This is a genomic window from Roseococcus sp. SYP-B2431 (assembly GCF_004336745.1).
Taxonomy (GTDB): Bacteria; Pseudomonadota; Alphaproteobacteria; order Acetobacterales; family Acetobacteraceae; genus Roseococcus.
The window spans coordinates 555,697-609,223 of the sequence record NZ_SJXD01000022.1; the positions used below are offsets into that span (position 1 = coordinate 555,697).

The window sequence follows — 53,527 nt, forward strand, 5'->3', positions numbered from 1 at the left end:
CCCGGCCCAGCATGTCGCGCGCCGATCCGGTCCCGCCATGCCCAAGCTGGGTCTTCAACAGCTCCGTCAGCGCATCCGCCCCCGACAGCTGCGCCGCCATGTCCCGCGCCATGCCGGCGATGAAGGCGGGCATGGGCCGCTCCTCCTGATCGCGGGCGCGGGCTGATAGCACCGCCGCCATGGCCGGGCGCAAGGACTCCCAGTCGACGTGGCCGGCCAGCGCCCCGGAGTCGCCGCGCTGGATCGCCGAGGCCACCTGCACCGCGGAGGCCACGGGCGAAATTATATAGACCGTGGCGAGCCCGACACCGATCAGGGCCAGAAGGCGGCGAAGGCCGGCGGCCGGGCGCCGCCTTCTCCTGGCCTCACCCTCGGGGGCGCGCGCCGGCGCGGCGCGATGCACCGGCTGCCGCGCGTCGAACTCCGCCCAGATCTCGTCCCAGGAGTTGGATGCCGTCGTCCCGCTCATCTGCCCCCCTCTGTCCCGGAGGACAGGGAAAAATCCGCCAGCCGAGACCGCGTCTCGGTTTTTGGATTATCAGGGCTGCTCTATGAGCGAGGGGTTAACGCCGTCGTATTTGTGGGACGCTTGAGACGAGCCAGGATTCCAGCTCAACGAAGAGCTTCCCCAGGGCCGCCTGCATGCCGGCCGCCTGCGCGGCCGGGGTGGCCTCGGGCGGCAGCGGCACGACGGCCTCGAGCCGCCGCTGGGCCAGGACGCGCGGATCGGCCAGGAGGTCGCCCGCCGAGGAGAGCAGCAGGGCGGTCATGACCGCCCGGGCCTGGCCCGGCTCGGCCTGCAGCGCGACCATCTCGGCCTCCAGGACGAAGGGCGTCGACAGTCGCGAGCCCGGCGCCGCCACGGCGGTAAAGACGCCCGAGGCGATCAGCCATTCGCGCAGCGCCGACTCCACGAGATCGGCCGGCGGCGCCAGCCACTCGTCGTAGAAGGCGACATCCAGCGTGCCGTCAGGCCGGACCAGGCGCAGCCCGCGCACCTCCATGCCCGGCCCCGCGCGCAGGGTCCGGAGCAGGATGGCGCCGCGCGGCGCCCGGGCGCGCGGCGCCGAGGCCGGCCGCCGGGGCTCCAGCGCATAGCGCCGGGTCTCGAGATAGGGCCGGCTCGGCAGGAGCGAGCAGCCCCCGGCCAGCAGCGGCAGCGTCAGAAGAAGGCGCCTGTTCATCGACGGGCTCCGCTCGGGACCGGAGGTGGGGCGCCCAGGATGGCTTGCGAGGGCGAACGCCGCAGCGCCTCCGTCGTTTCGCGCAGATTGGCGGTGGTGGCGCGCAGGTCGCGCAGCACCGGCGCGAGGTCGGCCTGCAGGTCGCCCGTGGTGCTGCGCACGCCGCGAACCCCGGCATCCAGCTGGGTGATCGTCCCCGGCAGGCGGGCGGCGGTCCGGCGCAGGTCCTGCGTGGCGGCGGCCAGCGAGGCCAGCGCATTGCGCACGTCCGGCGAATTCACCGTCTCCCGCAGCGTCACCGTGGTGTTGCGGACCTCGCCCAGCACGCCGGGAATATCGGCAGCGCCGAGCGTGCGCCGGAAGTCGGCCAGCAGCGCCGTCGCCTCCTGGACCGCGCCGCTCAGCTCCGCCGCCTTCACCTGGTCCCGCAGCTCCGTGGCGAGGCTGTTGATGGTCCCGAACAGCGTGGCGAAGTCGATGTCCTGCAGCTGCCGCATGACCATCTCGGCCGCCGACTGCACCTGCGCCACCGTGGAGGGCACGGCCGGAATCCAGGGGAAGCGCGGCTCCCAGGGCAGGGTGCGGAGCGCGTCGTCGCGCGCCGAATCGATGAAATCCAGCTCGATGTAGGACACGCCCGTGATGCCCTGACTCGAGAGCCGCGCCCGCAGGCCGAGCTTCACGGCATCGTCCAGGGACGGGATGTCGCCCACCAGGCCGAGATTGACCGCGAAGCGGACCACCACGAGCTGGAAGGAGGCGGCGAAGGGCTCGCCCTCGGGCCTCCGGTACTCGGCCGAGGCCAGGCCGATGGCCGTGACGCGCCCGACCGAGACGCCGCGATAGCGCACGGCCGAGCCCACCTCGAGCCCCTGCACGCTCTCGCGGATATAGGTCTCCATCACCACGTCCGACCCGCTCAGCCGGTTCTGGGTCAGGAAGAACACGAAGCCCAGCAGCAGGCCGACGCCCACCAGCACCATGATGCCGACCGAGACCTGGATTCTGCGTATGCTCGCCACCTACATCGCCTCCCGCCGGAAGAAGGCGCGCACCGTGGGATGCTCGCTCTCGTCGCGGAGTTTCTTCGGATCGCCCTCGGCGATCATGCCCTGGGCGTCCTTGTCCAGCATGATGCAGCGATCGCCAATGGCGAGGATCGACTGCAGCTCATGCGTCACGACCACGAAGGTCGTTCCCGTCTCCCGCGCCAGCGAGAGGATCAGCTGGTCGAGCCCGGCCGAGGTGATCGGGTCGAGGCCGGCCGAGGGCTCGTCCAGGAAGAGGATCTCGGGGTCCAGCGCCATGGCGCGGGCGATGCCGGCGCGCTTCAGCATGCCGCCGGAGATTTCGGCCGGCAGGCGGTCCAACGCGTCGCCCAGGCCGACCAGGCCGAGCTTGGCGCTGGCGACCAGGGCGCGCGCGGCCGCGGGTAAATGGCTGTGGGCCTCGATCGGCAGCTCCACATTCTCCGAAAGCGTAAGGGAGCCGAGCAGCGCGCCCGACTGCCACATGACGCCGATGCGCTGCAGCAGGTGACGCCGGGCCTCGCCCTCCAGCTTCGCCCATTCGTCGCCCAGGACGGAGATGTCGCCCTCGCTGGGGGGCATCAGGCCGATGAGCAGCTTCAGCAGGGTGGACTTGCCGCAGCCCGAGCCGCCGAGGATGACGAAGATCTCCCCTCGGCGGACCTCGAAGGTGACGTCCTTGAAGACCGTGCGGCGGCCGTAGCGCATGGCCACGTCGCGGGCCGTGATGACGGGCTCGGGACCGGCGGCCGCCTTCTCGGGCGCCGCCATCACCAGCCCAGCCGGAAGAAGAGGATCGCGAAGAGCCCGTCGAGCAGCACCAGCGCCACGATGCCGCCCACCACGGCGCCCGTGGCCGCATCGCCCACCGCGCGCGGCCCGCGCCCGGCGGACAGGCCGGCGCGGCAGCCGACATAGCCGATGGCCAGTCCGAAGGCCGCGCTCTTGGCCAGACCGCCGGCGAGGTCGCCGACCGACATCCACTGCTCCAGCTGGTTCAGCACGGCGACCGGCGGGAAGCCCAGGGTCGCCATGACGATCGACATGCCGATGAGGCCGGTGATGTTCATGACCATGCTCAACGCCGGCATGACCAGGGTGGAGGCGAGGATGCGCGGGACGACCAGCCAGGCCGTGGGATCGAGCCCCATGGTCTTGAGCGCGTCCACCTCCTCGTTCACCCGCATGGTGCCGAGTTCGGCGGCATAGGCCGAGCCGGTGCGCCCGGCGAGGATCACGCCGGCGAGCAGCGGGCCGAGCTCGCGGGTCAGCGAGATGCCGACGAGCTGCGGGATGAAGATGGTCGCGCCGAACTGGCGCATGGGTACCGAGGACTGAAAGGCCAGGATCACGCCGATCAGCGTCCCGAGCAGGATGCAGAGGGGAAAGGCCTGGGTGCCCGCCTCGTCGAGGTGGCGCAACACCTCGGCCCAGCGCAGTCGCCAGGGGCGCGGGAGGAGGCCGATCGTGGTGAGGATGGTGTCGCCCATGAAGGCGGCGCGCTCCAGGAACTTGTGGTAGCGGCCGAGCGTATAGGCGCCGAGGGCCGTCACGGGCCGGAACCTGAGGTGGCGCGGTCCCGATGGCCTTGCCGTTCCGAGGCCTTTGCGGAAGCGGTCCAGCGTGCCCTGGGCCGCCGGATCCCGGGGCTCCACCCATTCGGCCTCGTCGCCCGCGAGCGAGACCAGCAGCGCGGCGCCGCCCGAATCCAGAGCCGTGACCTCCCCGGCATCGAGCGTGACGGCACGGGCATCCCTGGCGGCGCGGTGAGCCTCGTCCCATCGGGCGGCGGCGGCGGCGCGATCCAGCGGGCCCGAGAAACGCAGGTGAAGCCGCCCGTCCCTGGTTTCGGCGCTGAACATATCGCTGGGCATGCGGGCCGGACCATGCACGCCGGGGGTGCCGGGCTTCAAGGGGCTTGGCGGCGTGGCGCGAGGAGCGCGTGCATCAGGACCGCGGCGGCGGCGGCGACGTTGAGGCTCTCCACGAGGCCTGAGCCCGGCAGCGTCACGCGCGCCTCGCAAGCGGCCAGGACATCAGGCGAAAGGCCGGCCTCCTCATGCCCCAGGACCAAGGCGATGGGCTTGCCGCGCGGCAGCGCCTCGGGCGGGACGCCTCCGCTGGCGGCGGCGCCCACGATCAGGAGCTGGCCCGAGAGGCGACGGAGGTTCTGCGCGAGATCATCGGCGCGGAAGACGGCGAGATGCTCCAGCGCCCCCTCCGAGGTCCGGAAGGCGGCATCGGAGAGGTCGGCCTGGCGGGCATCGCCGGAGAGGAGCAGCGCCTTCGCGCCGAAGAAGGCCGCGCCGCGCGCGATGGCGCCGAGATTATGCGGATTGCCGATGCCGTCCAGCACGGGAAGCACCGGGGCGGCGAAGAGGATGGGCGAGGGCGGATTGCCGATGGGCTGCGCGCGGCGCGGATCGGCGATGGCGACGATGCCGCCATGATGCTCCGTGCCGGCGATGCGGGCGAGTTCGTCGGTCAGGACCTCGCGATAGGCCTTGTGGTGGCGCGCCAGGTAGCGGCAGAGCGGGCCGGCAACAGGGCGGCGCTCGGCGAGGTAGTGAAGACGCTGCACGGCCTCCGGACGGCGGAGGAAGAGCGCGCGGACGGCGCTGACCCCGCAGATGCGCTGCGGGTCCGGCTGACGCGGGGCGAAGTCAGACATTGGCCATGGCCCGCAGCTGGTCCTGAAGTTGTTGCGAAACCGAAACACCAGACGTCGTTGCTGTTCCGATCAGATCGTCGCGCCGGCTTCCAGGCAGGCGGACACCCTCGTCGCCCAGCATGGCGGCGACCAGCGCCTCCATGCGGTCCAGGAAGGCCTCCTGGCCGGCCAGCGCGCCCGGGTCGATGGCGAGGATCGCATGGCCGAGCCGCGGTGCCCGGGGCGAGGGCGCGAAGAAGCTGTCGGCCTCGAAGCCGAAGGCGGCGCCGCCCAACGCCACGCAGAGGATCTCGACCACCAGCGCCAGCGCCGCGCCCTTGGCGCCGCCCATCGCCAGCATGGCGCCGTCCAGCGCGGCCCGCGGCTCGGTGGTCGGCCGCCCCTCGGAATCCAGCGCCCAGCCCTCCGGAATGGGACGGCCCTCCTTGGCGGCGATCATGATCTTGCCGCGAGCGACTTCCGAAAGCGCGAGGTCGACGACGATCGGAGCAGCGTTCCGGCGCGGGAAGGCGGCGGCGACCGGATTCGTGCCCAGCAAGGGCCGTCGGCCGCCGGGCACGGGCATGGCATAAGGCGAGTTGGTGAAGGCCAGCGCGACGAGGCCCTGCTGCGCGAGGCGGCGGACCGGTAAGGCCATGGCGCCCGCATGATGACTGTTGGTGACGGCGGCGAAGGCCACGCCCTGCACGCGCGCGCGGCGGGACGCCTCCGTCTCGGCGAGGTGCAGGGCAGGATAGGCGAGGCCGTTGCCGGCATCGATCAGAACGGCGCCGCCACGCTCGGCGGCGATGCGCGGGACCGCCGTGCCATCGGCCCGCCCTTCCTTCAGGAACCCGGCATACATGGCAACGCGCGACAGGCCGTGGCCGCCCTGTCCCTCGGCTTCCGCAGCCACCAGCGCCTCGGCGGTGAGGGTCGCCATCCGCGGTTCGGCGCCAGCGGCGCGAAGGGCCGCCACGGCGAGGGCTTTCGCCTCGGCGAGGCTCAGTCGGGGCAGGTCGCTCATGCGCCGGTTCAAGCCCGGATCACGAGCCGGGGCAACCGCCTCTATCGGCGTGGATGCCGGCTTCTCCGCGCCGGGGCGGCCCTGGCGTGACGGGCGGAACGGCCCATGCGTCTTTTCACCCACAGATGACGCCCATGCGATCCGCACCTCACGGAGGCCGGCCGGACGAAGACAAGGGCGCCCTGGATGAAGGTCCTCGGCCGCACATGCGCGGCGAGACACCCCGGCGCATCTTGGCGGCTGTGCTTCGCCATCCTGCCAATGCGCGTGGAGGCGACCTCCGCACGAGCACGCTGCCATTATTTTGTGAGCAGGCGGACGACCCCGTCGAGCTGGTCAAGATCCTTATAGGCCAGCACCACCTGTCCACCGCGGGTGCCGTGACGAATGGTCACCTTGAGGCCGAGATGCCCGCTGATCTGGCGCTCCAGGGCGCGCGTCTCGGCGTCCGTCTTCGGCTGGCGCGGGGCGGTACCAAGATTCTTCGACGCCGCCAGCGCCTCAGCCTGGCGCACGTTCAGCCCGCGATCCACCACCATCAGGGCGAGCGCGATCGGATCCTTGGCCGTGAGCAGGGCACGGGCATGGCCGGCGGTCAGCGCGCCCTCCCGCAAGAGGTCGCGCACGCGCTCGGGGAGGTTCAGGAGGCGCAGCGTGTTGGCGACGTGCGGCCGGCTCTTGCCCACGGCCCGGGCCAGCGCCTCCTGGGTCAGGCCGAACTGCTCGGTGAGACGGCCGTAGCCCTCCGCCTCCTCCAGCGCGTTGAGATCCTGCCGCTGGAGATTCTCCACAAGCCCAGCCGCCATCGCCTCGCGGTCGGAGAACTCACGGACGAGGGCGGGAACATCGTGCAGGCCGGCCGCCTGCGCGGCACGCCAGCGGCGCTCGCCGCCGATGATCTGGAAGCGGTCCGGCCGGCCCTTCATCGGGCGAACCAGGATGGGCTGGAGCACACCGTGCTCGCGGATCGAGGCGGCGAGTTCAGCCAGCGCCGCCTCGTCCATGGCTTCTCGCGGCTGGAACGGCCCCGGTTCCATCGCGCCGACGGGCAGGGTGCGCAGGCCAGGGGCCGATGGGCTGACCGCGGCAGCGTCGCCGAGCAGGGCGGAAAGGCCACGGCCCAGGGCAGGGGGCTTGCTCATGCGTCGCGGCCTTCGGACTTGGCAAGCTCGCGCCGGCGAGCGCGGTGGCGTCGGAGGAACTCGGCGGCCAGGCGGGCATAGGCCTCGGCACCGGGGGAGCGGGGATCGTAATACGTCACCGGCAGGCCGTGCGACGGCGCCTCCGAGACGCGGACGTTGCGGGGGATCACCGTGTCGTAGACCTGCGCCTTGAAGTAGGCTCGCACGTCGTTCTCCACCGCTTCGGAGAGATTGTTGCGGCGATCGAACATGGTCAGCACGATGCCGTCGAGACGCAGCGCGGCATTGTGGCCGGCACGGACGCGGTCGAGCGTCTGGATGATTTGGGAGACACCCTCGAGCGCGTAGAATTCGGCCTGGAGCGGGATCATCACGGCATCGGCGGCGATGAGTCCGTTCAGCGTCAGTAGGCTCAGCGACGGCGGGCAGTCGAGCAGGATCCAGTCGACCCCCTTCAACGCCGCCGCCCCACTGGCCAGGGCATCGCGCAGGCGGGATTCGCGGCGGGTGAGGTCGACCATCTCGAGTTCGCCACCCGCAAGATTCGGGTCCGCGGGGACGATGGAGAGATTAGGAACCGCGGTCGGACGCAGCACCTCGGCCAGGGATCGCCCCTCCACCAGCATGGCGTAGCTGCCGGCACCACGGGCCGCGCGCGCGATTCCGAGGCCGGTGGAGGCATTGCCCTGCGGGTCCAGGTCGATCAGCACGACGCGGTGCTTGGCGGCCAGCGCGGCGGCCAGGTTCACGGCCGTCGTGGTCTTCCCGACGCCGCCCTTCTGATTGGCCAGGGCGAGGACTTGGTAGGTGGCAGGGTCAGGCACCGGCAGGGCGGATCTCGCTGAGGCGGAGGATGGTCGATTGAGCGTCGGTTCGGCTCTGGAACCGCTCGACCCGCATAAACCAATGCGGAGCGGCCTCCGTCAACTCCGCATCGACCGAGCGGCCCTTGGGAAAGAGCGCCACGCCGTCCGGCCCGAGGATTCGGGCGGCTTGCGGAAGGAGACTCTTCAGTGGCGCGAGGGCGCGAGCGGTGACGACACGGACGGGTGGGAGCTTGGCATCGTCGATTCGCATTGGATGGACGCACACATGCGAGAGGTCGAGCGCACGGCTCGCCTCAATGAGAAAGGCGCACTTCCGGCGATCTGATTCGACCAGATGCGTTTCCTGCTGGCGCCCGATGGCGATGACGAGGCCGGGCAATCCGCCGCCGGAACCGAGGTCCGCCAGCGGACCGTCAGGCAGCAGGGGGAGGAGCTGCCAGGAATCCAGAACGTGCCTCTGCCAGAGCTGCTCCTCCGGCGCGTTGGCCACCAGATTGATCCTGGCGTTCCAGGTCCGGAGAAGGGACAAATAGTCCCGGAGCTTGACCTCGGCTTCACGTGAAACATCGAGCGTCGCTGGTTCAGCCTGTTTCACGTGAAACACCGCGACGGAGATGGACGGCCAAGGCAGCGAGGGCGGCTGGCGTGAGGCCGGGAAGGCGGCCGGCGCCGCCCAGGGTTGCCGGCCGGGCCCGACGCAGTCGGTCACGCATCTCGTTCGAAAGCCCGGCGATCCCGGCGAAGTCGATCTCGGCCGGGATGGCCAAGGCCTCTTCACGCCTGAGAAGGGCGCGCTCGGCGTCCTGCCGTACCAGATAGGGGCCGTAGAGCGCTTCGGCCTCCACATGCGCACGAACGCGGGGGGCGAGGTCGCGCAGCCAGGGGAACAGCGAGTCGGCCGCCTCGGCGGACATGGCTGGCAGGGCCAGCGCGTCCAGCACGTTGCGCCAGCGACCGTCCTGATTGACCGGCACGCCAGCTGCCGCATAGGCGGCCGGGGTTGCGCCGTCGGAACGGGCGCGTTCCATGGCCTCGCCGATCGACATACTGAAAGCACGATGAGCCCGGGCGCGCATGGCACCGACACATCCCCAGGCGATGCCCTTCTCGGTCAGCCTCATCCCCGCATTGTCGGCCCGCAGGCTGAGGCGGAATTCCGAGCGCGCGGTCAGCATGCGGTAGGGCTCCGTCACGCCCTGCAAGGTCAAGTCATCGACGAGGACACCAAGATAGGCTTCGGACCGGTCCAGCACGGCCGGAGCGGCGCCGCGCGAGGCCGTATGGGCGGCGTTCACGCCGGCGAGCAACCCTTGTGCGGCCGCCTCCTCATAGCCGGTCGTTCCGTTGATCTGGCCAGCCAGGAACAGCCCGGCGAGGGCGTGGCATTCCAGCGACGGCTTCAGCGCCCGTGGGTCCACATGGTCATACTCGATGGCATAGCCCGGCCGCAGGATCGTCGCGCGCTCGAGACCGGGAATGCTCTCCACCATCGCGCGCTGCACCTCTTCGGGCAGGCTCGTGGAAATCCCGTTGGGATAGATCGTGGGGTCGTCCAAACCCTCGGGCTCCAGGAAGATTTGGTGGCGCTGCCGGTCGGCGAAGCGGACCACCTTGTCCTCCACGGAGGGACAGTAGCGTGGCCCTACGCCCTCGATCCGCCCGCCATAGACGGCCGACAGGTGAAGGCTGGCCCGGATGAGGTCGTGGGTGCGGGATGTGGTGTGGGTCACGCCGCAGGACACCTGACGATTGGTGATCCGCTCGGTCATCCAGGACAGCGGCTCCGGCTCGGCATCGCCAGGCTGCATTTCCAGCCCGGCCCAATCGATCGTGCGCCCATCCAGCCGCGGCGGCGTGCCGGTCTTGAGTCTTGCCATCGGCAGCCCGAGCCGATCCAGCGTCAGGGCCAGGCCGATGGAGGGCGCCTCGCCCGCGCGCCCCGCCGGGATCCGCGCCTCGCCCATATGGATGACGCCACGCAGGAAGGTTCCGGTCGTGACGATCACCGCGCCGGAGGCGATGCGCCGCCCCGATGCCGTCACGACGCCCTGCAGACGGCCTGCCTCGACGACCAAATCCTCGGCCGCTTCGCCAAGGATGGCGAGTCCCGGCGTTTCCGCCAGTAGCCGCTGTACCGCCGCCCGATACAGACGTCGGTCGGCCTGGGCGCGGGGCCCACGCACCGCCGGCCCCTTGCTGCGATTCAGCAGCTTGAAGTGGATCCCGGCGGCATCCGCCGCCCGGCCCATGATCCCGTCCAGGGCATCCACCTCACGGACGAGATGCCCCTTGCCGATTCCACCAATCGCCGGATTGCAGGACATCTCGCCGAGCTTGGCCGGATCATGGGTCAGCAGCAGCGTCCGCGCGCCACAGCGCGCCGCGGCCGCCGCGGCCTCGCAACCGGCATGGCCGCCGCCCACCACCACAACGTCATAGGTCGCGTCCCACATGGGCGGGCATATAGCAGCTATTTGCCGATGCAGAACTCGCCGAAGACGAGGTCCAGCACTTGCTCGACATCCACGCGGCCCGTCAAACGCGACAAGGCCCGCAACGCATTCCGGAGCGCCTCGGCGCGGAGCTCCGGGAGGCCCGCCTCGGACAGCCGGTCCAGCCATTCCACGCATTCGCGCAAGGCCGCCCTGTGGCGCGGGCGCGTGAGCACGGCGGCATCGCTCAGCCCTGCCCTTGCCGTCGCCGCCGCCTCGAGCTTGAGGCGCAGTTCCGCCAGCCCCTGCCCGGTCCGCGCAGACACCGGGATGCCGTCCACCGGACTGCCGCATGCGATGTCGGCCTTGTTCACGATCACCAGCGCATCCTCGCCCCGAAGCGCCAGGGTGGCCGCATCCGGCTCGGCATCGGCGGCGAAGACGAGCAGCCGCAGGTCGGCGACCTCCGCCCGGGTCAGTGCCCGCCGGACGCCTTCGGCCTCGATCTCGTCGGCGCCCTCGCGCAGCCCGGCCGTATCGGCCAGCGTCACGGGTACGCCGGCCAGGGCCATCCGGACCTCCACCACATCCCGCGTCGTCCCGGCCCGGGTGGAGACGATCGCCGCATCTCGCCCGGACAAGGCATTGAGCAGCGAGGATTTCCCGGCGTTGGGCGCGCCCAGGATGGCGATCGCAAGGCCCTCCCGCAGCTTTTCGCCACGCGCGCCATCCGCCAGCAGGCTGGCCATGTCGTCGCGCAACTCGACTGCGGCCATGGCGACCTCTGTGTCCAGGTCTGGCGGCAGGTCCTCCTCCTCGAACTCGATGAAGGCCTCCTGCCGCGCCAGCAGCCGCGTCAGCCGCGCCGCCCATTCGGCATGTCGCCGCGCCAGCCCACCCTCGGCCTGGCGAAGCGCCTGCCGGCGCTGGGCCTCGGTCTCGGCCGCGATCAGGTCGGCGATCCCTTCGGCCTCGGTCAGATCCAGCTTGCCGTGGAGGAAGGCCCGCCGGGTGAACTCCCCCGGCTCCGCGGGCCGGGCGCCCAGGGTCACCAGCGCCTCCGCGACCGCGGCCACCACCGCCGGCCCGCCATGCAGTTGCAGCTCCGCGCTGTCCTCGCCCGTGTAGCTGCCCGGCGCCGGCAGCCAGAGCACCAGCGCCCGGTCCAGCACCACCTCGCCGTGCCGCAGCCGGCGCAGGCTGGCCCGGCGCGGCTCCGGCAGCGGGCCGCACAGCGCTTCGACGAGCGCGCCTGTCCCGGCACCGGAGAGGCGCATCACCGCCACCGCGGCGCGGCCGGCTCCGCTGGCCAGCGCGAAAATCGGGTTCCCCATGGGGTCTCCTGTTACGCCAACACCCCTTAGTCGCGCAGCTCGCCGCCCAAAAGGGGGGACGCTTGACGCCGGCCCCCCACGGGTGCTGCATCCCACCGCGTGTGCAACATAGGGAAACATGCCGCAGCTCTCGCTTCACTCGCCCCTGGGCGAGATCACGGTCTCCGAGGAGGACGGCGTCATCGTGGCGCTCGACTGGGGACGCGGCTCCGATCAGGAGGCCACGCCCCTGCTGCGCGAAGCGCGGGACCAGCTGCACGACTATTTCGACGCCAAGCGGCTGACCTTCCAGCTCCCGCTCGCGCCCCACGGCACCTCCTACCAGCGCCGCGTCTGGGCGGCGCTGACCCGGATTCCCGCGGGCGAGACCCGAAGCTACCTGGATATCGCCCGCGAGATCGCCTCCGTTCCCCGCGCCGTCGGTCAGGCCAACGGCGCCAATCCCATCCCCATCCTGATCCCGTGCCACCGGGTGATCGCCGCGAACGGCGCGCTTGGCGGCTTCTCGGGCGGTGATGGCCCCTCCACCAAGCGCTACCTGCTCGAGCACGAAGCACGCGCTCTCAACCGGCCCTTGGCCCAAGGATTCCTCCTATGAACCATGCCATCCGCATCCATGAATATGGCGGCCCCGAGAAGATGGTGTGGGAGGAGGTGCCCCTGCCGCACCCCAAGCCCGGCGAGGCGCTGGTCCGCCACAAGGCCGTCGGCCTGAACTACATCGACGTCTATTTCCGCAACGGCCTCTACAAGGCGCCGGCGCTGCCCACCTCCATCGGCATGGAGGGCGCCGGCATCGTCGAGGCGATCGGCGAGGATGTGACCGAAGTTGCGGTCGGTGATCGCGTCGCCTATGCGTCCGGCCCCATCGGCGCCTATGCCGAGGCCCGTGCCATGAAGGCCGATCGCCTGGTGAAGATCCCGGAGGGGGTGGACTTCGAGCAGGCCGCCTCGATGATGCTCCAGGGCATGACGGCCCAGTACCTGCTGCGCAGCACCTACCGGGTGAAGGCAGGCGAGACGATCCTGGTCCATGCGGCCGCGGGCGGTGTCGGCCTCATCATGGTGCAATGGGCCAAGGCGCTTGGCTGCACTGTCATCGGCACGGTCAGCACCGAGGCCAAGGCCCGGCTCGCCCGCGACCATGGCGCCGACCATGTCGTGCTCTCCGGCGAGGACCTGCCGGCGGCGGTCAAGAAGATCACCGGCGGCGCCATGCTGCCCGTGGTCTATGACAGCGTCGGCCGCGACACCTTCATCCCCTCGCTGGACTGCCTGGCGCCGCTCGGCATGATGGTCAGCTACGGCAATGCCTCGGGCCCGGTCGCGCCGATCGACATCGGCATCCTCGCCGCCAAGGGCTCCCTCTACCTGACGCGCCCGACCCTCGCCTCCTACACGACCAAGCGGTCCGACCTGGAAGCCGTGGCCGCCGACCTCTTCGAGATGGTGAAGAGCGGCAAGGTGAAGCTGAACGTGAACCAGCGCTACGCGCTCAAGGATGCCGTCCAGGCGCATACCGACCTGGAAGCCCGGAAAACGACCGGCAGCAGCATCTTTCTGCTGTAATTTTTCTGGCGCACTTACGTTGTGCCGGCTGGATCACTGGCGCGTGAAGTAACTGTAGCGATAGCGTTCCACCAGCCCGATTCCCGCCTGGAGCGCGATCGACGCCGTATTCGTCGCGGACACTTGCGCGAAGAACTGCTCCGCGCCCTGTGCCGCCGCCCAATGCGCGGCGGCGCCGATCGCCCGCCGGATCAGGCCGCGCCGGCGGAATTCGGGCCGCACGGCAAGGTCGAAGAGGCCGCAATAGACCCCGTCGCAGGTGGTGGAGAGCACCGCCGCCGGGACGCCGTCCAGCCGCAGCACCATCCAGGCGGCCGGCACGGCGAAGAGCGGCACGGCCTCCTGCTTCTCCGCGCGCCGTGCCGGCGACTGGTACTCGACCGTGCCGAGCACTTCGAACCAGGCCGCGTCGGGGGCATCCAGAACCGTCACCTCGGGATCCGGAGCGGCCAGCGCGGCCAATGGCCCGCTGGTCACGAGGGACTCGTCCTCCTCGACCCAGCCCGTGGCGCGCAGATGCCCGCCCAGCCCGGCCGGGTCGAGTGGCGAGGACCGGATGCGGGGCTTCAGCCCCAGCCGCCGGTAATGCGCCGCGATCCGCGTCGAGCGCGCGGCCACCTCCGGATCGGGCGCCGGATCTAGCGAGCAGGCGGCATTGGCCCGCCCGGTGCCGCCCAGGAAGGCGCGGACGACAAAGGGCCCGTCGAAGGCAATGCGTCGCGCGGGCACGGCATTGAGCGTCGCGCGTTCCAGTGCATGGACCAGCCGCATCTGCGCGGGCGATGTCGCGCCTCGGCCCTTCCGCCCCGGCGGACCACGCTCCACCGGCTTCACGCGGCCTCGCGCGCGAGGGCTGCCATGGCCTCCCGATAGGTGGCGTCGAAGCGTGCCTCCAGCGCGGGATTGACGCCCCGCAGGCCGGCCGCGACGCGCCCGGCCCAGCCCACATACTCGACCTTCCGCGCGTGGTCCCAGGAGGCCGGCGGCGCCAGCATGATGGCGCGCAGGTTGGAGATCTTGTCGGCCAGCTTCACCAGCTTGGCACCGTCCGACTTCTTCGGTGCCATCTTCACCTGCAGCGCCTTGCGCATCTCCTTGGGCAGGCTCTTGTCGTCCGAGACCTCGGCGACGATCGACGCGACCTCGGCGCCGAAGCGCGCGGAGAGCGCCTCCAGCGTCACCGGCTCGGGGTCGTCCGAGCTGTCCTCGACCGTGTCGTGCAGCAGGGCGGCGAGGATCGCCGCTTCCGGCGCGTCGTGCTCGGCCAGGATCTGCGCCACCTCGAGCGGGTGGTTGATATAGGGCTCCTGCGCGGCACCCTTGCGCCGATGCGTGGCATGGACGGCGGCCGCGAAGCTTGCGGCCGCCAGGACTCTCGAAATCAAGCGAGGGCGGCGATCAACAGCGCCCCCGTCAACAGCGCCCCCATCAATAGCGGCCGGGCCGCTGCGGCGTCGTGACCACGCCAGTGGCCGCGCCGACCGCGCCGCCCGTGATCGCGCCGATCGCCGCGCCCTGGCCGCCGCCGAAGATGGCGCCGAGCGCCGCGCCCGAGCCCGCGCCGATCAGCGCGCCGCCGGCGGCCCGCTGGCCCTCGCTGTAGGGGTTCGTGCAGCCAGCCGTGCCGAGGGCGGCGACAAGGCCGAGGGGAAGAAGAAGCTTCCGCATGAGAGTATCTCCTTGAGTTCAGTTGCCCGGGTGGTTCGCAGGAGGGTCCCCGGTGTTCAGACCGGGGCCGCCAGACCCTCGGTTGGAGCCGCCCCCACCTCCGCCGCCCTGGACGTTCCAGCCGCCGCCGCGATTCCCCGGATGGCTGGGGGCGCTCCGGCTGCCGCGGTTGTTCTGCTGGTAGCCCCGGTTGGCGCGGCCGCGGTCGTCCCGATAGCGGTTGTCGTAGCCGCGATTGTAGCTGCCGCCATAGGCGGGGCGGTAGTTGTTGCCGTAGCCGTAGCCGCGACGGGTCTCGTTGCAGCCTGCCAATCCCAACAGGCCGACGATCCCGACCAGCACGCAGAGTCTGATCATGACGAACATTCCCTCACCGTCAGGCCATTGACCAGGGGATCGTGGCAGGAAGATGAAGGCATTGAGGAGCTGGAATTCATCCCGCCGATCCGTGGGCGGGGCTGGGCCTTCGTGGCCGTGCGAAGCCGGAGCCAAGGCCGTTCGCCAAGGACCCGCAACGCGGGGCGCGCGCAGGCGGGAGAGTCGACGGAAAAGGGGAAGGGAAAGCGAAGGCCGCGGCCTGCCCTGGACAGCGCGGCTTCGTGGCGGAGGCCCGAAGCGGCAGGAACATGGACCACGGGCCGCGAATCTCGCCGGAATGAGGCGCCCGCGGAGAAGCCGGCCGCACCGCCGCTGCCCATTCGGCCGCCGCGCGACCGCGCCAGCCGCGCGGCGAGGCCAAGCGCGTCGGTCGCGGCTGCCTGCCGCGACCGCCCGCGTCGAACTAGGTATTCATCGCGTCGAAGAAGTCCTGGTTCGTCTTGCTGTACTTTAGCTTGTCGGTCAGGAACTCCATCGCGTCCTGCGTGCCCATCGGGTTCAGGATGCGGCGCAGCACCCACATCTTGCTGAGCGTGCCGCGGTCCACCAGCAGCTCCTCCTTGCGGGTGCCGCTCTTGGTGATGTCGATCGCCGGGAAGACGCGCTTGTCCGAGAGCTTCCGGTCCAGGATGATTTCCGAGTTGCCGGTGCCCTTGAACTCCTCGAAGATCACCTCGTCCATGCGGCTGCCGGTGTCGATCAGCGCGGTGGCGATGATGGTGAGCGAGCCGCCCTCCTCGATGTTGCGCGCCGCGCCGAAGAAGCGCTTCGGCCGCTGCAGGGCGTTCGCATCGACACCACCCGTCAGCACCTTGCCCGAGGAGGGGACGACGCTGTTGTAGGCGCGGCCCAGCCGGGTGATGGAGTCCAGCAGGATCACCACGTCGCGCTTGTGCTCCACCAGGCGCTTGGCCTTCTCCAGCACCATCTCCGTGACCTGCACGTGGCGCGTCGCCGGCTCGTCGAAGGTGGAGGCCACGACCTCGCCCTTCACGGTGCGGGCCATGTCGGTGACCTCCTCGGGCCGCTCGTCGATGAGCAGCACCATCAGGAAGACCTCGGGATGGTTCGCGCTGATTGACTTGGCGATGTTCTGCAGCATCACCGTCTTGCCGGTGCGCGGCGGCGCCACGATCAGGGCGCGCTGCCCCATGCCGATCGGCGCGATCAGGTCGATCACGCGATGGGTGTTGTCCTTCTGCGGCCCCTTGCCGACGCTCTCGACCTCGGCGTTCTCCATCTTGAGGCGGCGGGTCGGGTAGAGCGGCGTCAGGTTGTCGAAGTTGATGCGGTGACGGAGCGCCTCGGGCGGCTCGAAGTTCACCGAATTGACCTTGAGCATGGCGAAGTAGCGCTCGCCATCCTTGGGGGCCCGGATCTGGCCTTCGACCGTGTCGCCGGTCCGCAGGCCGAAGCGCCGCACCTGGGCGGGGCTGACATAGATGTCGTCGGGCCCGGGGAGGAAGTTGGCCTGCGGGCTGCGCAGGTAGCCGAAGCCGTCGGAGAGGATCTCCAGCGTGCCTTCGCCGTAGATCGCCTGGTCATTGTCCGCGAGCGTCTTGAGGACGGCGAACATGATGTCCTGCTTGCGCAGGGTTGAGGCGTTCTCGACACCGAGCTCCTCCGCGAAGGCGAGGAGGTCGGGCGGCGACTTGGCCTTGAGTTCCGAGAGGTGCATGCAGCATCCAGAGTCAGAAGTGGAAACGCGAAGCTTGGGAAAACGCACGGGGCGGCTGTGGTGAGGCCCCGGGGTCGCACCATGCTCGAGGAGTCATGGCGGATCGGCGTTGGCAGGGGAGGGATCGGGCCCGCGAGGGAGCCGACGCGGGAAACCTAGGGAGCGGGCGGCCCCTCGTCAATGTCCCCGTTGTGGAAGCGCGGGAAGGAGGCGGCCAGCAGCGCCGCGGCCGCCAGCGGGGCCAACCACCCCGCTTCGGCGCCTGCGGCATGCTCCATCGCGAGGACGAGGGCGTTGAAGCCCATGTGCAGCGCCAGAGCGAGCCGGAGCCCGCCGCGCTCCGCCCAGCGCCCATAGGCCCAGTGCTGCAGCACGGAGGCCAGCGCGCCCCAGAGGCCGGCAACCTGCCACTCGGCCGCCTTGAGCACGCCCTCGATCACGCCGAAGGCCAGGCCGGTGGCCGCCCATCCGGCGGAAAGCGCGCCGAGGAAGAGCCGCTTCGCCAGCTCCTCGGCCACCGGCGCAACGACCACTGGCGCCACGACCACCGGCATCACCGGCCAGCGCCCCTCGCCGCCGATCGCCGCGAGCACGCCGGCCCCGACCGCCATGGAGGCGAGGAAGGCGGCGCCGGCCGCCGTCGCCGGGCGCCAGGCGGCCATCAGAAGGGCTTCACGATGACCATGATGACGATGACGATCATGAGCAGCGTCGGAACCTCGTTGGCGATGCGCCAGTGGCGCTGGCTCTTCGGCCGCTCGTCCGCGGCGAAGCGGCGCCGGCTGGCGGAGAGATACCCGTGGAAGCCGGACATCAGGAGCACGCAGAGGAGCTTGGTGTGCCACCAGCCCGCGGCCCAGTCGATCACGCCCGGGGTCAGCACCAGCGTGACGCCGAGCAGCCAGGTGGCGATCATGGCCGGGTTGATGATGGCCCTGAGCAGCCGCCGCTCCATGACCACGAAGCGCGCATGCTCCGGCCCGCCGCGCGGGACCTCGGAGTGATAGACGAAGAGCCGGGGCAGATAGAGCATCCCGGCCATCCAGGAGATCACGGCGATCAGATGAAGCGCCTTCACCCAGGAATAGGCGGGCGCCAGGGCGTCGATGGTCATGCGGTCACCAGGAGGCCTGAGACGAATGCGTCGATGTCGCCACCCGGGAAGAGGTGGCCCGGAATGCCCGCGGCCGCGGCGGCGGCCATGTCCGTCTCCCGGTCGCCGATGAGGAAGCTGCCCTCGCGCCGCAACGGGAAATGCGTCAGCCAGTCCTCGATCATCCCGACCCCCGGCTTCCGGCGTGCGCTGGCGCGGCCATAGCGCCCGCCCCCGGCTGCGGGATGGAAGGGGCAATAGGCGAAGCCGTCGATCCGCGCCCCGGCCGCGCGCGCCTGCTCCGCCATCCAGACATGCAGTCGCCCCACCATGGCCTCGTCATAGAGGGCGCGGGCCACGCCCGACTGGTTGGTCACGATGCAGACCGCCAGCCCCGCCGCGTTCAGCCGCCGGATCGCCGGCATGATCCCGGGAATCCAGAGAACCTCCTCGATGCGGTGCGGATGGCCCGTGTCCTCGATCAGGATGCCGTCCCGGTCCAGGAAGGCGCAGGAACGGGAAAGCGGCGTGGATTCCATGGCTTGCCCGCATAGCACGGATGCGGCCCCTCGCGAGCGCTGGCCTTCCGCGGCGGGAGGGATTAGAGGGGCGCGCATGGAGCCCGCCCCCCGCCGCGCCGAGATCGCCCGCACCACCGCCGAGACCGACATCCGCGCCGCCCTCACGCTGGACGGCACGGGCAAGGCCGCCATCGCGACGGGCATCGGCTTCCTCGACCACATGCTGCACGCCCTCACGCGCCACGCCCTGCTGGACCTGGAGCTGAAGGCGCAGGGCGACCTCCATATCGACTTCCACCACACGGCCGAGGATTGCGGCATCGTGCTTGGCCAGGCGCTGAAATCGGCGCTTGGCGAGAAGCGCGGCATCGCCCGCTTCGGCCATTGCCTCATGCCGATGGACGAGGCGCTTGCCGAATGCGCCATCGACATCTCGGGCCGCCCCTTCCTCGCCTGGAGCGTCGCCTTCCCGCGCGACAAGATCGGCGAGATGGACACGGAGCTCTTCGAGGAGTTCTTCCGGGCCCTCGTGACGAATGCCGGGCTGACCTGCCACATCACCTTGAAGGCCGGCATCAACGCGCACCACATCGCCGAGGCCTGCTTCAAGGGCTTCGCCCGGGCGCTGCGCATGGCGATCGAGCCCGATCCGCGCGCGGCCGGCGCCATCCCGTCCACCAAGGGCGTGCTGGAGGCCTGATGCGGAGCTGGACCATCCACCTTCCGCCGCCCGGCATCCAGCGCCGGCCGGCGGCGCTGATCCCGGAGGGCTTCAGCCTCTGGGCCTTCCTCTTCGGGCCGTTCTGGCTGCTGCGGCACCGCTGCTGGATCGCCGGCGGCATCGCGCTCGTGGCCTTCGCGCTGGCGAGCCTGGCGCCGGCCCCCTTCGACACCGCCCTGCCCCTCGGCCTGGCCCTGCTCCTCGGCTTCCACGGCCAGGACCTGCGCCGCTGGACGCTGGAGCGCCGCGGCATGCCGGCGAGCCATGTGGTGCTCGGCCGCGACGAGGATGCGGCCCTGCTGCGCGCCACCTCGCTCGACCCGGCGCTGCTGGGCATCTTCGCCGCAAGGGTGAGCGGGCGCTGATGCCGATGCTGGCGGAGCCGCGCGGATGCGCGTAGCGCTGATCGATCCGGGCTCGGGCAACCTCGCCTCCGTGCGCCGCGCGCTGGAGCGCGCCGCGGAGGGGCCCATCGCCGTGGAGATCGTCCGCGAGCCCGAGGCGCTGATCGAGGCGGACCGCATCGTCCTTCCCGGCCAGGGCGCCTTCGCCGCCTGCCGCGCCGGGCTGGATGCGCTGGAGGGCATGGTCGCGGCCCTCTACGAGCAGGTGCAGGTCCGCAGCAAGCCTTTCCTGGGCATCTGCGTCGGCCTGCAGCTCCTGGCGGAGCGCGGGCTGGAGCACCGCGTGACGCCCGGCCTCGCCTGGCTGCCCGGCGAGGTCGCGGCGATGGACCCGCGGGATGCGGGAGGCCGCGCCCTGCCCCTGCCGCAGATGGGCTGGAACGCGCTGGACTTCGTCCCGGGCTCGCACCCCATCCTCGAAGGGCTCGTCCCTGGCGACAGCGCCTATTTCGTCCATTCCTACGCCTGGCGCGGCGGCGAGCCGGCCGACCTGCTCGCCACCACGGATTACGGTGGCCCGGTCCCGGCCATCCTCGGCCGCGGGAACGTGGTCGGCACGCAGTTCCATGTCGAGAAGAGCGCCGAGGTCGGCCTGCGCATCCTCCGGAACTTCCTGAGCTGGACGCCGAAGGTGCGGCAGTGAGCGCCGATCCCTCCGTGGTGCATCAGCTCGCCATCGAGCGGGTGGACACGCTCGACCCCCACGACCTCGCTGGCCTCTGCGAGGCCACCAATGCCGCCATTGTGGAAGGCGGCGGCTTCGGCTGGGTGGAGGCGCAGAGCCGCTCCGCGCTGGAGCGCCATTTCCGCGGCGTCCTGCTGGTGCCCGAGCGGGAGCTTTTCGTCGCCAAGCTGGACGGCGAGGTGGTGGGCAGCGCCCAGATGGTGCGTCCGCCGCGCAACAACGAGGCGCAGGGCTTCTCCGCGACCCTCACCCATGCCTTCATCGCGCCCTATGCGCGCGGCTTCGGCCTGGCGCGGCTGCTGATCCGCAAGATCGAGGAGCGCGCGGCCGGCCTCGGCACCCGCGTGCTGAACCTCGACGTGCGCGCCACCCAGACCACCGCCATCGCGCTCTTCGAGGGGCTCGGCTACGTCCGCTGGGGGACGCACCCGGCCTATGCGCGGGTGAACGGCGAGACGGTCGCGGGCTACTACTACTACCGCGTCATCGAGATTCCGCATGGCCGCAGCTCGGCCGAGGCGCTCGGGGATATTTCCCTGGGCGAGATCAAGGGCAAGTGATGGCCGGATTCACCCTCTACCCCGCCATCGACCTGAAGCAGGGCCATGTCGTGCGCCTGAAGCGCGGCGACATGGCGCAGGCCACGGTCTATGCCGAGGATCCCGGCGAGCAGGCCCGCGCCTTCGCCGCCCAGGGCTTCCGCTGGCTGCACGTCGTGGACCTGGACGGCGCCTTCGCCGGCCAGCCGGCCAATGCCGAGGCGGTGGCGCGCATCCTCGCCGCCTCATCGCTGCCCGTGCAGCTCGGCGGCGGCATCCGCAACATGGCGACGGTCGAGGCCTGGCTGCAGGGCGGCGTCACGCGCGTCATCCTGGGCTCCGCCGCCGTGAAGGATCCGGCCTTCGTGCGCGAGGCCTGCCGCCGGCATCCGGGCCGCATCGTCGTCGGGATCGACGCGCGGGGCGGCATGGTGGCGACCGAGGGCTGGGCCGAGACCAGCACCCTTCCGGCGCGCGACCTCGCCTTGCGCTTCGAGGACGCCGGGGCCGCCGCCATCGTCTACACCGACATCGACCGCGACGGCATGCTGGGCGGCGTGAACGTCGAGGCGACCCGCGAGCTGGCGCGCGCGCTGGTGACGCCGGTCATCGCCTCGGGCGGCGTCGCCTCGCTGGACGACCTCGTGGCGCTGATGGCGGCACGGGAGGACGGCATCGAGGGCACGATCCTCGGCCGTGCCCTCTATGACGGCCGGATCGACCCCGCCGCCGCGCTGGAGCTGGCGGCCGGGCGCCTTCCCTAAGAGCGCAGGCAGGCGACTCGAAAGCTTCCCTTGACCCCGTGAGGAAAAATCCCCATTCGCCGCTCCCCGGGCGCATGGGCGCGCCCGGATGTTCCTCGGAATTCATCCACGATGCTGGCGCTGCGCATCATCCCCTGCCTGGACGTGAAGGACGGCCGCGTCGTCAAGGGCGTGAACTTCGTCGCCCTCCGCGATGCCGGCGATCCGGTCGAGCAGGCGCGCGCCTATGACAGGCAGGGCGCCGACGAGGTCACCTTCCTCGACATCGGCGCCACCCACGAGAATCGCGACACGATGTACGACGTCGTGTCCCGCACGGCGGCCGAGGTCTTCATCCCGCTGACCGTGGGCGGCGGCGTGCGCAGCGTGGAGGACATCCGCAAGCTGCTCCTGGCCGGTGCCGACAAGGTGAGCATCAACAGCGCCGCCATCACCGACCCCGACCTGGTGCGGCGCGGCGCCGAGGCCTTCGGCAGCCAGTGCATCGTGGTGGCGGTCGACGCCAAGCGCGTGGCCGAGGGCCGCTGGGAGGTCTTCACCCATGGCGGCCGGCGCGAGACCGGGATCGATGCGGTGGAATGGGCGGGCCGCATGGCCGCGCTGGGCGCCGGCGAGATCCTGCTCACCTCGATGGACCGCGACGGCACGAAGCAGGGCTTCGACCTCGATCTGCTGCGGCGCGTGACGGGATCGGTCCGCGTGCCGGTTGTCGCCTCGGGCGGCGTCGGCGCGCTGCAGCATTTCGTCGAGGGGGCGCGGGCCGGCGCGACCGGGCTCCTGGCCGCGAGCGTGTTTCATGACGGCGTCTTCCGCATCCAGCAGGCGAAGGACGCATTGGCTGCGGCGGGGTTGCCTGTCCGCCGCGTGCGGGAGATGGCGTGAATGGCGAAGGCGACGAAGAAGAAGTCGACGGTGAAGGTACCCAAGGCGAAGCCCCTCAAGGCAAAGCCCCTTAAGGCAAAGACGGTCAAGGCGAAGCCGGTCCATCTGCCCGTCCCCCCGGACATGCCGGTCGCGAAAGGCCGGGTCCGCAGGGCCGTGCTGCTGGCGGAAGCCAAGCACCTCAAGCCGCTGGAACTCCCGCAGGAAGGCGACGCAGCGGTGCTGGACCGGCTCTGGACCACCATCGAGGCCCGGCGGCTCTCCGGCGACGCCGCGACCTCGCATTCCGCGCGCCTCATCGCGCGCGGCACGCCGAAAGTCGCGCAGAAGCTGGGCGAGGAGGCGGTCGAGCTCGTCATCGAGGCGGTGGGGCGCAACCGCGAGGCCACGATCGCGGAGTCGGCCGACGTGCTCTACCACCTAATGGTCCTGCTGGTGGATGCCGGCATCTCCTCCAGCGAGGTCTGGGCCGAATTGCGCCGCCGCGAGGGCATCTCGGGCATCGTGGAGAAGGCCTCGCGGCCGCGTCCCAAGGCGCTGATGGCCATCGCCCAGACCAGCAAGCTGCCTTGATTGGCCGGGCGCTCCAAGCGCCCGGCCAATCAAGCTTTTTGTGCCGTCAGGCGCCGGGCGGCCGCGTCCGCGGCCTTGGCTCCGCCGCGCGCCTGGAGCGCCAGGCTGGCAGCTCATTTGGGCGGCGCCGGCCGCAGCCGCGGCCGGATTCACGGTGGGCCCGCGAGCTCCCGAACAGCGTGCCGGCTGACCTCAGGCTCTGCGCGTGGCATCCTGCGGTGAAAGCTCCCGGGATCACGACACCATGTCCACCAACGGCCTCCCGCCCTACGACCCGCAGAACATCTTCGCGCGCATCCTGCGCGGGGAGATTCCCTGCAAGCGCGTCCATGAGGATGCCTTCGCCCTCGCCTTCCACGACATCAACCCGCTCGCGCCGGTGCATGTGCTGGTGATCCCCAAGGGCGAATACGTCAGCGCGGCGGACTTCCACGCCACGGCCTCCGATGCGGCGATCGCCGGCTTCTGGCGGGCCGTGGCGAAGGTCGCGTCCGAGTTCGGGCTCGACGCCACGGGCCATCGGCTGCTCAGCAACATGGGCAACGATGCGGGGCAGGAGGTGCCGCATTTCCACGTCCACATCTTCGGCGGAAGGCGGCTGGGCCGGATGGTGCCGCCGGGTTAGGCTCGGCCCATGGCCGCCACCACCGCCCCCCAGGACGAAGCGCGCGCCGCCCTCGACGCCTCGGGGCAGCTCCCGGACGACGAGCTGGACATCGCCGCGATCGCCCTGCAATTCGCGCGCATCGACGCGCCGGAGGCCGATTGGCGCGCCACGGCCGCGCAGCTCTCCGGCATCGCGCGGCGCGCGGTGGACCTGGCGGCTGCGGACCAGGCGGCGGATCGCGGCGACCCGGAGCGGCGGCGCCTGGTGCTGGCGCGGCTGCTGCACGAGGAGTGCGGCCTGCTCGGCGATTCCGAGACCTATGACGACATGGCTAACGCCAATCTGATCCGCGTGCTGGAGCGACGCCGCGGGCTGCCGGTCGCGATGGGCGTGCTGTGGCTGCACGCGGCCGAGGCGGCGGGATGGGGCGCGCATGGCGTGAACGCGCCCGGGCACTTCCTGCTCGCGCTGGAGCATGCGCAGGGGCAGCTCATCCTGGACGTCTTCGACGGCGGCACGCATCTCCAGATGCGGGACCTGCGCCGGCTCCTGAAGCTCCGGGAGGGCGATCATGCGGAGCCGCGGCCGGCCGCGCTGGCGCCCATGACCAAGCGCGACGTGCTGCTTCGGCTACAGAACAACATCAAGCTGCGGCGCCTGCAGGCCCAGGAGTTCGAGGGCGCGCTGGCCTGCACGCGCGACATGCTGCGGCTGGCGCCGCGCCATGCGGGCCTGTGGCGCGAGGCGGGGCTGATCGAGCACCGCCTGGAACGGATCGGCGCGGCGTTGCAGAGCTTCGACAAGGCGCTGGAGATCGAGCCGCGCGGGGAAGAGGCGGCGCGCATCCGCGCACTGGCGGACAAGCTGCGCAACCGGTTGAACTGAGCCGATTCGGATAAGGGCGGCCTCCGTCCGCATGGACGGCGGCGACGCGAGAATGGCCGCCTCCTCGCCGGGGCCTGTCCGAACCGGCGCGACCGCCGGCCCGACCTCTACGGCGCCATGGCGCGCGGGACCGACGCGGACTGAAGCGGGATCGCCCGCAGCGCCACCAGCCGCGAGCCCAGCACCGCCGCCGTGGAGGCGAGGAAGAGCGCCCCCGCCAGCGCGATCCCCCAGGCCGGGCTCATCCCGGCGAGCGATCCGCCCAGCAGCGCGCCCAGCGGCCGCACGCCGTAGATGGCGACCTGGAGCGTCGCGCCCACGCGGCCCAGCATGGCGCGCGGGGTCACCGCCTGGCGGATGCTCACCTGGCAGACCAGCCACATCATCGGCCCGAAGCCCAGCAGGAACTGCGCCGCCACCGGCAGGGCCAGGCCCTGCGCCGGCGCGACCGACAGGAGCACCGGCGCCAGGACCGAAACCCCCGGCCCGATCACCAGCACCGCATTCGGCCCGAGCCGCCGGATGCACCAGGGCGCCAGCGCCGCGCCCGCCAGCAGACCCGCGCCGTAGCCGCCCTGCACCAGCCCGACGCGGCCCGGCTCCAGCGCCAGGCTGCTCAGGGCGAAGGGCACGAAGGCGGCCAGCAGCGCGAAAAAGCCCATGTTCCAGAAGATCGCGCAGAGGCCGATGCCGCGCAGCAAGGGCTGGTCCAGCACGAAGCGCGCGCCCTCGCGCAGTTGCGTCATGAGCGCCGGCCGGTCGGCCCGGGCCTCCGCCGCCCGGCGCGGCAACCGCGACAGGGCCGCCAGGCCGAGCGCGGCGAGGATCGTCGCCAGCCCATAGGCGGCGTGGAGCCAGCCGGCCGCGGCCAGCCCGCCCACCACGGGCGCGGCCAGCAAGGTCACCACGGCGCGGCAGAGCTCGAGCCGGGCATTGGCGCCCGGCATCTGCTCGCGCGGGACCAGGTCCGGCACGGCCGAGCCCGCCGCCAGCACGTAGAGCACGACGCCCGCCGAGGCGGCGAAGACGCCCAGGCCCAGCAGCGGCGGCAGGCCGGCGCGCGATCCGGCGAAGGCCAGGCCAAGCCCGGCGACGTTCAGCGCGCCGGCCAGCAGCAGCGCCGTGCGACGCGGCGCGCGGTCCACCAGCACGCCGGCCGGCATGGAGCAGAGCAGCCAGGCGGCCGCCTGCACCGCCAGCAGCAGGCCCACCATCTCGGCGCCGGCGCCCAGGCCGATCACCACGGTCAGCGGCAGGGCGGCCATGGCGACCTGATCCGCCGCATGGATGCCGGCGGCGCCGCCGAGCAGGGAGGGAAAGGGGGAGGGCATCACGGGGGTCTCCGAAAGAATGCCCCGTCTGTGGTGCCGGCCCGCCCCGTGCCGCGCTCCGGATGTTGCTCCCGTATCGAGGAAGCTGGACCGCGGGGGGCAGAAGCCCCATTTCGAATTGCGCAGCAAGCGGCGGAGCGTGGGCGGCGTCCCTCGGTGGCATCTCAGCCCGGGACGCGGCCTCCCTTGGCCGCCCAGCTGAAGGATCATCGTCATGCCCCTCGACACGGGAACGCCCTACGAGACCGAAGCGCAGCGCTGGCAGGCCGTGCAGGCCCGCGACGCCGGCGCCGACGGCCGCTTCTTCTACGCCGTGCTGACGACGGGCGTGTATTGCCGGCCCTCCTGCGCGGCGCGGCCGGCGCGGCGGGAGAACGTCTCCTTCCACCTCACCTGCGAGGCGGCCGAGCGCGCCGGCTACCGCGCCTGCAAGCGCTGCCGCCCCAACGGCCCCAGCCAGGCGGAGCGCCATGCGGCGGCCGTCGCCGAGGCCTGCCGGATCATCGAGGCCGCCGAGGAAATGCCCGCGCTGGATGCCCTCTCCTCCGCCGTCAGCATGAGCCGCTACCATTTCCATCGCATCTTCAAGGAGGCGACCGGCGTGACGCCGCGCGACTACGCCGCCGCCCGCCGCGTCGAGCGGCTGAAGGAGCGGCTCGACGGCGGCGACAGCGTCACCGAGGCCTTCCACGGCGCCGGCTTCGGCTCCAACGGCCGCTTCTACGAACAGGCCGGCGCCCTGCTCGGCATGAAGCCGGGCGAATGGAAGCAGGGCGGCCGCGACGCCGCGATCCGCTTCGCCCTCGGGCAGTGCTCGCTGGGCGCGGTGCTGGTGGCGGCGACGGAGAAGGGCATCTGCGCCATCCAGTTCGGCGACGATCCCCAGAAGCTGCTGGACGCGCTGCAAGACCGCTTTCCCCAGGCCCGGCTTATCGGCGGCGACCCGGAGTTCGAGGCGCTGGTGGCCCGCGTGGTGGGACTGGTGGAGCGGCCGGCGGAGGCGGTCGCCCTGCCGCTCGACGTGCGCGGCACGGCCTTCCAGCAGCGCGTCTGGAAGGCGCTGCGCGAGGTACCGGCCGGCACGACGCTGACCTATGGCGAGCTCGCCCAGCGCATCGGCAGCCCCGCCGCCGTGCGCGCGGTGGCGACGGCCTGCGCCAGCAACGAGATCGCGGTGGCGATTCCCTGCCATCGGGTGATCCGCAAGGGCGGCGCGATGGCCGGCTATCGCTGGGGCGTCGCGCGCAAGCAGGCGCTGCTGGCCCGCGAGGGCGTGGCGTGATCGCGGATCGGGTCGGGGCGCTCGACTGGGCGCGCATCGCGGCGGAGCTGGATGCGGAGGGCGCGGCCACCACCGGCCCTTTGCTCTCCGCCGCGGAATGCGCGGAGCTGACGGCGCTCTACGACGAGGAGCGTCGGTTCCGCAGCAAGGTGATCATGGCGCGCCACGGCTACGGCAGCGGCGAGTACCAGTATTTCTCCTACCCGCTTCCGCCTCTGGTCGCGGACCTTCGCGCGGCGTTCTACATGGCGCTCGCGCCCGTCGCGAATCGCTGGAACGAGATGATGGCGGTCGCCACGCGGTTTCCGGCGACTCCGGAAAAGTTCCTGGAGCGCTGCCACGCCGCCGGCCAGGCACGACCGACGCCGCTGCTGCTGCGCTACGTCGCGGGCGACTATAATTGCCTGCACCAGGACCTCTATGGCGAGCACGTCTTCCCGCTCCAGGCTGCCTTCCTGCTCTCCGACCCGGCGCACGACTTCACGGGCGGCGAGTTCGTGCTGACTGAGCAGCGGCCGCGCATGCAGTCGCGCGCCTCGGTGGTCCCGCTGCGCCAGGGCGAGGCGGTGATCTTCGCCGTGCATCACCGCCCGGTGCGCGGCTCACGCGGAACCTATCGGGTGAACATGCGCCATGGTGTCAGCAAGCTGCGCGAAGGGCGGCGCCACACCCTCGGCATCATCCTGCACGACGCGGCCTGACGCCCCCGGACCGCCGCCGATGCCGGTTGAATCGCCTGGTCCGGCCATGCCTCGCCGGCGGGAACGCGGCGCCGGGCCGAGCCGCAGTGTTCTCGAACGGACTCTCAGGCCTTCTGCCAGCGCAGGAACAGTCCGGAGGCGATCACCAGCGCCGCCGCGAAGGTCAGCAGCGCGGCCTCCACGCCCCCGATGCCCGCCGAGATGCCGCTGATCCCCTGCAAGACCGCCGCGCCGCCAAAGAAGAAAATGTTCTGGGCCGAGAGCGCCCGCCCCGCCTCCTCCGGCTTCACCAGGCTGCGCAGCAGCGCGAAGCACAGGATCTGGAAGGCGATCGCGAGGCCGAAGCCGGTCAGGATCAGCCCGTCCACCCAGGCGGGAAAGGCCAGCGGCCCGCCGGCCACCAGCAGCCCGATCAGCGCGGCCGCCAGCAGGTGCCCGCCGACCAGCAGGAACCGCAGATGCCCCACGCGGCTCACCACCCAGCCCGCGAAGGCCGGCCCGACCACCAGCGCGAAGGTCACGCCCAGCAGCAGGTTGCCCGCCGCCACGCGGCCCATGCCCTTGATGTCCATCAGCCAGGGCCCGCCCCAGAGCCCGCGCACGCCCAGCACCGCGCCGAAGGAGACGAAGGCCAGCGCCATCAGCCCGCGCAGCCGCGGCGAGACGGCGACGCGCATCACCTCCTTGGCATCGCCCCAGGCGCTGCGGCCGGGCACGGGGACCGGCCGGTCGTGCTTCACCGTCAGCGAGACCGCGACCGCGCCGATCGCCACGATGCCGAGGCAGGCGAGGAAGCCGGCGCGCCAGCCCTGCTCCTCGACCAGCCAGGCCAAGGGCGAGGCGGAAAGGATCATGCCCGAATTGCCGACGCTCTGGATCAGCCCGGCCCAGACGGAAAACCGCTCCTGCGGGACGGCACGCGCGGCATAGGTCATCGGGCACATCATCATCCCCGAGCAGCCGATGCCGAGGACGATCTGCGCGAACAGCATGGTCGGCGCGGAGGGCGCCCACGCCGCCAATACAGTGCCCACCGCCGCGATCGCCAGCAGCGCCAGCGCCACAGGCTTCACGCCCCAGCGGTCCAGCGCAACGCCGACAGGAATCATCGCGGCGGCGAAGGCCGCCGGGAAGGCGCCGGTGATGCCGGCCAGCGCCTCGGGCGTAATGGCGAGGTCGCGCGCCAGCACGTCGCTCGCAACGGCCGGCAGCGTGCGGACGGCATTCGAGAACATGTGCCCGAGTGTGAGCGCGAGCAGCGGCCATGCGACCGGATTCATTATGTTTCAACCGTGTGACTGGCCGGAATTAGTTCCGGAAGATCTTGCCCGGATTGAGGATGCCCTTCGGGTCCATCGCAACCTTCAGCGAGCGCATCACTGCCATGGCCTCGGCGCCGTGCTCGGCCTCGAGGAACTCGCGCTTGCCCAGGCCGATGCCATGCTCGCCCGAGCACGTCCCGCCGAGGTCCAGCGCGCGCTTCACGATCTTCCGGTCCAGCTCCCAGGCGCGTTCCAGCGCCTGCGGATTGCCGTCCTCGACGAGGATCACGGTGTGGAAGTTGCCGTCGCCCACATGGCCGACGATGGGCGCCATCAAACCGGATTCCTCGATGTCGCGCTTGCAGCCCAGCAGCGCCTCCGCCAGCCGCGAGATCGGCACGCAGACATCGGTGGCGATGCCGCGCGAGCCCGGCTGCGCCGCGATGCAGGCCCAATAGGCGTCGTGCCGCGCCTTCCACAGCCGGTTGCGGCTCTCGGCGTCGCGCGCCCATGAGAAGCCCTCGGCGCCGTATTCGGAGGTGATGCCCTCGACCAGCTCCGCCTGTTCCACCACGCCGGCCTCGGTGCCGTGGAACTCCAGGAAGAGCGTGGGCACGGGCCGGTAGCCCTCCAGCTTCGAATAGCTGATGCAGGCGGCCATCTGCACCTCGTCCAGCAGCTCGATACGGGCCACGGGCACGCCGGCCTGCATGGTGGTGATGACGCTGTTCACCGCGGCCGCCAGCGTCGGGAACTGGCAGACGGCCGAGGTCATCGCCTCGGGAATGCCATGCAGCCGCAGCCGCACCTTGGTGATGATGCCGAGCGTGCCCTCGCTGCCGATGAAGAGCCGCGTGAGGTCGTAGCCGTTCGCCGCCTTGCGCGTGCGCCCGCCGGTCTCGACCACGCGGCCATCGGCCAGCACGACCTCCAGCCCCAGCACGTTCTCGCGGATGGTGCCGTAGCGCACGGCATTGGTGCCACTCGCCCGCGTCGCGCACATGCCGCCGATGGTGCAGACGGATCCGGGATCGACGGGGAAGAACAGGCCCTGGTCGCGCAGGTGCTCGTTGAGCTGCTGGCGCGTGACGCCCGGCTCGATGAGGCAATCCATGTCCTCGGCGTTCACCTCCAGCACCGCCGTCATGCGGCTGAGGTCGAGCGAGATGCCGGCGCGCACGGGGTTCACATGGCCCTCCAGCGAGGTGCCGGCGCCGAAGGGGGTGATCGCCACGCCGTGCCGGTGGCAGAGCTTCACGATCTCGGCCACTTCCGCCGTCGTCTCCACGAAGGCCACGGCGTCGGGCAGGGTCGGCGTCGTCGTGTCCTCGCCGCGGCTGTGCTGCTGGCGGATCGTGTCGTTGGTCGTCAGGCGGTCGCCGAGCAGGACGCGCGCGGCAGCGATGACGGCGGCGGCCGGGTTGGGCGGGATCTCGTTCATGGGCGTGTCCTTACGCGCCAAGGCGTAACATGCGCGCCGCGGCGATCAAAGCGAGCGGAGCCGGGCCGCGGCGGCCATTCGCCGCCCGGGCGATTCCATGGGTGAATAGCGCTCTAAGCAAAGCTAAGTGCCGGATATTTTCGCCCCTGGCCGCGTTGACGCCTTCCCGGCCCGCTCCTAGCGTTCCCTCCCATTTCGCGACGGAGGAAAATGCGGTGGCCAATAAGGTTAAGGATGCGTGGAAGGCCGGTAAGGCCGTGGTCAACGGATGGCTCGCCATCCCCAATGCCTTCTCGGCGGAAATGTACAGCCGCGCGGGCTGGGACAGCGTCACGGTCGACATGCAGCACGGCGTGCAGGACTACATCTCCTGCGTGTCCTGCTTCCAGGGCATCCAGCCCTCGGGCGCGACGCCGATGGTGCGCGTGCCGTGGAACGAGCCCGGCATCGTGGGCAAGGTGCTCGACGCCGGCGCCATGGGCGTGATCTGCCCGATGGTGAACACGGCCGAGGAAGCCCGCGCCCTGGTGCAGTACTCCAAGTACCCGCCGGCCGGCACCCGCTCGAACGGCCCCATCCGCGCCGGCGCCTATGGCTCCTCGGGCGGCTACCAGAAGACGGCCAATGACGAGATCCTCGTCATCCCGATGATCGAGACCAAGACGGCCATCGAGAACATCAAGGCGATCCTGGACGTTCCCGGCATCGACGGCATCTATGTCGGCCCGTCGGATCTTTGCTTCTCCTACGGCAAGGAGCCGAAGCTCGACGTCGAGGATCCGGAGATCCTGGCAATCTACGACATGCTGCTGGCCGAGACGTCCAAGCGCGGCATCGCGGCCGGCCTGCACAACGGCACGGCCGAATACGCGAACAAGATGATCAAGAAGGGCTTCAAGCTCGTCACGATCGCCAACGAGGTCGGCCTGATGGTGCAGGCCGCGACGGCCGCCGTGAAGACGGCCCGCGGCTGACCGGATCGCCGGCCCGCGGGGAACCGCGGGCCGGCCTTCTCACCCGAACATCTTTTGCCGGCTGACCCCCAGGATGTCGTTCAGCAGGGCCAGCGCGATGCCCGACGCCACCAGCAGCACTCCCACCAGGAACACCCGCATCGCGCGCTCGTAGCGCGTGGCGAGGAGCGAGTCCCGGCGGAGCAGCTCGGCCAGGGCCTCCACCTGAAAGCCGATGCCCACTGCCAGCGGCGTGAGCGGCAGCAGATCGATGGTGCTCCAGTCCAAAGGGTTGGACGCCCAGTGGCTGAGGAAATTCAGCGAGAAGCCGAGGATGATGCCGACGGCCGTCAGCGAGCCGTTGCGGAAATTGGAGTCGATCGTTTCCGGCTCGGGCGTCGGTTCCATGCCCCATTGTAGCGACAAGGACGTGTAAAAGGGGCCAGAATGCGCCCCATGCGATGGGCTGCGATCCTGGTCTCGGCCGTGCCTGCGCTGCTGGGCGGCGCCTGGGCGCTCGACTGCGCCTTCCCGCCGCCCATGGCCCGCTTCGAGAACCTGGCCCGCGAGGTCGCCGCGCGCGACGGCCGCACCCTCTCCGTCCTGCCCGCAGCCGGCGGCGTCTGGCGCCTCCGCACGCGTCTCGAGGATGTCCCGCCGCATCTCCTCGCCATGCTGATCGCGGCCGAGGACCGGCGCTTCCGCCTCCATCCCGGTGTCGATCCCCTCGCCCTCGCCCGGGCCGCCGCGCAGTGGATCCGCGCGGGCCGCGTGGTCTCCGGCGGCTCCACCCTCTCCATGCAGGCCGCGCGCCTGCTGGAGCCGCGGCCGCGCAACCTGCGCAGCAAGGCCATCGAGATCGCGCGCGCATTGCAGCTCGAATGGCGCCACGGCAAGCGCGGCGTGCTGGAGATCTGGCTGACCCTCGCGCCGCAGGGCGGCAATCTGGAGGGGTTGCGCGCGGGCGCGCTGGCCTGGTTCGGCCGCCCGCCCTCCGCGCTGGACGCGGCGGAAAGCGCGCTGCTGGTGGCGCTGGCCCGGCGGCCCGAGGCGCTTCGCCCAGACCGGCATCCCGAGGCCGCGCGGCTGGCCCGCGACGCCGTGCTGCACGCCCGCGCGCCCGACGTGGCCAGCCGGGCGGAGATCGCCCTCGCCGGCGAGGTGCCACCGCGGCGCCGCAGCCTGCCCCGCCTCGCCCCGCATCTCGCGCGGCAGCTGCGCGAGGGCCCCACCACCATCGACCTCGAGCTGCAGCGCGCCGTCGAGACCGTGGCGCGGGAGGCGTTGCAGCGCCTTCCGGAGCGCGTCTCGCTCGCGATCATGGTGAGCGATCTGCGGTCCCGCGAGACGCGTGTCCTGGTCGGCGGCGACTGGATGAACCCGGCGCGGGCCGGCGCGCTCGACCTTTCGCGCGCCATACGCTCGCCGGGCTCCACGCTGAAGCCGCTGATCTACGCGCTCGCCTTCGAGAACGGCACCGTCACGCCCGACACGGTGCTGGCGGACCTGCCCCGCCGCTTCGGCGACTATGCGCCGGAGAATTTCGACCGCGCCTTCCAGGGCCGCCTGCGCATCGCCGACGCGCTGCGCCAGAGCCTCAACCAGCCTGCCGTCGCGCTGCTCAACGAGCTCGGGCCGCTGCGGCTGGCCGGCGCGATGAAGGCCGCGGGCGTGCTGCCGCGGCTCCCGCCGGGCACCGAGCCCTCGCTGCCGCTGGCGCTGGGCGGCGTCGGCGTGACGCTGCGCGAGATGGTCGGCCTCTACGCCATGCTGGGCGACGGCGGCCGGGCCGCGGGCGCCGGGGCATCCGTGGTCGAGCCGCGGGCGGCGGCGCTGGCGAGCTCGCTCCTGGTGCAGCCCTTCCCCGGCGGCGGCCCGGCCGGCATCGCCTGGAAGACCGGCACGAGCTGGGGCGGCCGCGACGCCTGGTCCTTCGGGATGGACCGCCGGCACGTCGTCGGCGTCTGGATCGGCCGGCCCGACGGCACGCCCATGCCGGGCGCGACCGGCGCGCGGCTGGCGCTGCCGCTGCTGGCGCAGGTCTTCGAGCGCCTGCCCGCCGCGCCGCGTCCTGCCGCGCCGCAGCGGGCGCTCGGCGTCGCCGCCGCCGCCCCGACGACCGACGCGTTGCGCCTGCTCTTCCCGCCGCCCCGCGCCGTGCTGCCGGAAGCCGGGCGCGTCGTGCTGCGTGCCGCCGGCGGCCAGCGCCCGCTGACCTTCCTCGTGGACGGCGCGCCCCTGCCGGCCGACCCGGCCCGGCGCGAAACCGCCTGGGTTCCCCCGGGGCCGGGCTTCTACCGGATCACCGTGCTGGATGCCGAGGGGGCCGCGGCGGGAACGGAGCTGCGCGTCCGCTGAGGCTGGCCCGGCGCGCCAGACCGTGAGGACGATTGACCGCTTCGGCGATTCCGCCTCAGTGGATCGTGCTCTAACGGCAGGCCCGCTCCTCGCTGAACTCGCGCGCGATCCGGGCGCGGAACTTCACCTGCGCGAAGACCGAGGTCAGCCGCGCCACGCTCGCTTCGGCCGGCGCGGCGACGGCGGCTGAGGCGGCCTCGGCAGTGAGCTGGGCCAGCCGGGCGCAGCCGCAGGCGCGGAAGGTGGCGGCGGCGGAATTCAGACCGGAGACCGCGCGCTCGCCGCGGGCGCGGCCCTCGCCGACGCCCGGCACGCGCTGCGCGGCCTCCCGCTCCACCGCGCGGAGCAGGCCGAGGCCCTCGCCGAAGCCGCAGCTCTGACGCGGGATGCCCTCCTCCGTCCTCGCGCCCGGGCCCAGGCTCTGGGCCATGAGCAACGGCGCGCAGGCCGCCAGGATCAGGACACGCCGCATCGCGCCAGGGCCTCCCGCATGTGGTCCGGAATGGGGGCGGTGGCGCGGCGCTCGGGCTCGAGCGGCAGGATCAGCGTCCGGGCCAGGAGCTGCAACCGGCCCTCCCCGCCGCCATAGAAGCCGTCCCCCCGGATCGGGCAGCCCAGATGCGACATGTGGAGGCGCAGCTGATGCGTGCGACCGGTGCGCGGGGTCAGCTCGACGGCGGTGGCCGCGCCGTCGCGGCCGATCACCCGCCACTCGGTCCGCGCCGGCAGGCCGGCGGGGTCGACGAACATCCGCCAGCCCGCCTCCTTCGAGCTGCGCTTGAGCAGCGCCGCCTCGCAGACGCCCTCCTCGGCGGGCGGCGGCGCGATGAGCACGGCCCAGTACGTCTTCCGCGTGCGCCCCTCGGCGAAGAGCCGGTTGAGCGCCGCGATCGCCGGCTTGGTGCGGCCCAGCGCGAGGCAGCCGGAGGTGTCCATGTCCAGCCGGTGGGCCGGCTGCGGGAGGTGCCGCCTTCCCTGCTGCAGGGCCGGCAGCCAGTCCGACAGGCTGGGGCCGCCCCGCGGCCCGGGATGGACCGCGAGCCCGGCCGGCTTGTCGAGAATGAGGATCTCCTGGTCCTGATGCAGGATGCGTGCAGCCATCCAATCGGGCAGCATGACCTTCTTGTCAGGTGATGGAGGATCCGCGTGGCGGAATTTCGTCTGCACTGCTTCCCCGAGTCCGGCGGCTGCTACAAGGTCGCCCTGATGCTGGCCCTTTCCGGCGTGGAATGGGAGGGCATCTGGGTGGACTACTTTCGCGGCGTCGGCGAGACCCGCACGCCCGAATGGCGCGAAAAGGTCAGCGTCATGGGCGAGGTTCCCGTCCTGGAGCACGAGGGGCGCAGCCGCTCGCAATCCGGCGTGATCCTGACCTACCTCTCGCAAAGGCTGGGCCGCTTCGCCGCCGAGGATCGCGAGGAGGAGCTGCGCTGGATCCTCTTCGACAACCACAAGTTCACCTCCTACCTCGCCACCTGGCGCTTCCTGCTCGGCTGGGCCGAGAAGCCGGACCCGGCGGTCGTCGCCTTCTTCCGGACCCGGGTGGAGAACGCCTTCCGGGTGGTCGAGGCGCAGCTCGAAGGGCGCGACTTCCTGACCGGCGGCGCGCCCTGCATCGCCGACGTCTCGCTGCAGGGCTACCTGCACTACCCGCAGACGGAATGGCCGCTGGAGATGGCGGGCTACCCGAACGTCTCGGCCTGGATCGGGCGTTTCCGCGCCATGCCGGGCTACAAGCCGCCCTACGATCTGTTGCCGGGGCCCCGCACGCCGCCGCGATGAAAGCTTGACTTCCGGCCTCCCGATGCCGTGCGATGACCGGACAAACCGGCGCAAAGCCGGCACTTCAGGGAGGCTTCACGATGGATCAGCAGGACCGGCCGGTCGGCCGGCTGTCGCGGCGTGCGCTGGGCCGGATGGCGATGGGCGCGGGCGCGCTCGGCGCCGGGCCGGCCATGGCGCAGACGGGCGCCTGGCCCACGGGCTCCGTCCGCTTCATCGGCGTCTTCCCGCCCGGCGGCGGCACCGACATCCTCTCGCGCATCTGGTGCCAGAAGATGTCGGAGCTGACGCAGCAGCAATTCGTCGTCGAGAACCGCTCCGGCTCGGCCGGCAATGTCGGGACGGAGGCGATCGCGCGCGCGGTGCCGGATGGGCGGACCATCGGCCTGGGCAGCGTGGCGCCGCTGGCCATCGCGCCGACGCTCTATGCGCGCCTGCCCTTCGACGTGACGAAGGACTTCACCTATATCGCCGGCCTCTGGCAGCTGCCCAACCTGCTGGTGGTGAACAACGACGTGCCGGCGCACACGGTGCCGGAGCTGATCGCGCTGCTGCGCGCCAATCCCGGCCGCTACACCTTCGCCTCCTCCGGCTCGGGCACCACGGTCCATCTCTCGGGCGAGATGTTCAAGACCATGGCGGGCGTGGACATGCTGCACGTCCCCTATCGCGGCGGCGCTCCGGCCCATATCGACCTGCTGGGCGGCCGCGTTCACATGATCTTCGACAACATCCCGCAGGGCCTCGCTTCCGCGCGCGAGGGCAAGGTGCGCGCGCTGGCTGTGACCGGCGCGCAGCGGAGCCCCCAGGCGCCGGAGATCCCGACGATGGCCGAATTCCTGCCGGGCTTCGAGATCACCTCCTGGGGGTCCGTCATCGGGCCGGCGGGGATGGCGCCCGCGGCGGTGGACCGCATCGCGCAGCTCGCCAAGCGCGCGCTGGAGGCGCCGGACACGGTGCGGCTCTTCGAGGAGAACGGGGCGACGCCCTGGTGGACCTCGCCCGAGGATCTCGCCTCCTTCCGGATGCAGAACGAGGCGGCCTTCGCGCCGCTGATCCGGGCCTCGGGCGCGCGGGTGGACTGAAGCGCTATCCCAGCTCGATGCGCGCCGACCGCACGATCCCGCCCCATTTCGCCATCTCGGCCGCAACGAAGCGCCGGAACTCCTCGCTGGTCGAGCCGTGCGGCACGCTGAAATCCTGGCGCAGGCGCTCGCGCATCTCCGGCGTCTCCAGCCCGCGCCGGATTTCCGTGTTCCAGCGCGCCACGATCGCCGGCGGCGTCAAAGCGGGCATGACGAGCCCGGTCCAGTTGACGGCCAGGAAGTTCTCGAAGCCGGCCTCGACCATGCTCGGCACCTGGGGCAGGGCCGGCGAGCGCTCGGCGGTGGTGACCGCCAGCGCCCGCAACTCGCCGGATTCGATCAGCCCGCGCACCGGCGGCGGGCTGGAGAAGTAGAAATCCACCCGGCCCGCCAGCAGATCGGCGGTCACGGCGCCGGCCCCGCGATAGGGCACCACCAGCACGTCGGCGCGGAGCCGCTGCCCCAGCAGCTCGCTCGACAGATGCGCCAGCGTGCCGTTGCCCGGATGGCCCGCCTTCATCGGCTCGCGCGCCGTGCGGATCGCCGCGGCCAGCTCCTGCACGGTCCGCCAGGGGGAGGTCCGCGCCACCACCAGCACCAGCGGCTGCATCGCCAGGAGCGAGACGAAGGCGAAGTCGCGCAGCACGTCGTAGGGCATGCTGCGATAGAGGGAGGGGTTCACCGCCAGGTTGGAGCATTGCCCCATGCCGATGGTGTAGCCGTCGGCCGTCGCCTTCGCGACGGCGTCGAGGCCGATATTGCCGCCCGCGCCGGGCCGGTTCTCCGGCACCACGGTCCAGCCGGCCACGGCCAGCATGCGCGCGGCCACCTCGCGGCTGATCGCGTCCGTGCCGCCGCCGGGCGGGAAGGGGACGACGAGCCGGATCGGGCGTTCCGGATAGGCGGGCTGCGCCCGTGCGATGGCGGGGGCCGCGAGCGCTGCGGCCATCAGGGCACGGCGAGGGGTCAATGGGGTCATGCCGCGGCCTCCCTGCCGCTCGATCTTCCCCGCCAGTCCTACACGGCCCGGCCCGCGGACGGGAGCCGGGCGTCGCGGTAAGACTGGCAAGGCCCGGCGCTACGGCGCCGGTACCCGGTCGAGGAAGCCGATCACCGAGCGGATCCGCCCGCCCTCGACGACAGGACGTCCGACCCCTGGATCGGATGGTCCGGCCCAAGGCCCCCAGGGGAAAGGCCCCAAGAGAAGCGCACGAAGTCGCCATGCCCGTCGGCGGGCCTGACCAGCCCGAAGCGGAAGCCGGGAAAGCGAGCCTGGACGGCGCCGACGAGGGCGTCGATCTCGGCATGGCCCTGGCCCTTCATGAGAGGGTCGATATAGGTCGCGCCCTCGGTCCAGCCCTGCGCGAGCAGCGCCTTGCGGCGCCCCGCATCGGTCTCGTTCCATAGCGCGATGTAGCTCTCGGCGATTCCGGCCGCGTCGGTCATGGCAAGCCTCCTTCTGCGATCGCCCGGCCATTCCGGGCGGCGCGGAAGATGCGGGGAGGCAAGCCGGCGCGCGATGACGTGGCAGGTCATCGCGCGGGCCGGCCGGGCCTCGCCATAAGCGCGGCGTCAACGACAGGAGACCGCCATGCCCGCCTATGCCATCGCCCAGTTGAACGACGTCCAGCTCGGACCCGACATCGCCGACTACCTGATGCGGATCGACGCCTCGCTGGAGCCCTTCCAGGGCCGCTTCCTGATCCACGGCGCCGAGCCGGAGGTCCTGGAGCCGGGCTGGACAGGCACCATCGTCGTCATCGCCTTCCCGGACATGGCCGCGGCCCGGGGCTGGTACGAGTCAGCGGCCTATCAGGCGATCCTGCCGCTGCGCACGAGGAACTCGACCTCGACGGCCTTCCTCATCGAGGGCACGAAGGACGGCTACCAGGCCAAGGATTTCCTGGCCCGAATCATGGCCTGAGCGCGTGGGCCGTCGCCTCGTCGGCCGGCAGGAAGGCCTCGATGGCCAGCTCCGCCAGGCCGATGTCGCGCGGCGCGCCGAAGACCATCGACGTGCTGATGAAGCTCAGGACGCCGTGCTGAGTCCTGAGTTGAAGCGGCACGGCCAGGGAAGCGAGGCCATCGTCAACGGCTTCGCCGCTCTCGTGCGGATAGGACTCCAGCTCCTGGCGCAGGGAAGCCAGCACGGGATCGCCGCTCTCCGCGATTTGCCGGTCGAGGCGCGCCAGCAGGTGCTCGCGCCATTGCGCGAGGTTGGCGATGCGCGGCGCCAGGCCGGACGGATGCAACGACAGGCGCAGCACGTTCACCGGCGGCGCGAGCAGCGAAGCCTCCGCCCCGGCCAGGAGCGGCGCCACGCCGGCGTTCATCGCGACGAGGTTCCAGTGCCGGTCCACCGCGACCGCCGGAAAGGGCTCGTGCCCCGTCAGGATCCGCTGGACCGCCGCGCGGATCGCGGCAAAATCCGGATCACCCAGCCCGCGCTCGCGATAGAAGGGCGCGAAGCCCGCGGCGAGCAGCAGCACGTTGCGCTCGCGCAGCGGAACCTCCAGCTGCCCGGCGAGAAGGACCACCATCTCGCGGCTGGGCTGGGACCGGCCCGTCTCGAGAAAGCTCAGGTGCCGGGCCGAGACGCCGGCATCCAGCGCGAGGTCGAGCTGGCTGAGGCGCCGCCGCTGCCGCCACTCGCGCAGGAGCTCTCCGACGGCGCGCATCTACCTGGCGGCTCCGCCGCGGGCTGGCGGCTCCGCCGCGGGCCATCTCACTCGGCGGCGGCTGGCGCCGCCTCGACGACCTTCGGCTGCGCCTGCATCCAGGCGAAATACAGCTCGCGCGCCTTCGTCGCGAAGGGCCCCGCCTGGAGGTCGCGGCCGTTGTAGCGATTGACCGGCTGAACCTTGGCGTAGTTGCCGGTGGAGAAGATCTCGTCCGCCGCCTCCAGCTCCTCGGGGCGCACCGTGCGCTCCTCGACCGTGACGCCGGCCTCGCGCAGCAGACCCATGATCCGGCGGCGCGTGATGCCGGCCAGGAAGGTGTGGTTCGGCGCCGGCGTCACCACCACGCCGTCCTTCGCGAACCAGATGTTGGAGGTGGCGAACTCCGCCACATTGCCCGCGATGTCGCAGAGCACCGCATTGTCCGCGCCATGTGCCCGTGCCCAGGCCGCCGCGCGCTGGCTGTTGGGGTAGAGGCAGGAGGCCTTGGCGTCGGTGGGCGCCATGTCCGGCGCGGGGCGGCGATAGGGCGCCATCATCGCCGAGAAGCCGCCGAAGCCCGGCAGGGGCGCGTCGTAGATGGCCAGCAGGAACTCCGTGCTGTCCGGGTCGGGCTGCGAGGAGCCGATGGAATTGCGCACGAAGAACATCGGCCGGACATAGACCGTGGCCTCCGGCCCCATGCGCCGGATGCCCTCGCGCGCCAGGGCCTCGATCTCCTCGGCGGTCACGGGGGGCTTCATGGCCATGACCCTGGCCGAGCGGATCGCCCGGGCGCAGTGCTGGTCGAGGTCGGGCGCCCAGCCGGTGATGGCGCGCGCGCCGTCGAAGATCACGGAGCCCTGCCAGAAGGCATTGTCCATTGGGCCGAGCAGCTTCGGCTCCTCGGTCGACCACTCGCCGTTGTAGTAATACACGCCCGCCATGGCGGCTTCTCCCAGGATCAGGCCGTTGTATTTGCCATGACGGGCACCGGCGCGGAACCCTCGGCCCCCGCCCGGGGCGCCCGCTCCTCCCGCAGCATGTAGTCGCGGGAGAGGGGCAGGGCCTCGACCGTCCGGGCGAGCTGGACCTGCCAGTTCATGTGGCCGCCATGGCGGAAGACGCTCTCCGCGCCCGCCAGGTAGAACTCGAACATCCGGCAGAAGCGCTCGCTGTGGCGGGCGCGGATCTCGTCGCGATGGGCGGCGAAGCGCCTGCTCCATTCGCGGAGCGTCAGGGCGTAGTGCAGCCGCAGGATCTCGATGTCGGTGGCCCAGAGCCCGGCCTTCTCGATCGCCGGCACCACCTCGGACAGAGCGGGGGAATAGCCGCCGGGGAAGATGTACTTGTTGATCCAGGGGTTGGTCGCCCCCGGCCCGCAGGATCGGCCGATGCCATGGACCAGCGCCACCCCGTCCTCGCGCAGGTTCCGCGCGATCGCGCCGAAATAGGTCGCGAAATGGTTGATGCCGACATGCTCGACCATGCCGACCGAGACGATGCGGTCCACCGGCCGGTCCCAGGCGCGGTAGTCCATCAGCTCGAAGCGCACCTGGCCGCCCAGGCCCGCGGCCTCGGCCCTGGCCTGGGCGACGGCCAGCTGCTCCTGCGAGAGGGTGATTCCGGTCACCCGCGCGCCGCATTCGCGCGCCAGCGTCAGGGCCATGCCGCCCCAGCCGCAGCCGATGTCCAGAACCTCGAGTCCCGGGCGATCGAGCCGCAGCTTGGCCGCGATGTGCCGCTTCTTGGCGAGCTGCGCCTGCTCCAGCGTTTCGGTCCCGGTCGGGAAATAGGCGCAGGAGTATTGCCGGTCCTCGTCCAGGAAGAGGCCATAGACGGCCTCGTCGATATCGTAGTGATGGGAGATGCGCCGCCGGGCGAGGCCCGCGGGGTTGAGCTGCCGGAAGCGGCGGATGGCCCGCCGGACCCAGTCCAGCATCCAGGAGAAGCCCGGATCGCCGCTGAGCGTCTGGTTGAGGGTCAGCACGTCCAGCATGTCGTGGAGATCGCCGGCGATGGGCTCGATCTCGCCGTCCATGTAGAGCTCGCCCAGCGCGAGGGACGGATTCATCGCCATGCGCCGCACCGCGCGGCTGGTCTTCAGGTGAAAGCCCCCTGCGGGGCTTCCGCCGGGGCCGAGGGTGGCCTCCTGGCCATCAGGAAAACGTACGACGAGCGCGCCCCGTTGGACGAAGCGGCGCAGCATCCAGTGCAGCACCTCTGTTTCTCCCCAACCTTCCCAGGAGAAGATGTTACGCCTAAGGCCGCCGCATTCCGCAAGCACTCCGTCGTTACGTCCGAGGCATGGCCCGGTTGTGAGCTTCCTGTTGAAGGATCGCGGGGCGCGACGGGGCGCGACGCTCTTGGCCGCACCGCAACGAGACGGCCCGTTGTAGGGGCCGGATGCGCGGACTAGCCTTCCCTCATAACAGGGGGGAGGAACCCGCAATGACCATCCATTTCGTCGTGCATGACGAGGGGGATTCCGTCGGCGTCGTCGTGGTCGAGGGCTTGAGCGCCAGCAACCGCATCAACGGCTGGGTCATGGACCAGGACAAGATGATCGAGTTCGACGCCAAGTCGGACATCCCGATCGGCCACAAGCTGGCGATCAGGCCGATCAAGGCCGGGGACACCATCATCAAATACGGGGTGGATATCGGCAAAGCGGTGGCCGACATCGCCGCGGGCGAGCACCTGCACGTCCACAACGTCAAGACGAAGCGCTGGTAAGGGGAAGCGGGATGGGCATGGACCTGAAAGGCTCCTCTTTCGAGGGCTGGCGGCGCGAGAACGGGCGGATGGGCGTGCGCAACCACGTCGTCGTCCTGCCGGTGGACGACCTCTCGAACGCGGCGGCAGAGGCCGTGGCGAACAACATCAAGGGCGCGATGGCGATCCCGCACGCCTATGGGCGCTTGCAGTTCGGCGCGGACCTCGACCTGCACTTCCGCACGCTGATCGGCACGGGGACGAACCCGAACGTCGCGGCGGTGATCGTCATCGGCATCGAGCCGGGCTGGACGGGGAAGATCGTCGAGGGCATCGCCGCCAGCGGCAAGCCGGTCGAGGGCTTCGCCATCGAGCAGAACGGAGACATCAATACTATCGCCAGCGCCTCGCGCGCCGCCTACCGCATGGTGAAGCACGCCTCGCGGCTGAAGAAGGTGAAGGCGCCGCTGGTGGAGCTCTGGGTTTCAACCAAATGCGGCGAGAGCGACACGACCTCGGGGCTGGCCTCCTGCCCCACGGTGGGCAATGCCTTCGACAAGCTCTGGGAGGCCGGGCACACGCTGGTCTTCGGCGAGACCACGGAGCTGACGGGCGGCGAGCATCTCGTGGCGGCGCGCTGCCGGACGCCGGAGATCCGCCAGCAGTTCCAGGCGATGTTCGACCGCTACCAGGGCGTGATCGAGGCCAACAAGACGAGCGATCTCAGCGACAGCCAGCCCACCAAGGGCAATATCGAGGGCGGGCTGACCACCATCGAGGAGAAGGCGCTCGGCAATATCCAGAAGATCGGGAAGAAGTGCCTGGTGGACGGCGTGCTGGACAAGGCGGAGGCACCCACCGGCTCCGGCCTCTGGTTCATGGACTCGTCCTCGGCGGCGGCGGAAATGGTCACGCTCTGCGCGGCCTCGGGCTATGCCGTGCATTTCTTCCCGACGGGGCAGGGCAACGTCATCGGCAACCCGATCCTGCCGGTGATCAAGCTGACCGCGAACCCGCGCACGCAGCGCACCATGTCCGAGCACATCGACGTGGATGTGACCGGCCTCCTGCAGAAGAGGATGAACATGGACGAGGCCGGCGAGGCGCTGCTCGACTGCATGCTGCGCACGGCGGATGGGGAGCTGACGGCGGCGGAACTGCTGGGCCACCGCGAGTTCTCGCTGACGCGGCTCTACGAGAGCGCGTAAGGGCTTGAGGGGGTTCTTCCCCCTCGTCGCCTCCTTCAGCCGGCGGGAATGCGGTTGAAGACCAGGGCGCCGAGGGCCGCGGCGCGGTCCTCGGTGCAGCCGTCGCGGCCGGTGCGGCCCGTCATGGCCATGATCGCCAGCGCGATCTCGGCCTGCGGGTCGTTGGCGCGCGGACCGGGGTCCGCGAGGCAGACCGGGCCCTCGACCGTCCATCCCGCGTCGAAGACGGCGTCCGGCGCCGGCGCCGGACGGATCCCGATCCGGTCATAGACCTCGATGCGCGCGGCCTTGTCCTCGGCCGACCTCAGCAGGTTCACGCAGGCGCGGTGATAGGGCGCCAGCGCCACGCCCTCGGCCGTGCTCGCCCAGGGGCGGTAGCCGAGGCGGATGCAGGTGCCGATCGCACCGGCCGAGCAGGTCAGGCGCACGGCGCCGGCCGGGCCGGGGAAGACCATGGCCTGCGCGCCCGCCTCGCAGGATTCGCTCCATTGCCCGTCGGTCCCGCGCACCGAGAGGCGGTACAGCCAGACGTCCCCCGCCCGCGCGCCATCGTCGGGACGCGCGGCATCCACGCGCAGCTCGGCACCCTGGAAGGGCAGGACCACGCCGACCAGCTCCGCCCCGCGCAGGACCCGTCCATCGGGGAGTTGCGCGCGCAGGTCGCCGCCCTCGGCCGTCACGGCGACGGGGCTGGAGGCCGCGAAGGCCGAGGCCGGCAGCAGCAGGATGGGCAGGATTCGCAGGAAGGTCCGGATCATGACGCCTCGACAGCTCGGAATGCCGCGGGCCGGCCGCGGCGGTGTCCATTGTCTGGCGTCCCCGATCGCGCGGTGCGGTGCGACCGGGACCATGCTAGCCGCGCGTCACGCGGTTGAAATACGCCGGGTTGCATCGCCTGGCAAATTATCCGGACCTGTTGCCTGAACGACCCGCATTTCCCGGATGGGAAGGTTCAGACGGGTTCGAGGCCCTTCTCCACATAGAGCAGCGCCACAGAGGGTCCGGCGATCGCCGCGACGAAGTCACGCGCCTCCCGCTCCTTGCCGGTTTCCGCGAAGAGGCCGGCCGAGAAAATCGTATCCGGCTGGAGCTCCTTGGGAATCCTGCCCAGGATGTCGATGCCCGGCACCGCCATCAGCTCGCTCACCTGCTGGACGGCCAGCTCCACCTTTCCGTCCAGCAGCAACTGGCCCGTGAAGCCGCTCGGAATGACGGTGGCCTTGGCGTTCACCTCCGCCGCCAGCCCCATCCGCTCCAGCAGGCCGGCGAAGAAGATGCCGCTGGCCCCGGCGCGCGAATAGCCGATGGTCCCCGCCGCCAGGAGCGTCTGCCGGAAGGCCTCTACGGTCGAGATGTCCGGCCGTGCCGCGCCCGGCGCCACCGCCATGCCGACATGGGAGCGCGCCAGGTCCACCCGGCTGCCGGAGGCCAGTACGCCGGCGGCGGTGAGCTCGTCGATCGCGTCCGAGGTCAGGATGGCGAGGTCCGCCCGCTCGCCGGCCTGGATGCGGTCCACCAGCCGCTTCGTCGGTTCGTAGACGGCGTCCACCTCCAGGCCGAGGCGCGGCAGGAGCTCGTCCAGCACGCTGACCACGCCGAGGGTCGAGAAGAGTTTGAGATCAGCCACATGCGCCTCCTGATGCGGGGCGATGTTCCTCCGGCGCCGCGGGACGGGCAAGGCGCGCGCGACGGACGCGACACGTTGGGGAATTCCCGCGGACACCTCGAGCGGCGAGGATCGGGCATTGGCCTGGGGGATGAGCTGCGATGTGGGATTTCTCGGTGGGCCGGGCGCTCGGCCTCATGGCCCGGACCGCGCCGTTCATCGTCTTCCGCATGATGGTCTATGCCGGCATCGCCGCCGCCTATGTGATCGCGACCGGCGTCGGCGCCGGGCTTGGCTGGCTGATCGGCGCGGCGGGGAGCGCGGATTTCCGCGCCGCGGCCACCGGGATCGGCGGCTTCGCGGGATTCGGGCTGGTGGGCGCCGTCCTCTACATGCTGCGCGAATACCTTCTCTACGTCGTGAAGGCCGGCCATATCGCCGTGCTGGTCGAGGTGATGGAGGGCCGCCCCATCCCCATGGGCCGCGCCCAGATCGACCATGCCAGCGCCATGGTGCGCCGCCGCTTCGCCGAGGCCAACACGCTCTTCGCCATGGACCTGCTCATCAAGGGCGTGCTGGGCGTGATCATGGGGCTGATCCAGGGCATCGCGAATCTCCTGCCCATCCCGGGGCTCGACGGCATCCTCGGCTTCATCCGCGCCGTGCTGCGCGTCTCGCTGGGCTTCATGGACGAGGTGATCCTCGCCCACATCTTCCGCACCAACCCGGCGAACAGCTGGGAGGGCGGGCGCCAGGGCCTGGTGCTCTACGCGCAGAACGGGACGGCGATCCTGCGCAACGCCGCCTTTCTGACCTTCATCATCTACGGGCTGACCTTCGTGATCTTCCTGCTCATGCTCGCCCCGGCGGCGGCCGTGGCTTACGCCCTCCCCGGCGGCTGGTCGGCTGGCGGCATCGTCTTCGCGCTGCTCTTCGCCTGGGCGGTCAAGGCGGCGCTGATCGAGCCCTTCGCCATCGCCTGCATGATGCAGGCCTTCTTCAAGGTCTCCGCGGGCCAGGGGCCGGACCCGGCCTGGGATGCGCGGCTGGCCTCCGCCTCGGGCAAGTTCCAGGAGCTGCGGACGAAGGCGATGGGCTGGGCGCCCCGCCCCGCGACCTGACGGAGTTGTCGCGGAGGCGCGCCCACCCTTATCTACGGCCATGGCCGCTCCCGCCCCCGCCGTCTTCGACAGCCCCGACCCCTCCTTCGGCGACCTGCTCGCCGCCCGCCCCGCTTTGGCCATGGATCCCCTGGCCGGGCTGATGATGGAGGAGGTGCCGCTGGCGCGCATCGCCGCCGCCGCCGGCACGCCGAGCTGGGTCTATTCCGCCGGCACGCTGCGCCGCCGGGCCCGCATGCTGAAACACGCCCTGGCCGAGGCCGGGCTCGACGCCTCCATCCACTACGCCACCAAGGCCAATCCATCGCTGGCCGTGGTGAACCTCCTCGCGCAAGAGGGCCTGGGCGCCGACGTGGTCAGCGAGGGCGAGCTGCGCGGCGCGCGGGCCGCCGGGGTGCCGGCCTCGGGCATCGTCTTCTCCGGCGTCGGCAAGACCGAGCGCGAGATGCGGCTGGCCATCGCCGAGGACATCCTGCAGCTCAACATCGAATCCGCCGAGGAGGCGGAGATGCTGAGCGCCGTCGCCGCCTCGCTCGGCCGCCGCGCGCGCGTGGCGCTGCGGGTGAACCCGGACGTGGACGCCAGGACCCACGCCAAGATCACGACGGGCCTGACGGAGAACAAGTTCGGCGTGCCCATCGCCACGGCGCCGGAGCTCTATGCCCGGATCTGCGCGCTGCCGGGCCTCGATCCGGTGGGGCTCACCGTGCATATCGGCAGCCAGATCGCCCAGGGCGTCGCCTCCTATCGGGCGGCCTACCAGCGCCTGGGCCAGCTGGTGCGCGAGCTGCGGGCGGCGGGCCATCCCGTCCAGCGCGTGGATTGCGGCGGCGGCCTCGGCATCCCCTACCGGGACGAGATCCCCGGCTCGCCGGCCGCCCTGGCCGGCGCCATCAAGGCGGGCCTGGGCGACCTCGGCGTGAAGATCATGCTGGAGCCGGGCCGCTGGATCGCCGGCCCGGCCGGCGTGCTGCTGGCCCGCGTGATCGTCGAGAAGCATGCCGCCACCCGGCGCTTCGTGATCGTGGACGCCGCCATGAACGACCTGCTGCGCCCGGCCATGTACGAGGCCTGGCACGGCATCCTCCCGGTCTCGCCGGCGGCCTTCCATGCGCCGCTTTCCCCGGCAGACGTGGTCGGACCTGTCTGCGAAAGCAGCGATACCTTCACCAAGGGCCGCGACCTGCCGGCCCTGCCGCCGGAATCCCTCGTGGCATTCCTGGACGCGGGAGCCTACGGTGCCTCCATGAGCAGCACCTACAATGCCCGGCCGCTGGCGGCCGAGGTCATGGTCGAGGGCGCCCGCTTCTCCGTGATCCGGGACCGCCAGTCCTACGACGCCCTGCTGGCCGGCCAGCGCCTCCCGGCCTGGGTTCAGGAGCCCACTCCGGGATGACCGAGCCGAGCCTTCGCCGCAAGCGCGCCCTCGCCCGGGCCGTCCTGTGGTGGGAGGCCGCCTGGCCGGCCGCCTGGCCCGCCCTGGGCGTGGTCGGCGTCTTCGCCGTGCTCGCGCTGCTGGGGCTTCCGGCGCTGGTGCCGGGCTGGCTGCATCTCGTCGCGCTCCTGGTCTGGCTCGGAGCGCTCGGCTGGGCCGGCTGGCGCGGCTGGACGAGCTTCCGCCTGCCCGATGCCGCCGCGACCGACCGCCGGCTGGAGCGCGCGACCGGCCTCTCGCACCGGCCGCTGGCGACCTTGCAGGACCGGCCCGCCACCGCCGACCCGGCGGGCCTCGCCCTCTGGTCCGCCCATCAGGCCCGGATGCGGCGGATGATCGGCCGGTTGCGCGTGGGATTCCCGCGCCCCGGCCTCGCGGCGCTGGATCCGCGGGCGCTGCGCGGCGGACTCCTGGTCGCCCTCGCCGCGACGCTGGTCATGGCCGGCGCCGATGCGCCCGCTTTGCTGGCCCGTGGCCTGACGCCCAGCTTCGCCGCCACCCCGCCCCCGGCCCCGCTGCGCTACGAGGCCTGGGTCACGCCGCCCAACTACACCGGCGCACCGCCCATCTTCCTGCCCGCCGGCGGCGGCACCGCGACCGTGCCGGCCGGCAGCCGGCTCCAGGTCGCCATCTCGGGCGGCGGCAGCTCCGCCGTGCCGGAGATCTCCGGCGCTCCCGGGCTCGCCTTCGAGGCGCTGGGCGGGGGCAGCCACACGGCCCAGGCCACGCTCTCGGCCGGAGCCCGCATCGCCATCCAGCGCGAGGGCCGCGAGCTGGTCGCCTGGAACCTCGCCGTCCAGGCCGACGCCCCGCCGATCGCGGCCTTCACCGAGGCGCCGGCCCGGGCGCAGCGCGGCCTCGCCATGCGCGTGCCCTGGCGCGCCGAGGACGACTGGGGCGTCGTCGCCCTTCGGGCCGAGTTCCGCCTCGCCGCCCGGCCGGACGCCGCGCCCGTCACGCTGGACATGACGCTGCCCTCCGCCGCGCCCCGGCAGGCGCGCGGACTGGCCCAGCCGGACCTGTCGGCGCATCCCTGGGCGGGGCTTGCCGTCGTGCTCCGGCTCGTCGCGCGCGACGGCGCCGGGCAGGAAGGCACCTCGGAGGAGGCGCAGATCGAGCTGCCGGAGCGCAGCTTCAACCACCCCGTCGCCCGCGCCATGATCGAGGTGCGCAAGGGCCTCTCGCTGGATCCGGAAGCACGCCGTCCCGCCATGCGCGAGCTGGAGCGGCTGACCAACGAGCCCCAGGCCTTCGAGCATGATTCCGGCACGCTGCTCGCGCTCCGCACCACGCGCGGCCAGCTTCAGCGCGACCGGCGGCCCGAGGCCGTCGCCGAGGTGCAGGAGCTGCTCTGGGAAGCCGCCCTCGCCCTCGAGGAAGGCCGCGACAGCCGCACCGCCCGCGCGCTGGCCGAGGCGCAGCGCCAGCTCCGGGAGGCCCTGGACGAGGCCGAGCGCAACCCGCAGGACGAGCAGCAGCGCAGCGAGGTGGAACGCCGGATCGAGGAGCTCCGAGAGGCCATCCGACGGCACCTGGAGGCGATGGCCGAGCGCCTGCAGCGCGAGAATGCCGAGGCGCTGCCCTATGATCCGCAGCAGCGCATGCTCGATCAGCGCGACATGGACCGCCGCACCCGCCGCATGGAGGAGGCCGCGCGGCAGAACCGCATGGAGGAGGCCCGCCGCGAGCTGGCCGAGCTGGAGGAGATGCTGCGCGCCCTCCAGGAGGGCCGCGTGGCGCGCGGGGAGAGTCCGGAGCGCCAGCGCCAGCGGGAGCGCGGCCAGCAGCAGATGGGCGCCGTGCAGGACATGGTGCGCCGCCAGGGCGAAATGGTGGACCAGGGCCAGCGCCGCGCCGAGCAGTCGGAGCAGCGCGCGCAGCAGCAGCGGCGCCAGCAGCAGCAATCGCCCTGGAACCGCCCGCAGGCCGATCCCGGGCAGCAGCAGGCCGAGCGCGAGGCGCAGCAGGGCGCCCGCGACGATGCGCGCCGCCAGCGCGCGCTGCGCCGGGCCCTGGGCGAGCTCATGCAGCAGCAGGGCGACCTGACCGGCGAGGTCCCGGAGGCCCTGGGCCGCGCCGATCAGGCGATGCGCGAGGCGCAGGAGGCCCTTGGCAACGGCACCGATGCCCGGCCGCACCAGCAGGAGGCCATGCGCCGGCTCCAGGAGGGCGGCCGCCAGATGGCGCAGCAGATGCAGCGCCAGTTCGGCCAGGGCCAGGGCGAAGGGGAAGGCGAGGGCGACGAGGACGGCCCCGGCGACATGGAGATGGGCGGCGAGGGGGACGGGCAGCAGCAGCTCGGCGAGGGGCGCGACCCGCTCGGCCGCCGCGGCCGCGAGAATACGGGCAATGCCGACAACGGCAGCGACACCCGCGTGCCGGAGGAGGCGGAGCTGCTCCGCACCCGCCGCCTCCAGGAGGAGCTGCGCCGCCGCGGCGCCGAGCGCGAGCGGCCGTCGGAGGAGCTGGACTACATCGACCGGCTGCTGCGCCGCTTCTGAAGGGCCGGGGGGAGCCGCCCCCTGGGGTCAGCTCGACGCCATCTCCTGCGGCCGGCCCTGCCGCATCAGGAGAAAGCCCATGATCACGAGCTGCACCAGGTTCAGCGCGATACCCGCCCACCAGGCCGCGGCGTAGAAGCCGACGCGGTCGTAGATCGCGCCGGCCAGCCAGGCGCCGAAGGCCATGCCGCCCAGGCTCGCGAAGAACATCACGGGCACGCGCCAGCTCGCCTCGGCCGCCGGGAACAAGGAGCGCACCGCCATCACATAGGCGGGCACGATCCCGCCGAAGCCGAGGCCGTAGGCGGCCGAGACGAAGAAGAGCCCGGCCTCGTCCTGCGTCGCGAGGAAGCCCAGCATCCCAGCCACCTGCGCGATCGAGCCGAGGAACACCGTCCACAGGCCGCCGATCTTGTCCGAGAGCCAGCCCCAGAACTGCCGCGCCAGGAAGGCACTCAGCAACAGCACCGACAGCATCGACGCCCCGCGCGCCGCGGAGATCCCGAGGTCGCCGCAGAAGGCCACCAGATGCGCCGCCGGCATGGCCATGGGCACGCAGCAGAGGAAGGAGCAGGCGGCGATCAGGAACATCGCCATGTTCGGCGCCATGCCGAGCACGCGGCCGCCGGCGAAGGCCCGGATCCCGCCCGGCCCGCCCTGCGCCAGGGGCGCCGGCTTCAGCACCAGCGCGGCGACGGTCAGGACGGCGCAGGCCGCCAGGAGGCCGTAGGCCTGCATGGTGCGCTGCCAGCCGATGGCCGCGATGGCGCGCTCGAAGAAGAAGGGCCAGATGAAGCCTGCGGCGTACTGGCCCGAGGAGACCAGCGCGAGCGCCGTGCCGCGCCGCCGGTCGAACCAGAGCGAGACATAGGCGAACATCGGCGGAAACAGGGCACCGTTGCCGAAGATCCCGACGCCCAGCCCGATCCCCGCCAGCAGCGACCAGGACTGCCCCAGCGAGGCCAGGAACAGCCCGGCGCAGATCGCGATCCCGCCCATCATGGCCACGCGCCGCTGGCCGATCCGCGCCGCGAGCAGCCCGCAGACCACGCCGCCGATCCCGCTGCCCATATAGGCCACCGAGGTCGCCAGCGACGGCAGCGACCGGCCCTCGCCCAGCGTCTCCGCGATGGGCACCAGCCCCACCACGACGATGAGCGGCGCCCCCGCGGCCATGGCGAGCATGGCCAGGGCAGCGATGGCGATGATCCAGGACTGGCGCGTCTCGACGCTGGCCGCGGCGGCGGCGTCCGGCATGTGATGGTTTCCCCCTGGATCAGTCTCGGCGGAAGGCGGTCAGCCGTCCAGGCCCGCCAGGTGGGCGGCGAAGCGCGGCATGCCCTCGATATGCGGCACGCCGAGTCCGGGCACGATCCCCAGCACCCGGCAGCCCGCCGCCATGCCGGCCGCGGCGCCGGGGGCGCTGTCCTCCACCACCAGGCAGTCCTCGGGCCGGACGCCGCAGGCACGGGCCGCGGCGAGGTAGAGGTCCGGCGCCGGCTTGGGCAGCTCGACATCCTCGAAGCTGAAGATGCGGCCCTCGAAGTAGTGCGCGAAGCCGAGCACGCGCATCTTCACGGCCAGCTCGCCGCGCGAGGAGTTGGAACAGAGCGCCATGGGAAGGCCGGCCGCCCGCACGGCCTCCAACGCCGCCCCGGCGCCCGGGATCGGGCGAAGGCCGGTGGAAAGCGCCGCCTCGATGCGGCGGCCAAGCGCCCGGGACCAGCCGGCCGGCAGCCTTCCGATGCGGGCCTCGATCTTCGGCTCCATGTCGGGCAGCGCCAGACCGAGGAACTCGTGCTGCGCCTCATGCGGGGTCATGGGCCAGCCGAGGGCGGTCAGCTCCTCGGCGACGATGCCGTTGGCCACGCCCTCGCTATCGGCCAGCACGCCGTCGCAGTCGAAGAGGACGGCCCCGATGGCGGCGGTCCTCATGCCGCCTTGGCGAGCAGGGCATTGGCCTTGGCATGGGGGCAGTCGCTGTGCTCGCGCGGGCATTGGCGGGCGCCGGCGAAGCTGCAGAGCGTGCGCGCCGAGTGCTGCGTCCGCCGCGTGAGATCGGCCAGCGCGGCGATGAAGCCGGCATCGGCATTCTGGGCCGGCACGCGGAAATAGCCGGGAATCCCGTGCTGTTCGGCGACATGCCGATATTCCACATCCAGCTCCACCAGCGTCTCGGAATGCTCGGAGACGAAGGCGATGGGGCAGATCAGCACCGCCACCTTCTCCCCCGCGGCCCGCACGATCTCGGCCTCCGTCGAAGGTCCGATCCACTTCTGCGGCGTCACGCGCGACTGGTAGCAGACCACGTGGTCCAGCCCCGGCAAGTCCATGGCCGCGACCACGGCCGCCATGGTCCGCTCGACCTGCCATTGATAGGGATCGCCCGCCTTGACGATCCGCTCCGGCAGGCCGTGCGCCGAGAAGAGCACGCGCAGCTTCACCTCCGCCGGCAGTTCCGCCCGCGCCTTCGCATGGGCCTCCTCCACCAGCCGGGCCGTCGCCTGGGCGAAGCCGGCATCCGAATGGAAGCAGCAGAGGGTGGAGGTCGGCAGCGCGAGCCCGATGGCGGCGCTGGCCTCGTTCCAGGCGGTGACGGAGCTTCCCGTCGTGGTCGAGGAATATTGCGGATAGAGCGGGATCAGCAGGACTTCGTCCGCGCGCCAGTCCTTCACCGCGCGGGCGGCCTCGTCCGAGAAGGGGTGCCAGTACCGCATGGCGACGAAGCAGCGGTACTCCGTGCCGGGTTCCCTCGCATTCAGCGCGGTTTCCAGGGCCCGGGCCTGCTCCTCCGTCAGCTCGCGCAGCGGCGACCTGCCGCCGATGATGGCGTAGTTCTCCTGCGCCGCCTTGACCCGCTTCCAGGCGATCAGCCGCCCGAGCCAGGGCCGCACGAAATCCGGCACCCGCAGGATCGCCGGATCGGTGAAGAGGTTGACCAGGAAGGGCCGCACCGCCTCGGGGGCATCGGGCCCGCCGAGGTTGAACAGCACCACCGCCACGCGCCGTGTCATCTGCAATTCCTGGTCATCCAGAGCATCATCCGATCAGACGGAATCGTTTGGTCGGATCAAGATGCTCGCAAAAACAAATCGCTGGAGGCTTCGCAGTGAGCCCTTGCGAACGAAGAAGGCTCCAGCGGGACATACCCCCTCTCGCCTCGGTTTCAACCCACCCCTGACCGGCCCATCGCTCAGGCGGCCCGCAGAAGCTTCATCAGCGCGGAAACGTGTTCGGGCGGCGTCGGCTGCTCCACGCCGTGGCCGAGATTGAAGATGAAGGGCCGCCCCTTCATGGCCTGCAGGATGCCCTGGGCCTGGCGCTGGAGGGCCTCGCCGCCGGCCAGCAGGGCCTCCGGGTCCAGATTGCCCTGGAGGGCCGTGGCGGCCGGGATATGCGCCGCCGCCCAGGCCGGGTCCATCGCCGTGTCCATGGCCACCGCCTGCACGCCCGTCGCGGCCGCGTATTCGACCAGCATGGGCCCGGCCAGCCGGGGGA

At 71.5% G+C, this 53,527-nt stretch carries 60 protein-coding genes (2 of these 60 running past the window's edge); 23 read left to right on the plus strand and 37 right to left on the minus strand.

Going from position 1 to position 53,527, the window contains the following annotated elements:
* The 12 genes from EJV46_RS10690 to mnmE form a co-directional block, all read right to left on the minus strand.
* Nucleotides 1-469: the 5' portion of a DUF2939 domain-containing protein gene (locus EJV46_RS10690; protein WP_131548606.1), read on the minus strand. 137 nt of this gene lie to the left of the window's left edge; the window shows 469 of its 606 coding nt (coding positions 1-469); it begins with the start codon at nt 467-469; its stop codon lies beyond the left edge, outside the window.
* Between the two features lie 94 nt (nt 470-563).
* The gene (locus EJV46_RS10695) at nt 564-1,184 is read right to left on the minus strand and encodes an ABC-type transport auxiliary lipoprotein family protein (RefSeq protein ID WP_131548607.1); all 621 of its coding nucleotides are present in this window, start codon (nt 1,182-1,184) and stop codon (nt 564-566) included.
* Nucleotides 1,181-2,206, minus strand: coding sequence for an MlaD family protein (locus EJV46_RS10700; RefSeq protein WP_131548608.1), 1,026 nt, complete (start codon nt 2,204-2,206; stop codon nt 1,181-1,183). Before EJV46_RS10700 ends, EJV46_RS10695 begins: the two co-directional genes overlap by 4 nt.
* A complete protein-coding gene (locus EJV46_RS10705; protein ID WP_131548609.1) occupies nt 2,207-2,983 on the minus strand; it encodes an ABC transporter ATP-binding protein in 777 nt (258 codons plus the stop codon).
* Nucleotides 2,983-4,086 carry an ABC transporter permease gene (locus EJV46_RS10710; RefSeq protein ID WP_131548610.1) on the minus strand — a complete coding sequence of 368 codons (1,104 nt, stop codon included), beginning with the start codon at nt 4,084-4,086 and terminating at the stop codon, nt 2,983-2,985. Before EJV46_RS10710 ends, EJV46_RS10705 begins: the two co-directional genes overlap by 1 nt.
* 35 nt (nt 4,087-4,121) lie before the next feature.
* On the minus strand, nt 4,122-4,883 hold the full coding sequence (locus EJV46_RS10715; RefSeq protein ID WP_131548611.1) for an RNA methyltransferase: 762 nt from the start codon (nt 4,881-4,883) through the stop codon (nt 4,122-4,124).
* Complete coding sequence (locus EJV46_RS10720) at nt 4,876-5,889, minus strand: Ldh family oxidoreductase (RefSeq protein ID WP_206020764.1); 1,014 nt, start codon at nt 5,887-5,889, stop codon at nt 4,876-4,878. The genes EJV46_RS10715 and EJV46_RS10720 overlap by 8 nt, the downstream gene beginning before the upstream one ends.
* 299 nt (nt 5,890-6,188) lie before the next feature.
* The gene (locus EJV46_RS10725; protein ID WP_131548612.1) at nt 6,189-7,031 is read right to left on the minus strand and encodes a ParB/RepB/Spo0J family partition protein; all 843 of its coding nucleotides are present in this window, start codon (nt 7,029-7,031) and stop codon (nt 6,189-6,191) included.
* Entirely contained in the window at nt 7,028-7,861 is an 834-nt protein-coding gene (locus EJV46_RS10730) for a ParA family protein (RefSeq protein WP_131548613.1), read from the minus strand. The genes EJV46_RS10725 and EJV46_RS10730 overlap by 4 nt, the downstream gene beginning before the upstream one ends.
* Entirely contained in the window at nt 7,848-8,453 is a 606-nt protein-coding gene (rsmG, locus tag EJV46_RS10735) for a 16S rRNA (guanine(527)-N(7))-methyltransferase RsmG (RefSeq protein WP_165585469.1), read from the minus strand. The genes EJV46_RS10730 and rsmG overlap by 14 nt, the downstream gene beginning before the upstream one ends.
* Nucleotides 8,440-10,311: a tRNA uridine-5-carboxymethylaminomethyl(34) synthesis enzyme MnmG gene (mnmG, locus tag EJV46_RS10740; RefSeq protein WP_131548615.1), complete on the minus strand. Its 1,872-nt coding sequence runs from the start codon at nt 10,309-10,311 to the stop codon at nt 8,440-8,442. The genes rsmG and mnmG overlap by 14 nt, the downstream gene beginning before the upstream one ends.
* A gap of 17 nt (nt 10,312-10,328) precedes the next feature.
* Nucleotides 10,329-11,624: a tRNA uridine-5-carboxymethylaminomethyl(34) synthesis GTPase MnmE gene (gene mnmE / locus EJV46_RS10745; RefSeq protein WP_131548616.1), complete on the minus strand. Its 1,296-nt coding sequence runs from the start codon at nt 11,622-11,624 to the stop codon at nt 10,329-10,331.
* A gap of 118 nt (nt 11,625-11,742) precedes the next feature.
* Here mnmE and EJV46_RS10750 point away from each other — a divergent pair, with 118 nt between their 5' ends.
* Both EJV46_RS10750 and EJV46_RS10755 read left to right on the plus strand, forming a co-directional pair.
* Complete coding sequence (locus tag EJV46_RS10750) at nt 11,743-12,222, plus strand: methylated-DNA--[protein]-cysteine S-methyltransferase (RefSeq protein WP_131548617.1); 480 nt, start codon at nt 11,743-11,745, stop codon at nt 12,220-12,222.
* Nucleotides 12,219-13,193, plus strand: coding sequence for a quinone oxidoreductase (locus tag EJV46_RS10755; protein ID WP_131548618.1), 975 nt, complete (start codon nt 12,219-12,221; stop codon nt 13,191-13,193). The genes EJV46_RS10750 and EJV46_RS10755 overlap by 4 nt, the downstream gene beginning before the upstream one ends.
* A gap of 33 nt (nt 13,194-13,226) precedes the next feature.
* On the opposite strand, the gene EJV46_RS10760 is transcribed toward EJV46_RS10755, so the two are convergent.
* From EJV46_RS10760 to EJV46_RS10795, 8 genes are all read right to left on the minus strand, one after another.
* Nucleotides 13,227-13,964, minus strand: coding sequence for a GNAT family N-acetyltransferase (locus EJV46_RS10760; protein WP_131548619.1), 738 nt, complete (start codon nt 13,962-13,964; stop codon nt 13,227-13,229).
* A 59-nt stretch (nt 13,965-14,023) separates the two neighbouring features.
* Nucleotides 14,024-14,578, minus strand: a complete 555-nt coding sequence (locus tag EJV46_RS10765) for an HD domain-containing protein (RefSeq protein ID WP_206020765.1) — start codon at nt 14,576-14,578, stop codon at nt 14,024-14,026.
* A gap of 43 nt (nt 14,579-14,621) precedes the next feature.
* Nucleotides 14,622-14,861, minus strand: a complete 240-nt coding sequence (locus EJV46_RS10770; protein ID WP_131548620.1) for a YMGG-like glycine zipper-containing protein — start codon at nt 14,859-14,861, stop codon at nt 14,622-14,624.
* Nucleotides 14,862-14,879: 18 nt separating this feature from the next.
* Entirely contained in the window at nt 14,880-15,218 is a 339-nt protein-coding gene (locus EJV46_RS10775; RefSeq protein ID WP_131548621.1) for a hypothetical protein, read from the minus strand.
* 424 nt (nt 15,219-15,642) lie between these two features.
* Nucleotides 15,643-16,917: a transcription termination factor Rho gene (gene rho, locus EJV46_RS10780; RefSeq protein ID WP_131548622.1), complete on the minus strand. Its 1,275-nt coding sequence runs from the start codon at nt 16,915-16,917 to the stop codon at nt 15,643-15,645.
* A gap of 155 nt (nt 16,918-17,072) precedes the next feature.
* Nucleotides 17,073-17,579, minus strand: a complete 507-nt coding sequence (locus tag EJV46_RS10785) for a hypothetical protein (RefSeq protein ID WP_131548623.1) — start codon at nt 17,577-17,579, stop codon at nt 17,073-17,075.
* Complete coding sequence (gene hemJ, locus EJV46_RS10790) at nt 17,579-18,031, minus strand: protoporphyrinogen oxidase HemJ (protein WP_131548624.1); 453 nt, start codon at nt 18,029-18,031, stop codon at nt 17,579-17,581. Before hemJ ends, EJV46_RS10785 begins: the two co-directional genes overlap by 1 nt.
* Nucleotides 18,028-18,549 carry an HAD-IIIA family hydrolase gene (locus EJV46_RS10795; RefSeq protein WP_131548625.1) on the minus strand — a complete coding sequence of 174 codons (522 nt, stop codon included), beginning with the start codon at nt 18,547-18,549 and terminating at the stop codon, nt 18,028-18,030. The genes hemJ and EJV46_RS10795 overlap by 4 nt, the downstream gene beginning before the upstream one ends.
* A 76-nt stretch (nt 18,550-18,625) precedes the next feature.
* Between EJV46_RS10795 and hisB the strand changes: the two genes are divergently transcribed.
* From hisB to EJV46_RS10840, 9 genes are all read left to right on the plus strand, one after another.
* The gene (hisB, locus tag EJV46_RS10800) at nt 18,626-19,231 is read left to right on the plus strand and encodes an imidazoleglycerol-phosphate dehydratase HisB (protein WP_131548626.1); all 606 of its coding nucleotides are present in this window, start codon (nt 18,626-18,628) and stop codon (nt 19,229-19,231) included.
* Nucleotides 19,231-19,617 carry a DUF2628 domain-containing protein gene (locus EJV46_RS10805; RefSeq protein WP_131548627.1) on the plus strand — a complete coding sequence of 129 codons (387 nt, stop codon included), beginning with the start codon at nt 19,231-19,233 and terminating at the stop codon, nt 19,615-19,617. The genes hisB and EJV46_RS10805 overlap by 1 nt, the downstream gene beginning before the upstream one ends.
* Nucleotides 19,618-19,642: 25 nt before the next feature.
* Nucleotides 19,643-20,299, plus strand: a complete 657-nt coding sequence (gene hisH / locus EJV46_RS10810; protein ID WP_131548628.1) for an imidazole glycerol phosphate synthase subunit HisH — start codon at nt 19,643-19,645, stop codon at nt 20,297-20,299.
* Nucleotides 20,296-20,901, plus strand: a complete 606-nt coding sequence (locus EJV46_RS10815; protein WP_240782503.1) for a GNAT family N-acetyltransferase — start codon at nt 20,296-20,298, stop codon at nt 20,899-20,901. Before hisH ends, EJV46_RS10815 begins: the two co-directional genes overlap by 4 nt.
* A complete protein-coding gene (hisA, locus tag EJV46_RS10820) occupies nt 20,901-21,644 on the plus strand; it encodes a 1-(5-phosphoribosyl)-5-[(5-phosphoribosylamino)methylideneamino]imidazole-4-carboxamide isomerase (RefSeq protein ID WP_131548629.1) in 744 nt (247 codons plus the stop codon). The genes EJV46_RS10815 and hisA overlap by 1 nt, the downstream gene beginning before the upstream one ends.
* Nucleotides 21,645-21,755: 111 nt before the next feature.
* Entirely contained in the window at nt 21,756-22,526 is a 771-nt protein-coding gene (gene hisF, locus EJV46_RS10825) for an imidazole glycerol phosphate synthase subunit HisF (RefSeq protein ID WP_131548630.1), read from the plus strand.
* Nucleotides 22,527-23,099, plus strand: a complete 573-nt coding sequence (locus tag EJV46_RS10830; RefSeq protein WP_131548631.1) for a phosphoribosyl-ATP diphosphatase — start codon at nt 22,527-22,529, stop codon at nt 23,097-23,099. It begins immediately after the preceding gene.
* 244 nt (nt 23,100-23,343) lie between these two features.
* Nucleotides 23,344-23,724: a histidine triad nucleotide-binding protein gene (locus tag EJV46_RS10835; RefSeq protein WP_131548632.1), complete on the plus strand. Its 381-nt coding sequence runs from the start codon at nt 23,344-23,346 to the stop codon at nt 23,722-23,724.
* A gap of 9 nt (nt 23,725-23,733) precedes the next feature.
* Nucleotides 23,734-24,591, plus strand: coding sequence for a SirB1 family protein (locus tag EJV46_RS10840; protein WP_131548633.1), 858 nt, complete (start codon nt 23,734-23,736; stop codon nt 24,589-24,591).
* A 107-nt stretch (nt 24,592-24,698) separates the two neighbouring features.
* Here the strand turns inward: EJV46_RS10840 and EJV46_RS10845 are convergent, their stop codons facing one another.
* Nucleotides 24,699-25,922, minus strand: coding sequence for an MFS transporter (locus EJV46_RS10845; protein ID WP_165585470.1), 1,224 nt, complete (start codon nt 25,920-25,922; stop codon nt 24,699-24,701).
* Between the two features lie 214 nt (nt 25,923-26,136).
* Here EJV46_RS10845 and ada point away from each other — a divergent pair, with 214 nt between their 5' ends.
* Both ada and EJV46_RS10855 read left to right on the plus strand, forming a co-directional pair.
* The gene (gene ada, locus EJV46_RS10850; RefSeq protein ID WP_131548635.1) at nt 26,137-27,204 is read left to right on the plus strand and encodes a bifunctional DNA-binding transcriptional regulator/O6-methylguanine-DNA methyltransferase Ada; all 1,068 of its coding nucleotides are present in this window, start codon (nt 26,137-26,139) and stop codon (nt 27,202-27,204) included.
* Nucleotides 27,201-27,905, plus strand: a complete 705-nt coding sequence (locus EJV46_RS10855; RefSeq protein ID WP_206020766.1) for a 2OG-Fe(II) oxygenase — start codon at nt 27,201-27,203, stop codon at nt 27,903-27,905. The genes ada and EJV46_RS10855 overlap by 4 nt, the downstream gene beginning before the upstream one ends.
* Nucleotides 27,906-28,009: 104 nt before the next feature.
* Here the strand turns inward: EJV46_RS10855 and EJV46_RS10860 are convergent, their stop codons facing one another.
* Together EJV46_RS10860 and EJV46_RS10865 are read right to left on the minus strand one after the other, a co-directional pair.
* A complete protein-coding gene (locus EJV46_RS10860; RefSeq protein ID WP_131548636.1) occupies nt 28,010-29,185 on the minus strand; it encodes a nitrate/nitrite transporter in 1,176 nt (391 codons plus the stop codon).
* A 28-nt stretch (nt 29,186-29,213) separates the two neighbouring features.
* Entirely contained in the window at nt 29,214-30,608 is a 1,395-nt protein-coding gene (locus tag EJV46_RS10865; protein ID WP_131548637.1) for an FAD-binding oxidoreductase, read from the minus strand.
* Nucleotides 30,609-30,823: 215 nt separating this feature from the next.
* On the opposite strand from EJV46_RS10865, the gene EJV46_RS10870 reads away from it, so the two are divergent.
* Nucleotides 30,824-31,582 (plus strand): HpcH/HpaI aldolase/citrate lyase family protein, encoded by a 759-nt coding sequence (locus EJV46_RS10870; protein WP_165585471.1) that lies wholly within the window; start codon nt 30,824-30,826, stop codon nt 31,580-31,582.
* 39 nt (nt 31,583-31,621) lie between these two features.
* Here EJV46_RS10870 and EJV46_RS10875 read toward each other — a convergent pair whose 3' ends face one another.
* On the minus strand, nt 31,622-31,969 hold the full coding sequence (locus EJV46_RS10875; protein ID WP_131548639.1) for a hypothetical protein: 348 nt from the start codon (nt 31,967-31,969) through the stop codon (nt 31,622-31,624).
* Between the two features lie 48 nt (nt 31,970-32,017).
* On the opposite strand from EJV46_RS10875, the gene pbpC reads away from it, so the two are divergent.
* Nucleotides 32,018-33,919 carry a penicillin-binding protein 1C gene (gene pbpC / locus EJV46_RS10880; RefSeq protein WP_131548640.1) on the plus strand — a complete coding sequence of 634 codons (1,902 nt, stop codon included), beginning with the start codon at nt 32,018-32,020 and terminating at the stop codon, nt 33,917-33,919.
* A gap of 70 nt (nt 33,920-33,989) precedes the next feature.
* Here pbpC and EJV46_RS10885 read toward each other — a convergent pair whose 3' ends face one another.
* Nucleotides 33,990-34,391, minus strand: coding sequence for a hypothetical protein (locus EJV46_RS10885; RefSeq protein WP_131548641.1), 402 nt, complete (start codon nt 34,389-34,391; stop codon nt 33,990-33,992).
* Entirely contained in the window at nt 34,376-35,020 is a 645-nt protein-coding gene (locus tag EJV46_RS10890) for an RluA family pseudouridine synthase (RefSeq protein ID WP_240782504.1), read from the minus strand. The genes EJV46_RS10885 and EJV46_RS10890 overlap by 16 nt, the downstream gene beginning before the upstream one ends.
* 45 nt (nt 35,021-35,065) lie before the next feature.
* Between EJV46_RS10890 and EJV46_RS10895 the strand changes: the two genes are divergently transcribed.
* Both EJV46_RS10895 and EJV46_RS10900 read left to right on the plus strand, forming a co-directional pair.
* Nucleotides 35,066-35,701 (plus strand): glutathione S-transferase family protein, encoded by a 636-nt coding sequence (locus EJV46_RS10895; protein ID WP_131548643.1) that lies wholly within the window; start codon nt 35,066-35,068, stop codon nt 35,699-35,701.
* 80 nt (nt 35,702-35,781) lie between these two features.
* On the plus strand, nt 35,782-36,786 hold the full coding sequence (locus EJV46_RS10900; protein WP_165585472.1) for a tripartite tricarboxylate transporter substrate binding protein: 1,005 nt from the start codon (nt 35,782-35,784) through the stop codon (nt 36,784-36,786).
* Nucleotides 36,787-36,790: 4 nt separating this feature from the next.
* On the opposite strand, the gene EJV46_RS10905 is transcribed toward EJV46_RS10900, so the two are convergent.
* A complete protein-coding gene (locus tag EJV46_RS10905; protein WP_131548645.1) occupies nt 36,791-37,765 on the minus strand; it encodes a tripartite tricarboxylate transporter substrate binding protein in 975 nt (324 codons plus the stop codon).
* Nucleotides 37,766-37,896: 131 nt separating this feature from the next.
* Nucleotides 37,897-38,232, minus strand: a complete 336-nt coding sequence (locus EJV46_RS10910) for a nuclear transport factor 2 family protein (protein ID WP_240782505.1) — start codon at nt 38,230-38,232, stop codon at nt 37,897-37,899.
* Between the two features lie 145 nt (nt 38,233-38,377).
* On the opposite strand from EJV46_RS10910, the gene EJV46_RS10915 reads away from it, so the two are divergent.
* A complete protein-coding gene (locus EJV46_RS10915) occupies nt 38,378-38,710 on the plus strand; it encodes a DUF1330 domain-containing protein (protein WP_131548646.1) in 333 nt (110 codons plus the stop codon).
* Here EJV46_RS10915 and EJV46_RS10920 read toward each other — a convergent pair.
* From EJV46_RS10920 to EJV46_RS10930, 3 genes are read right to left on the minus strand one after another with little or no spacing between them, the layout of a single operon-like run.
* The gene (locus EJV46_RS10920; RefSeq protein WP_131548647.1) at nt 38,700-39,464 is read right to left on the minus strand and encodes a helix-turn-helix domain-containing protein; all 765 of its coding nucleotides are present in this window, start codon (nt 39,462-39,464) and stop codon (nt 38,700-38,702) included. The genes EJV46_RS10915 and EJV46_RS10920 overlap by 11 nt on opposite strands.
* A gap of 47 nt (nt 39,465-39,511) precedes the next feature.
* Nucleotides 39,512-40,390, minus strand: coding sequence for a branched-chain amino acid aminotransferase (locus tag EJV46_RS10925; protein WP_131548648.1), 879 nt, complete (start codon nt 40,388-40,390; stop codon nt 39,512-39,514).
* Between the two features lie 17 nt (nt 40,391-40,407).
* The gene (locus EJV46_RS10930) at nt 40,408-41,652 is read right to left on the minus strand and encodes a cyclopropane-fatty-acyl-phospholipid synthase family protein (protein WP_131548758.1); all 1,245 of its coding nucleotides are present in this window, start codon (nt 41,650-41,652) and stop codon (nt 40,408-40,410) included.
* 242 nt (nt 41,653-41,894) lie between these two features.
* On the opposite strand from EJV46_RS10930, the gene EJV46_RS10935 reads away from it, so the two are divergent.
* Complete coding sequence (locus EJV46_RS10935) at nt 41,895-42,179, plus strand: UxaA family hydrolase (RefSeq protein ID WP_131548649.1); 285 nt, start codon at nt 41,895-41,897, stop codon at nt 42,177-42,179.
* A 17-nt stretch (nt 42,180-42,196) separates the two neighbouring features.
* The gene (locus tag EJV46_RS10940; protein ID WP_206020767.1) at nt 42,197-43,366 is read left to right on the plus strand and encodes a UxaA family hydrolase; all 1,170 of its coding nucleotides are present in this window, start codon (nt 42,197-42,199) and stop codon (nt 43,364-43,366) included.
* Between the two features lie 35 nt (nt 43,367-43,401).
* Here EJV46_RS10940 and EJV46_RS10945 read toward each other — a convergent pair whose 3' ends face one another.
* Nucleotides 43,402-44,124, minus strand: a complete 723-nt coding sequence (locus EJV46_RS10945) for an ADYC domain-containing protein (RefSeq protein WP_131548650.1) — start codon at nt 44,122-44,124, stop codon at nt 43,402-43,404.
* A 194-nt stretch (nt 44,125-44,318) separates the two neighbouring features.
* On the minus strand, nt 44,319-44,993 hold the full coding sequence (locus EJV46_RS10950; RefSeq protein ID WP_165585473.1) for a substrate-binding domain-containing protein: 675 nt from the start codon (nt 44,991-44,993) through the stop codon (nt 44,319-44,321).
* 140 nt (nt 44,994-45,133) lie between these two features.
* Here EJV46_RS10950 and EJV46_RS10955 point away from each other — a divergent pair, with 140 nt between their 5' ends.
* From EJV46_RS10955 to EJV46_RS10965, 3 genes are read left to right on the plus strand one after another with little or no spacing between them, the layout of a single operon-like run.
* Nucleotides 45,134-46,093, plus strand: coding sequence for a hypothetical protein (locus tag EJV46_RS10955; RefSeq protein ID WP_131548652.1), 960 nt, complete (start codon nt 45,134-45,136; stop codon nt 46,091-46,093).
* A 40-nt stretch (nt 46,094-46,133) separates the two neighbouring features.
* On the plus strand, nt 46,134-47,489 hold the full coding sequence (lysA, locus tag EJV46_RS10960) for a diaminopimelate decarboxylase (RefSeq protein WP_131548653.1): 1,356 nt from the start codon (nt 46,134-46,136) through the stop codon (nt 47,487-47,489).
* A complete protein-coding gene (locus EJV46_RS10965) occupies nt 47,486-50,029 on the plus strand; it encodes a TIGR02302 family protein (RefSeq protein WP_131548654.1) in 2,544 nt (847 codons plus the stop codon). Before lysA ends, EJV46_RS10965 begins: the two co-directional genes overlap by 4 nt.
* A gap of 27 nt (nt 50,030-50,056) precedes the next feature.
* On the opposite strand, the gene EJV46_RS10970 is transcribed toward EJV46_RS10965, so the two are convergent.
* From EJV46_RS10970 to hemE, 4 genes are all read right to left on the minus strand, one after another.
* Nucleotides 50,057-51,286: an MFS transporter gene (locus EJV46_RS10970; protein ID WP_131548655.1), complete on the minus strand. Its 1,230-nt coding sequence runs from the start codon at nt 51,284-51,286 to the stop codon at nt 50,057-50,059.
* 39 nt (nt 51,287-51,325) lie between these two features.
* Entirely contained in the window at nt 51,326-51,964 is a 639-nt protein-coding gene (locus EJV46_RS10975) for an HAD family phosphatase (RefSeq protein ID WP_165585474.1), read from the minus strand.
* Nucleotides 51,961-53,043 (minus strand): ferrochelatase, encoded by a 1,083-nt coding sequence (hemH, locus tag EJV46_RS10980; protein ID WP_206020768.1) that lies wholly within the window; start codon nt 53,041-53,043, stop codon nt 51,961-51,963. Before hemH ends, EJV46_RS10975 begins: the two co-directional genes overlap by 4 nt.
* 179 nt (nt 53,044-53,222) lie before the next feature.
* Nucleotides 53,223-53,527 carry the 3' portion of a uroporphyrinogen decarboxylase gene (hemE, locus tag EJV46_RS10985; protein ID WP_131548658.1) on the minus strand. The gene runs 733 nt beyond the window's last position, so 305 of the gene's 1,038 nt are visible here — the last part of the coding sequence; its start codon lies beyond the right edge, outside the window — the gene reads right to left on this strand; it ends in the stop codon at nt 53,223-53,225.

Bases quoted from the DNA above. Each gene is read 5' to 3' on its own strand.
- EJV46_RS10775 (WP_131548621.1), bottom strand. From the start codon at position 15,218: ATGATCAGACTCTGCGTGCTGGTCGGGATCGTCGGCCTGTTGGGATTG.
- EJV46_RS10725 (WP_131548612.1), bottom strand. From the start codon at position 7,031: ATGAGCAAGCCCCCTGCCCTGGGCCGTGGCCTTTCCGCCCTGCTCGGC.
- EJV46_RS10845 (WP_165585470.1), bottom strand. From the start codon at position 25,922: ATGCCCTCCCCCTTTCCCTCCCTGCTCGGCGGCGCCGCCGGCATCCAT.
- EJV46_RS10890 (WP_240782504.1), bottom strand. From the start codon at position 35,020: ATGGCTGCACGCATCCTGCATCAGGACCAGGAGATCCTCATTCTCGAC.
- EJV46_RS10750 (WP_131548617.1), top strand. From the start codon at position 11,743: ATGCCGCAGCTCTCGCTTCACTCGCCCCTGGGCGAGATCACGGTCTCC.
- hisA (WP_131548629.1), top strand. From the start codon at position 20,901: ATGGCCGGATTCACCCTCTACCCCGCCATCGACCTGAAGCAGGGCCAT.
- EJV46_RS10875 (WP_131548639.1), bottom strand. From the start codon at position 31,969: ATGGAACCGACGCCCGAGCCGGAAACGATCGACTCCAATTTCCGCAAC.
- EJV46_RS10940 (WP_206020767.1), top strand. From the start codon at position 42,197: ATGGACCTGAAAGGCTCCTCTTTCGAGGGCTGGCGGCGCGAGAACGGG.
- EJV46_RS10830 (WP_131548631.1), top strand. From the start codon at position 22,527: ATGGCGAAGGCGACGAAGAAGAAGTCGACGGTGAAGGTACCCAAGGCG.
- EJV46_RS10860 (WP_131548636.1), bottom strand. From the start codon at position 29,185: ATGAATCCGGTCGCATGGCCGCTGCTCGCGCTCACACTCGGGCACATG.
- hisF (WP_131548630.1), top strand. From the start codon at position 21,756: ATGCTGGCGCTGCGCATCATCCCCTGCCTGGACGTGAAGGACGGCCGC.
- mnmE (WP_131548616.1), bottom strand. From the start codon at position 11,624: ATGGGGAACCCGATTTTCGCGCTGGCCAGCGGAGCCGGCCGCGCCGCG.
- EJV46_RS10955 (WP_131548652.1), top strand. From the start codon at position 45,134: ATGTGGGATTTCTCGGTGGGCCGGGCGCTCGGCCTCATGGCCCGGACC.
- EJV46_RS10965 (WP_131548654.1), top strand. From the start codon at position 47,486: ATGACCGAGCCGAGCCTTCGCCGCAAGCGCGCCCTCGCCCGGGCCGTC.
- EJV46_RS10785 (WP_131548623.1), bottom strand. From the start codon at position 17,579: ATGGCCGCCTGGCGCCCGGCGACGGCGGCCGGCGCCGCCTTCCTCGCC.
- hemJ (WP_131548624.1), bottom strand. From the start codon at position 18,031: ATGACCATCGACGCCCTGGCGCCCGCCTATTCCTGGGTGAAGGCGCTT.
- EJV46_RS10710 (WP_131548610.1), bottom strand. From the start codon at position 4,086: ATGCCCAGCGATATGTTCAGCGCCGAAACCAGGGACGGGCGGCTTCAC.
- ada (WP_131548635.1), top strand. From the start codon at position 26,137: ATGCCCCTCGACACGGGAACGCCCTACGAGACCGAAGCGCAGCGCTGG.
- EJV46_RS10975 (WP_165585474.1), bottom strand. From the start codon at position 51,964: ATGAGGACCGCCGCCATCGGGGCCGTCCTCTTCGACTGCGACGGCGTG.
- EJV46_RS10945 (WP_131548650.1), bottom strand. From the start codon at position 44,124: ATGATCCGGACCTTCCTGCGAATCCTGCCCATCCTGCTGCTGCCGGCC.
- EJV46_RS10695 (WP_131548607.1), bottom strand. From the start codon at position 1,184: ATGAACAGGCGCCTTCTTCTGACGCTGCCGCTGCTGGCCGGGGGCTGC.
- EJV46_RS10910 (WP_240782505.1), bottom strand. From the start codon at position 38,232: ATGACCGACGCGGCCGGAATCGCCGAGAGCTACATCGCGCTATGGAAC.
- EJV46_RS10720 (WP_206020764.1), bottom strand. From the start codon at position 5,889: ATGAGCGACCTGCCCCGACTGAGCCTCGCCGAGGCGAAAGCCCTCGCC.
- hisH (WP_131548628.1), top strand. From the start codon at position 19,643: ATGCGCGTAGCGCTGATCGATCCGGGCTCGGGCAACCTCGCCTCCGTG.
- EJV46_RS10770 (WP_131548620.1), bottom strand. From the start codon at position 14,861: ATGCGGAAGCTTCTTCTTCCCCTCGGCCTTGTCGCCGCCCTCGGCACG.
- EJV46_RS10915 (WP_131548646.1), top strand. From the start codon at position 38,378: ATGCCCGCCTATGCCATCGCCCAGTTGAACGACGTCCAGCTCGGACCC.
- EJV46_RS10905 (WP_131548645.1), bottom strand. From the start codon at position 37,765: ATGACCCCATTGACCCCTCGCCGTGCCCTGATGGCCGCAGCGCTCGCG.
- mnmG (WP_131548615.1), bottom strand. From the start codon at position 10,311: ATGTGGGACGCGACCTATGACGTTGTGGTGGTGGGCGGCGGCCATGCC.
- hemH (WP_206020768.1), bottom strand. From the start codon at position 53,043: ATGACACGGCGCGTGGCGGTGGTGCTGTTCAACCTCGGCGGGCCCGAT.
- EJV46_RS10865 (WP_131548637.1), bottom strand. From the start codon at position 30,608: ATGAACGAGATCCCGCCCAACCCGGCCGCCGCCGTCATCGCTGCCGCG.
- EJV46_RS10930 (WP_131548758.1), bottom strand. From the start codon at position 41,652: ATGCTGCGCCGCTTCGTCCAACGGGGCGCGCTCGTCGTACGTTTTCCT.
- EJV46_RS10935 (WP_131548649.1), top strand. From the start codon at position 41,895: ATGACCATCCATTTCGTCGTGCATGACGAGGGGGATTCCGTCGGCGTC.
- EJV46_RS10835 (WP_131548632.1), top strand. From the start codon at position 23,344: ATGTCCACCAACGGCCTCCCGCCCTACGACCCGCAGAACATCTTCGCG.
- rho (WP_131548622.1), bottom strand. From the start codon at position 16,917: ATGCACCTCTCGGAACTCAAGGCCAAGTCGCCGCCCGACCTCCTCGCC.
- EJV46_RS10715 (WP_131548611.1), bottom strand. From the start codon at position 4,883: ATGTCTGACTTCGCCCCGCGTCAGCCGGACCCGCAGCGCATCTGCGGG.
- lysA (WP_131548653.1), top strand. From the start codon at position 46,134: ATGGCCGCTCCCGCCCCCGCCGTCTTCGACAGCCCCGACCCCTCCTTC.
- EJV46_RS10805 (WP_131548627.1), top strand. From the start codon at position 19,231: ATGCGGAGCTGGACCATCCACCTTCCGCCGCCCGGCATCCAGCGCCGG.
- EJV46_RS10920 (WP_131548647.1), bottom strand. From the start codon at position 39,464: ATGCGCGCCGTCGGAGAGCTCCTGCGCGAGTGGCGGCAGCGGCGGCGC.
- EJV46_RS10885 (WP_131548641.1), bottom strand. From the start codon at position 34,391: ATGCGGCGTGTCCTGATCCTGGCGGCCTGCGCGCCGTTGCTCATGGCC.
- EJV46_RS10705 (WP_131548609.1), bottom strand. From the start codon at position 2,983: ATGGCGGCGCCCGAGAAGGCGGCCGCCGGTCCCGAGCCCGTCATCACG.
- EJV46_RS10925 (WP_131548648.1), bottom strand. From the start codon at position 40,390: ATGGCGGGCGTGTATTACTACAACGGCGAGTGGTCGACCGAGGAGCCG.
- EJV46_RS10840 (WP_131548633.1), top strand. From the start codon at position 23,734: ATGGCCGCCACCACCGCCCCCCAGGACGAAGCGCGCGCCGCCCTCGAC.
- hisB (WP_131548626.1), top strand. From the start codon at position 18,626: ATGGAGCCCGCCCCCCGCCGCGCCGAGATCGCCCGCACCACCGCCGAG.
- EJV46_RS10900 (WP_165585472.1), top strand. From the start codon at position 35,782: ATGGATCAGCAGGACCGGCCGGTCGGCCGGCTGTCGCGGCGTGCGCTG.
- EJV46_RS10760 (WP_131548619.1), bottom strand. From the start codon at position 13,964: ATGCGGCTGGTCCATGCACTGGAACGCGCGACGCTCAATGCCGTGCCC.
- EJV46_RS10755 (WP_131548618.1), top strand. From the start codon at position 12,219: ATGAACCATGCCATCCGCATCCATGAATATGGCGGCCCCGAGAAGATG.
- EJV46_RS10795 (WP_131548625.1), bottom strand. From the start codon at position 18,549: ATGGAATCCACGCCGCTTTCCCGTTCCTGCGCCTTCCTGGACCGGGAC.
- EJV46_RS10970 (WP_131548655.1), bottom strand. From the start codon at position 51,286: ATGCCGGACGCCGCCGCCGCGGCCAGCGTCGAGACGCGCCAGTCCTGG.
- pbpC (WP_131548640.1), top strand. From the start codon at position 32,018: ATGCGATGGGCTGCGATCCTGGTCTCGGCCGTGCCTGCGCTGCTGGGC.